The 57,671-nt window shown below is 55.6% G+C and carries 46 protein-coding genes, 1 tRNA gene and 1 riboswitch (2 of these 48 only partly in view); of the genes, 23 read left to right on the plus strand and 24 right to left on the minus strand.

Annotated elements, in window-relative coordinates; all coding sequences use genetic code 11:
• Positions 1-60, plus strand: a tRNA-Ala gene (locus tag DX908_RS06205) (it extends 16 nt beyond the left edge of the window).
• Positions 61-149: 89 nt separating this feature from the next.
• On the opposite strand, the gene DX908_RS06210 is transcribed toward DX908_RS06205, so the two are convergent.
• The 4 genes from DX908_RS06210 to DX908_RS06225 all read right to left on the minus strand — a co-directional run bounded on the left by DX908_RS06210 (position 150) and on the right by DX908_RS06225 (position 4,771).
• On the minus strand, positions 150-599 hold the full coding sequence (locus tag DX908_RS06210; RefSeq protein WP_116391543.1) for an acyl-CoA thioesterase: 450 nt from the start codon (positions 597-599) through the stop codon (positions 150-152).
• A complete protein-coding gene (locus DX908_RS06215; RefSeq protein ID WP_199564610.1) occupies positions 583-1,737 on the minus strand; it encodes an iron-containing alcohol dehydrogenase in 1,155 nt (384 codons plus the stop codon). Before DX908_RS06215 ends, DX908_RS06210 begins: the two co-directional genes overlap by 17 nt.
• A gap of 122 nt (positions 1,738-1,859) precedes the next feature.
• A complete protein-coding gene (locus DX908_RS06220; RefSeq protein ID WP_158548540.1) occupies positions 1,860-4,046 on the minus strand; it encodes a TonB-dependent receptor in 2,187 nt (728 codons plus the stop codon).
• Between the two features lie 68 nt (positions 4,047-4,114).
• Positions 4,115-4,771 carry a TetR/AcrR family transcriptional regulator gene (locus tag DX908_RS06225; RefSeq protein WP_158548542.1) on the minus strand — a complete coding sequence of 219 codons (657 nt, stop codon included), beginning with the start codon at positions 4,769-4,771 and terminating at the stop codon, positions 4,115-4,117.
• Between the two features lie 501 nt (positions 4,772-5,272).
• Here DX908_RS06225 and DX908_RS06230 point away from each other — a divergent pair.
• Positions 5,273-6,724, plus strand: a complete 1,452-nt coding sequence (locus DX908_RS06230) for an AMP-binding protein (protein ID WP_116391547.1) — start codon at positions 5,273-5,275, stop codon at positions 6,722-6,724.
• Positions 6,725-6,765: 41 nt separating this feature from the next.
• Here the strand turns inward: DX908_RS06230 and DX908_RS06235 are convergent, their stop codons facing one another.
• A complete protein-coding gene (locus tag DX908_RS06235; RefSeq protein ID WP_116391548.1) occupies positions 6,766-7,464 on the minus strand; it encodes a TetR/AcrR family transcriptional regulator in 699 nt (232 codons plus the stop codon).
• Positions 7,465-7,674: 210 nt separating this feature from the next.
• Here DX908_RS06235 and DX908_RS06240 point away from each other — a divergent pair, with 210 nt between their 5' ends.
• The 4 genes from DX908_RS06240 (at position 7,675) to DX908_RS06255 (ending at position 14,917) form a co-directional block, all read left to right on the plus strand.
• Positions 7,675-10,314: a TonB-dependent receptor plug domain-containing protein gene (locus DX908_RS06240; RefSeq protein ID WP_116391549.1), complete on the plus strand. Its 2,640-nt coding sequence runs from the start codon at positions 7,675-7,677 to the stop codon at positions 10,312-10,314.
• A 13-nt stretch (positions 10,315-10,327) separates the two neighbouring features.
• Positions 10,328-11,617: a serine hydrolase domain-containing protein gene (locus DX908_RS06245; protein WP_116391550.1), complete on the plus strand. Its 1,290-nt coding sequence runs from the start codon at positions 10,328-10,330 to the stop codon at positions 11,615-11,617.
• Positions 11,618-11,676: 59 nt separating this feature from the next.
• Complete coding sequence (locus DX908_RS06250; protein WP_116391551.1) at positions 11,677-13,155, plus strand: MFS transporter; 1,479 nt, start codon at positions 11,677-11,679, stop codon at positions 13,153-13,155.
• A gap of 121 nt (positions 13,156-13,276) precedes the next feature.
• Positions 13,277-14,917, plus strand: coding sequence for a carboxylesterase/lipase family protein (locus tag DX908_RS06255; RefSeq protein ID WP_116391552.1), 1,641 nt, complete (start codon positions 13,277-13,279; stop codon positions 14,915-14,917).
• Between the two features lie 131 nt (positions 14,918-15,048).
• Here the strand turns inward: DX908_RS06255 and DX908_RS06260 are convergent, their stop codons facing one another.
• Positions 15,049-16,518 (minus strand): calcium-binding protein, encoded by a 1,470-nt coding sequence (locus DX908_RS06260; protein ID WP_116391553.1) that lies wholly within the window; start codon positions 16,516-16,518, stop codon positions 15,049-15,051.
• A 320-nt stretch (positions 16,519-16,838) separates the two neighbouring features.
• Here DX908_RS06260 and DX908_RS06265 point away from each other — a divergent pair, with 320 nt between their 5' ends.
• The 3 genes from DX908_RS06265 to DX908_RS06275 all read left to right on the plus strand — a co-directional run bounded on the left by DX908_RS06265 (position 16,839) and on the right by DX908_RS06275 (position 23,173).
• Positions 16,839-17,498, plus strand: a complete 660-nt coding sequence (locus DX908_RS06265; protein WP_116391554.1) for an acylneuraminate cytidylyltransferase family protein — start codon at positions 16,839-16,841, stop codon at positions 17,496-17,498.
• A complete protein-coding gene (locus tag DX908_RS06270) occupies positions 17,495-19,753 on the plus strand; it encodes an N-acetylneuraminate synthase family protein (RefSeq protein WP_116391555.1) in 2,259 nt (752 codons plus the stop codon). The genes DX908_RS06265 and DX908_RS06270 overlap by 4 nt, the downstream gene beginning before the upstream one ends.
• A 195-nt stretch (positions 19,754-19,948) precedes the next feature.
• A complete protein-coding gene (locus DX908_RS06275) occupies positions 19,949-23,173 on the plus strand; it encodes a glycosyltransferase (RefSeq protein WP_158548544.1) in 3,225 nt (1,074 codons plus the stop codon).
• A 101-nt stretch (positions 23,174-23,274) separates the two neighbouring features.
• On the opposite strand, the gene DX908_RS06280 is transcribed toward DX908_RS06275, so the two are convergent.
• Positions 23,275-24,993: a sulfotransferase domain-containing protein gene (locus DX908_RS06280; protein ID WP_116391557.1), complete on the minus strand. Its 1,719-nt coding sequence runs from the start codon at positions 24,991-24,993 to the stop codon at positions 23,275-23,277.
• Between the two features lie 550 nt (positions 24,994-25,543).
• Here DX908_RS06280 and DX908_RS06285 point away from each other — a divergent pair.
• Positions 25,544-26,824, plus strand: a complete 1,281-nt coding sequence (locus DX908_RS06285; RefSeq protein WP_233508715.1) for a calcium-binding protein — start codon at positions 25,544-25,546, stop codon at positions 26,822-26,824.
• A gap of 56 nt (positions 26,825-26,880) precedes the next feature.
• Here DX908_RS06285 and DX908_RS06290 read toward each other — a convergent pair whose 3' ends face one another.
• The 7 genes from DX908_RS06290 to bglX all read right to left on the minus strand — a co-directional run bounded on the left by DX908_RS06290 (position 26,881) and on the right by bglX (position 38,318).
• A complete protein-coding gene (locus DX908_RS06290) occupies positions 26,881-28,374 on the minus strand; it encodes a tryptophan halogenase family protein (protein ID WP_116391559.1) in 1,494 nt (497 codons plus the stop codon).
• A gap of 10 nt (positions 28,375-28,384) precedes the next feature.
• Positions 28,385-29,398: a cupin-like domain-containing protein gene (locus tag DX908_RS06295; protein ID WP_116391560.1), complete on the minus strand. Its 1,014-nt coding sequence runs from the start codon at positions 29,396-29,398 to the stop codon at positions 28,385-28,387.
• A gap of 27 nt (positions 29,399-29,425) precedes the next feature.
• Complete coding sequence (locus DX908_RS06300) at positions 29,426-30,148, minus strand: SapC family protein (protein ID WP_116391561.1); 723 nt, start codon at positions 30,146-30,148, stop codon at positions 29,426-29,428.
• 18 nt (positions 30,149-30,166) lie between these two features.
• Positions 30,167-31,723 (minus strand): tryptophan halogenase family protein, encoded by a 1,557-nt coding sequence (locus tag DX908_RS06305; RefSeq protein ID WP_116391562.1) that lies wholly within the window; start codon positions 31,721-31,723, stop codon positions 30,167-30,169.
• A gap of 135 nt (positions 31,724-31,858) precedes the next feature.
• The gene (locus tag DX908_RS06310; RefSeq protein WP_438943331.1) at positions 31,859-34,789 is read right to left on the minus strand and encodes a TonB-dependent receptor; all 2,931 of its coding nucleotides are present in this window, start codon (positions 34,787-34,789) and stop codon (positions 31,859-31,861) included.
• A gap of 123 nt (positions 34,790-34,912) precedes the next feature.
• Positions 34,913-35,905: a glycoside hydrolase family 16 protein gene (locus DX908_RS06315; protein WP_199564611.1), complete on the minus strand. Its 993-nt coding sequence runs from the start codon at positions 35,903-35,905 to the stop codon at positions 34,913-34,915.
• Between the two features lie 229 nt (positions 35,906-36,134).
• The gene (gene bglX, locus DX908_RS06320) at positions 36,135-38,318 is read right to left on the minus strand and encodes a beta-glucosidase BglX (RefSeq protein ID WP_233508643.1); all 2,184 of its coding nucleotides are present in this window, start codon (positions 38,316-38,318) and stop codon (positions 36,135-36,137) included.
• Here bglX and DX908_RS16650 point away from each other — a divergent pair.
• On the plus strand, positions 38,317-38,448 hold the full coding sequence (locus tag DX908_RS16650; protein ID WP_267895853.1) for a hypothetical protein: 132 nt from the start codon (positions 38,317-38,319) through the stop codon (positions 38,446-38,448). The two genes, bglX and DX908_RS16650, sit on opposite strands and share 2 nt — an antisense overlap.
• Before the next feature lie 91 nt (positions 38,449-38,539).
• Here the strand turns inward: DX908_RS16650 and DX908_RS06325 are convergent, their stop codons facing one another.
• The gene (locus DX908_RS06325) at positions 38,540-39,292 is read right to left on the minus strand and encodes a LytR/AlgR family response regulator transcription factor (RefSeq protein ID WP_158548547.1); all 753 of its coding nucleotides are present in this window, start codon (positions 39,290-39,292) and stop codon (positions 38,540-38,542) included.
• A 110-nt stretch (positions 39,293-39,402) separates the two neighbouring features.
• Between DX908_RS06325 and DX908_RS06330 the strand changes: the two genes are divergently transcribed.
• Entirely contained in the window at positions 39,403-40,587 is a 1,185-nt protein-coding gene (locus DX908_RS06330; protein WP_116391567.1) for a sensor histidine kinase, read from the plus strand.
• 478 nt (positions 40,588-41,065) lie between these two features.
• On the opposite strand, the gene DX908_RS06335 is transcribed toward DX908_RS06330, so the two are convergent.
• Positions 41,066-41,848, minus strand: a complete 783-nt coding sequence (locus tag DX908_RS06335; protein ID WP_116391568.1) for a hypothetical protein — start codon at positions 41,846-41,848, stop codon at positions 41,066-41,068.
• 155 nt (positions 41,849-42,003) lie between these two features.
• Between DX908_RS06335 and DX908_RS06340 the strand changes: the two genes are divergently transcribed.
• Positions 42,004-42,984 carry a glycoside hydrolase family 43 protein gene (locus tag DX908_RS06340; RefSeq protein WP_116391569.1) on the plus strand — a complete coding sequence of 327 codons (981 nt, stop codon included), beginning with the start codon at positions 42,004-42,006 and terminating at the stop codon, positions 42,982-42,984.
• 87 nt (positions 42,985-43,071) lie between these two features.
• Positions 43,072-44,517, plus strand: a complete 1,446-nt coding sequence (locus DX908_RS06345; protein WP_116391570.1) for a Na+/H+ antiporter NhaC family protein — start codon at positions 43,072-43,074, stop codon at positions 44,515-44,517.
• Here the strand turns inward: DX908_RS06345 and DX908_RS06350 are convergent.
• Positions 44,514-44,816 (minus strand): DUF167 domain-containing protein, encoded by a 303-nt coding sequence (locus DX908_RS06350; protein ID WP_116391571.1) that lies wholly within the window; start codon positions 44,814-44,816, stop codon positions 44,514-44,516. The two genes, DX908_RS06345 and DX908_RS06350, sit on opposite strands and share 4 nt — an antisense overlap.
• A gap of 46 nt (positions 44,817-44,862) precedes the next feature.
• On the opposite strand from DX908_RS06350, the gene DX908_RS06355 reads away from it, so the two are divergent.
• A complete protein-coding gene (locus DX908_RS06355; RefSeq protein ID WP_116391572.1) occupies positions 44,863-45,369 on the plus strand; it encodes a 2'-5' RNA ligase family protein in 507 nt (168 codons plus the stop codon).
• 3 nt (positions 45,370-45,372) lie between these two features.
• Here the strand turns inward: DX908_RS06355 and DX908_RS16295 are convergent, their stop codons facing one another.
• Entirely contained in the window at positions 45,373-45,540 is a 168-nt protein-coding gene (locus DX908_RS16295) for a hypothetical protein (protein WP_158548549.1), read from the minus strand.
• Positions 45,541-45,902: 362 nt separating this feature from the next.
• On the opposite strand from DX908_RS16295, the gene DX908_RS06360 reads away from it, so the two are divergent.
• Complete coding sequence (locus tag DX908_RS06360) at positions 45,903-46,112, plus strand: cold-shock protein (protein WP_116391573.1); 210 nt, start codon at positions 45,903-45,905, stop codon at positions 46,110-46,112.
• Between the two features lie 137 nt (positions 46,113-46,249).
• Here DX908_RS06360 and DX908_RS06365 read toward each other — a convergent pair whose 3' ends face one another.
• Positions 46,250-46,885 (minus strand): hypothetical protein, encoded by a 636-nt coding sequence (locus tag DX908_RS06365; protein WP_116391574.1) that lies wholly within the window; start codon positions 46,883-46,885, stop codon positions 46,250-46,252.
• Between the two features lie 635 nt (positions 46,886-47,520).
• Between DX908_RS06365 and DX908_RS06370 the strand changes: the two genes are divergently transcribed.
• Positions 47,521-47,721, plus strand: a complete 201-nt coding sequence (locus DX908_RS06370) for a hypothetical protein (RefSeq protein WP_147303738.1) — start codon at positions 47,521-47,523, stop codon at positions 47,719-47,721.
• Between the two features lie 17 nt (positions 47,722-47,738).
• A complete protein-coding gene (locus DX908_RS06375; RefSeq protein WP_267895868.1) occupies positions 47,739-49,037 on the plus strand; it encodes a deoxyguanosinetriphosphate triphosphohydrolase family protein in 1,299 nt (432 codons plus the stop codon).
• Positions 49,038-49,051: 14 nt separating this feature from the next.
• Here DX908_RS06375 and thiC read toward each other — a convergent pair whose 3' ends face one another.
• The 3 genes from thiC to DX908_RS06390 all read right to left on the minus strand — a co-directional run bounded on the left by thiC (position 49,052) and on the right by DX908_RS06390 (position 52,072).
• A complete protein-coding gene (gene thiC, locus DX908_RS06380; protein ID WP_116391577.1) occupies positions 49,052-50,932 on the minus strand; it encodes a phosphomethylpyrimidine synthase ThiC in 1,881 nt (626 codons plus the stop codon).
• The gene (locus DX908_RS06385) at positions 50,929-51,354 is read right to left on the minus strand and encodes a DUF1801 domain-containing protein (protein WP_116393009.1); all 426 of its coding nucleotides are present in this window, start codon (positions 51,352-51,354) and stop codon (positions 50,929-50,931) included. Before DX908_RS06385 ends, thiC begins: the two co-directional genes overlap by 4 nt.
• Positions 51,344-51,435, minus strand: a riboswitch (TPP riboswitch). (Overlaps the previous gene by 11 nt.)
• Before the next feature lie 40 nt (positions 51,436-51,475).
• Positions 51,476-52,072 (minus strand): TetR/AcrR family transcriptional regulator, encoded by a 597-nt coding sequence (locus DX908_RS06390; protein ID WP_116391578.1) that lies wholly within the window; start codon positions 52,070-52,072, stop codon positions 51,476-51,478.
• A 66-nt stretch (positions 52,073-52,138) separates the two neighbouring features.
• Here DX908_RS06390 and DX908_RS06395 point away from each other — a divergent pair, with 66 nt between their 5' ends.
• Together DX908_RS06395 and DX908_RS06400 are read left to right on the plus strand one after the other, a co-directional pair.
• Positions 52,139-52,768: an NAD(P)H-dependent oxidoreductase gene (locus tag DX908_RS06395; protein ID WP_116391579.1), complete on the plus strand. Its 630-nt coding sequence runs from the start codon at positions 52,139-52,141 to the stop codon at positions 52,766-52,768.
• The gene (locus DX908_RS06400) at positions 52,765-53,253 is read left to right on the plus strand and encodes an anthrone oxygenase family protein (protein WP_116391580.1); all 489 of its coding nucleotides are present in this window, start codon (positions 52,765-52,767) and stop codon (positions 53,251-53,253) included. Before DX908_RS06395 ends, DX908_RS06400 begins: the two co-directional genes overlap by 4 nt.
• 45 nt (positions 53,254-53,298) lie before the next feature.
• On the opposite strand, the gene DX908_RS06405 is transcribed toward DX908_RS06400, so the two are convergent.
• On the minus strand, positions 53,299-54,165 hold the full coding sequence (locus DX908_RS06405) for an MBL fold metallo-hydrolase (RefSeq protein WP_158548551.1): 867 nt from the start codon (positions 54,163-54,165) through the stop codon (positions 53,299-53,301).
• Between the two features lie 217 nt (positions 54,166-54,382).
• Here DX908_RS06405 and DX908_RS06410 point away from each other — a divergent pair, with 217 nt between their 5' ends.
• Positions 54,383-54,814 (plus strand): hypothetical protein, encoded by a 432-nt coding sequence (locus DX908_RS06410; protein WP_116391582.1) that lies wholly within the window; start codon positions 54,383-54,385, stop codon positions 54,812-54,814.
• Between the two features lie 62 nt (positions 54,815-54,876).
• On the plus strand, positions 54,877-55,563 hold the full coding sequence (locus tag DX908_RS06415; protein ID WP_116391583.1) for a hypothetical protein: 687 nt from the start codon (positions 54,877-54,879) through the stop codon (positions 55,561-55,563).
• A gap of 4 nt (positions 55,564-55,567) precedes the next feature.
• Here DX908_RS06415 and DX908_RS06420 read toward each other — a convergent pair whose 3' ends face one another.
• Complete coding sequence (locus DX908_RS06420; protein WP_199564613.1) at positions 55,568-56,734, minus strand: serine hydrolase domain-containing protein; 1,167 nt, start codon at positions 56,732-56,734, stop codon at positions 55,568-55,570.
• A gap of 88 nt (positions 56,735-56,822) precedes the next feature.
• On the opposite strand from DX908_RS06420, the gene DX908_RS06425 reads away from it, so the two are divergent.
• Positions 56,823-57,671, plus strand: the 5' portion of a protein-coding gene (locus tag DX908_RS06425) for a glutaminase (protein ID WP_116391585.1). It continues 96 nt past the right edge of the window; 849 of the gene's 945 nt are visible here — the first part of the coding sequence; it begins with the start codon at positions 56,823-56,825; its stop codon lies beyond the right edge, outside the window.

Below are 57,671 nucleotides of genomic sequence, written 5' to 3' on the forward strand. Positions count from 1 at the left end.
TGGTAGAGCGCGTCGTTCGCAATGACGAGGCCAGCGGTTCGATTCCGCTCGGGTCCACCATCATTTTCCCATTGCTACTGACACATTTAGCCGTTCGAAGTGATCCGTTCTTCCTTCCTCGGATCAATTATGCGCCGGGGAGAGGCTGATCACGCCCCGACCTTCAGGATGGCCTTCAGCCCAGCTCGCATGACATCGGGGAGCGGACAGGGGCGCCGGCTCTCACGATCCACATAGACATGTACAAACCGGCCAGACGCAGATGCCTGGCTCTCGCCTTCCCGGAAAATCGCCGTTTCATAAATGACACTCGAATTTCCAAGGTGATCGACACGGACGCCGACGGAGAGCCTTTCTGGATAAGACAGCGCAGAATAGTATCTGCACCCCGTTTCGACGACCAGCCCGATCACCCGGCCCGCATGAATATCAAGACCACACTCCGCAATGAGATAGGCGTTCACCGCCGTGTCGAAATAGGAATAATAGACGACATTATTGACATGTCCGTAGACATCATTGTCAGACCACCGCGTCTCTATCGGATGGATATATCTGAACTCCTCGCGCGAAGGACGTTGTTCACCAGGCTTGCTCATAGATACTCAATGCGTCCTCATAAGATATTTCTCTGGGGTTGTTGATGAGTAGCCGGGTCTGCTTCATCGCATCCGACGCGAGATCAGAAAGCCGGTCCTGAGGAACGCCAAGATCTCTGAGCTGCTGCCTCAAGCCGACCCGCTCGCATAATTCAGACATGTAATGCGCGAATTTTCCTGCGCGGCTTTCATCACCACCCTGCCCGTCCCCGGTCAGATGTGTGTATAGTTCTGCATACTGCTCTTTTGCAGATAGCGCATTAAATTCCAGAACATATGGCAGGACAAGCGCATTCGATAAGCCATGCGGGAGATGAAATATCCCGCCCAATGGATAGGCCAGTGCATGAACACCAGCCACAGGCGCATTGGCAAATGCCTGCCCCGCCAGCATGGAGCCAAGAAGAGCATCAGACCGAGCGGTGAGATCCGTGCCGTCATCATAGGCGGCAGGAACCGCCGCTGACAGCAGGCTGAGCGCTTTTAACGCTAGTGCATCAGAAATCGGGTTCTTCTTGTGACGTGACGTATACGCTTCAATCGCATGAACCATGGCATCAAGCCCCGTCGCAGCCGTCACATGCCCCGGCAGTCTGATGGTCAATTCAGGATCGAGAATGGCGGCATCGGCATAGAGTACCGGCGACACAATACCGGATTTCGTCGTCTCTCCTGTCGTGACGATCGCAATCGGCGTCACCTCGGAGCCCGTCCCGGCTGTCGTCGGCACAAGGAAGAGCGGCTTTCGTCGGCCCCTGATCTGATCAATCCCGTACATCGACGCCAGATCCTGCTCCCCCTCCGCCAGAACGGCCAACAATTTTGCCGCGTCCAGAGAGCTCCCACCGCCTAGCCCAAGATAGCCGTCACACCCGGCACTCCGTGCCTTTTCCGTCATATCGAGCATGAGTTGTTCTGGTGGATCCGCAACGACATCATCGCAGATCGTGACCTTGACCCCGGCAGCAGAAAGAGAGGCACACGCATTGTCGAGCAGTCCCGCTTCTCGTACCCCTCGATCAGTTACCAGAAATATGGACGAGACGGATGATTCAGCCGCGAGATAATCACCGAGCGTCCGGGCCGCCCCTGCCTTCATGTAAATCTTTGGGACCGTGAGAAACTGAAAATCTGTCACCCTTGGCTCCCCTTCCCGGCTAAAGACCGGACGCAAAAATCGTTGCGCATACATTTTATAAAAATGAAACCGACCCCCGGCATGCGCACCGGGGATCGGCGTCAGATTGGTACGTTCAGATATCAGTAAGTGAACTGAATTTCCGCACCAATGATCTTACCCTTGTTGATGGGCGAAAATGTCGCGCCAGTCCCAGGCAACGCCGATGCAGGGCCGCCGGGGAAGTTTGGAGGTAACTGGGTGTCATTCCCGTATGTAATCTCGTCAAGAAGGTTCTTGCCGTAGACGGATACTTTCCATGCACCGCCCGCCGGCTGATAGCTGATGCTGGCATCAACAATATCAACTTCCGGCAACACACCCAGATTGTTGTCAGTATATTTGACATTGGAGCGGTGATTGTAATTAGCCCGAAGAACAAGCGACGAGCCGTTGGAAAGCGGCTGTTCATAAATCGCCCCGAGACCATAAGTCTGGGAGGCAAGCCTTGGCAGATCGAGCCGCAGGTCCTTTTCATCGACAACACCGTCACCGCTGATGTCAAACAGGACCTTGTCATAGTCACCCGAGATCAACCCCATCATCCCGGTAAGGACAAGATTGTCTGTCAGGGTCGCAACAAATTCCGTCTCGAAACCTTCAACGGTCGCATCGGCGGTATTCCGGATCTCCTGCACCACGCCTGCGGTCGGATCAGCACGGTTCACTTCCCGTTGAAGATCCGACAACTCGGTTGAGAACAACGCCGAGTTAACACGAAGCCTGTTCTCGAAAAGCTGCGCTTTGACGCCCAATTCCATGCTCTTGGCCGTTTCTTCCGAGAACGGTGTGAACGGGGCAACAGGTGATGTATTCCGGAAATTGAAACCCCCTGCCCGGACACCTTCGGTGTAGCTGGCATAGACCTGCAAATCTTCATTGGGCTGATATCTCACGCCCACGCGTGGGGTGAACTTACTCAAACCTGCTTCGAGATTGACGTCATAATTTGAGCAAGATGTGCGCGTGCAGTCATTGCTCGAAAAAATACGCTCAATGCTGCCTTCCTTGTCTTCGTCACTGTAACGACCACCAAGAATGAAGGTCACCTTATCCGTCACCATGATGTCGGCTTGCGCAAAAATCCCGTAGGTCGTGACATCCTGCTCACCGCCACCGATGAACGGGATGGGGGCAGACGGAATTTCCCGGTCTTCAATATAAAGAAGATCCTGCTCCATGTAGAAGATGCCCGCCGTCAGATCGACGCGGTCGTTCAAGCGACCCGAGTAACGCAATTCGTTCGAGAACTGCTCATGCTCGACAAGGGCATAGGAGTGGAAGACCGTGACCGGCGAAGAGTCGATATCGCCCAGCGATGTCGATTCATAATCACGGTACCCCGTAATGTTGGTGATTGTCCCATCACCGAAAGAGACATCCCAGTTGATCGTATTGGTGACTTGCGTCCATTTGGAATCAAACGAACCAAAATCATTGATCGAAACCTCAAAGTTCTCGCCATTGAGGCCCCGGTTCTGACCTGGGTTCGGACTCCCCTCGATATCGCCATGCTCGTATTTCAGTGTCCATTCGAGGTTTTCGCTCGGCGTCCAGCGCAAGGCGGGCCGAATGACGACCGTCGTCCGGTCGCCTAGATTGTCCCGGCGCAGCGCATCCGCCCCGATCAGACCGAGAATGGGCGCATCATTTTCGAAATAGCCTTCATCATCCTCATAAAGAATTCCAAGCTTCGCTGAGAGTTTACCTTCAACAACAGGCCCTGAAACAACCGCGTTCCCGCGATAGAGGAGTCCCGTTTCAATCGAGGCCTTGCCTTTGAAGACGAATTCATCACTCGGCGAGGATGTCTGCATGACAACAGCACCAGCTGTCGCATTCCGTCCAAAGAGAGTTCCTTGCGGACCACGAAGTACTTCGACGCTCTCCAGATCGAAGGTATCGAAAATCACCCCAGTGTTGATCGCAAGTGGCACACCATCATAGACAAGAGCGACTGCCGGATCGATAGAGGGAATTGAACTGTTGACCGCGACACCACGGATAGAGAAGTTTGCCGTGCCCGGAATTGTTCCGATATCTTCGAGTTGAACATTCGGCATGGAGAAGCTCAGGCTCTGAATGTCCCTGACGAACAAGGCGTCAATTTGTTCTTCGCCAAAAGCCGAGACCGCTACAGGCGTATCCTGAAGGTCTTCACCGCCCGCCTTTTTAGTCCCCTTGACGACGACTACGTCTCGGAATGCATCAGTCGTAGATTGGCCTTCCTGAGCTTGCGACGCAGCCATGATGGCCACGACCGAAGCCATCCCCATCAAGAGTATTTTTCCTGAATTCTTTATCATTGTATTCTCCCTATGTTTTTCTGGATCTGTTTTTATTTTTCGGCGTCACTTTCCAGAAACAGTGCTCGCCACCAAAGCTTGGCCAGAGAGTTGGCCATCAGCTCAATCTCCTGTTGATCAGGCATTCTTTCCAATTGAACAATCCGTATATAGACGTAATGTTCATTCATATTGCCGAGCGCTTCACCGATGAATTCAACATCAGTCGACTCCGGCAATATCCCATTCTTGATCAGGCTCCGCAGCCACCCTTTAGTCCGGGCGAAAAACCTGTCGCGCAATTCAATCCAGGTCGGAAAAAAGTGATCTGACTGCGGGCTCGCCGCCGCTTCATATGCGGCGATAAACAGTCGCTGATGTTCAGTATAGTACGTAATGTATCGAACATTCCGCTCTGCCAACTGCGCCTGCGTCAGAACTGACTCGTCTCCGTCCTGTCGGCCGGTCACTTCCAGCAAGCCGCGGAAAAAGGGCTTCAGGATTTCGAGGAAGATGACATTCTTATTCTCGAAATGCCGATAGAAATTACCGATGGCGACACCAGCATTGCCCGCAATGTCGGCGACACGTGCGCCATGATAGCCCTTCTCACGAAAGGCTTTCTCTGCACCCTCGAGAAGCTTTTGCCTTGTGGCCTCGCCCCTTGCGGACAACCGCGGACGCTCCTGAATATCCAGCGCGTTGTCCACCTTAGGCGATTGTTTCCTCAAAGCTTTTTGCATTGTGTACTCAGCTGCCCCCGAGCATCGCGATGTTTATGAGCTCAATGTGAATGCGACGTCATGTTCACAATACATGACAATTCGACGCTTGAAAAGTTCTAGACCTCAGCGCCGGGAAAGAACTTTATTAGCTGCCCTCGCGCCCAAGGACGAACGCGCAGCGCTATTGGAGCCCCCCCCCCCCCCCCGCTAACGCTCATGAACCCCGTGACAGAGCAATATCTGATGGATCCAAAAGATTCGCATACTGATCCATGAAACAACTCACGGACACACGGCATCAGTCATAATGAGCTCGCCAAGCCGGTCGGCGGCCCCGTCCGGCCCCTCCCCGCGACCTCCAACTGCGCCCAATTTACAAGATCGCACTTTTCATTCATTTAGCGCTAAGTTAATGAACTGAATTGCAAGCGACCTCCCCGGCCAGCCAATGATGCCGGGCAGAGGAGATAAAGGGAGGCACATATCATGACGGCCGACGGCGTCGCATTCAGCTCTATCCTTGCCTATCACGCGCAGCGCACCCCTTCGCGCGCGGCCCTCATCACAGCGGATGAGAGCCTCACCTTCGAAGAGCTCGACGCGAAAGCAAACCGGCGCGCACGGCTTCTTGCATCGCGCGGCGTTAAAGAAGGCGACTTTGTCACCATCGCCCTTCCCAATGGCGTGGATTTCTATGAGAGCACCTTTGCGATCTGGAAGCTCGGCGCGATCCCCAATATCGTCTCGGCAAAACTTGCCCGGCCGGAGATGGAGGCGATTCTCGATATTGTCCGGCCAAAGATGTTCATTGGCTCGCCACCCTCACCTGACATTCCAAGTTTTGACGGTGACAAGTCAGCGCTTGAGGCTTTCTCCACCGATCACTTGCCGGAAATCGTCTCCCCGCACTGGAAAGCGATGACCAGCGGTGGTTCAACCGGGCGCCCCAAGGTGATCGTTGATGCCATGCCGTCAAGATGGAACCCGGATGAGGGATTTCTTTGTCAGCAGCCGAATGATGTGATCCTCAACCCCGGACCACTTTATCACAACGCACCATTTCACTGCATCCATATGGGGTTTTTTGTCGGCGCCACCATTATCGAGATGGGAAAATTCGACGCGCTTCGCTCACTTGAACTGATTGAACAGCACAAGGTCAATTGGGTCACCATGGTGCCGACCATGATGCACCGTATCTGGCATTTAGGACCGGAGGTCCTGTCGCGTTTCACCCTGCCGAGCTTGCGCCTGATGATGCATATGGCGGCCCCTTGCGCGCCATGGCTGAAAGAAGCCTGGATCGACTGGCTCGGCAGTGAACGGGTCTGGGAGTATTACGGCACAACCGAGGGAACGGGTTCGACCATCATCTCAGGCACAGACTGGCTCGAGCATCCAGCGTCTGTCGGCCGGGTCCGGGACGGTTATGAGATGAAAATTCTCGATGCGGAAGGTCAGCCCTGCCCGCCAGGCACAGTCGGTGAAATCTTTTTCCGTCCTGAAGGAGGGCCGGGATCGACCTATCATTATATGGGGAGTGAGCCCCGGCGGATCGGCGAATGGGAAGCGCCGGGTGATCTGGGCTCGATCGATGAAGAGGGCTATTTATATCTCTCGGATCGACGGAATGACCTCATCATCTCAGGTGGCGCGAATATCTACCCCGCCGAGGTCGAAGCCGCGATTGATGCGCATCCTGACGTCAGGAGCAGCGCCGTGATCGGCCTGCCGGATGAGTATTGGGGAGCGTGCGTTCACGCGATCGTTCAGAAGGCAGATCACGCATCGCTTAGTGAAGAAGACCTCACGGATTTTATCGCGAGCCGGCTGACGCGATACAAGATGCCCAAATCGATCGAATTCACGAGCGAACCCTTGCGCGATGAGGCCGGCAAAGTCCGCCGCGCGGCATTGCGTGAGGCAAGGATCAGCTAGTTTTTCAACGCCGAGACTTTAAAAATGCCAAGGCCAGCCCTTTACTTGCGGGCTGGCTTTTTCTTTCGCTTGCGATTGTAGACAGCATCAAGGCCGCCCACCATAAAGGTCACAAAGCGCTCTCTCACGGCTTCGAAATCATCCGACGCACACAGACCACCTGACAACCGATCGATCCGGCCCGTCCGTGACAGGATCAACGTATAGGCGCCTGAGGTGAACTGGAAACACCAGAACAAATCCTCAGGATCTGCATCGGGCAATGCTTTTTTGAGAAGGTCGATCAGCCGCAAGACGAGCGGATCGAAATAGACGTCCATCTTCTCGGCGCCATAGCCCGGCGCGTTGTTCACCTGCGCAAAGATCCGGCCAAAATTTCGCCAGCCATCTTCCTCATTGATGTAAACGTCAAACGCGCCGTCATAATAAGCGCGTAAAGCTCCCTCGACGGTGGGATTGTCCCCCACTTCCTCTTCATACGCATCGAGGCCCGCCGTCCGTACCGAGACCGCAAATTCAACCCGTCGGTCAAAGACAGCGTCGAACAGCGCCTTTTTCCCATCGAAGTAATAATGGATCAGCGCCGCATGGATGCCCATCTTGTCGGCGACATCCTTGATGGTCACCCCGAAATATCCGAGCTGCGCAAAAAGATCCTCACTCGTATCAAGGATCTGTTTTACGGTCGCAGCGCGTTGTTCAGCGCGAGTCCGCCGCTTCACTTTCGGCGTTGATGCCATGACGTCCGGCCTTCCCCGTTCGGATGCATCCGTCAAAAAACGCTATCCAACCAATCATTTGGCCCGACGATGAGGCGCTGCCCCCTTTCAGTCAACGGTCGTGAATCGGCTAAATTTTATTTAGCACTAAATAAATGAACTTGACCGCTTCCACTTTCGTGCGGTACCGATTCACAAACAGGCAAATAAATGCCGAGGGAGGGAAGCAAGATGAACACGTTGAAATCACTGAAGAAATTTGCCCTGTCGGGCAGCTCAATCCTGGCCTGCGTGCAATTCGCCGGCATCGCCATGGCGCAGTCCACTGATGTAGATACCGCCGTTTCCGCCGCTGAAGACCAACCGGCCGAAGAGCGCGGCGACACCATCGTCGTCACCGGCTCCAGCATTCGCGGCGTTCCGCCCACGGGCTCGAACCTCATCAGTGTCGACCGCAACAGCATCGAGACGATCTCAGCGGCAACCACCGCGGATCTGCTGACGACCGTGCCGCAGCTCAACAGTTTCAATTCCGTCGCAACAGCTAGCCTTGACGGTTTTGGCTCCTTTGCCCCCGGCATGCGCGGCCTGCCGGCTAGTGCGACCCTGCCGCTGATGAATGGCCACCGTCTGGTAGCCGCGGCTGCGAATGAGACGAACCCGGATTATCCCTTCATCCCCAGCATTGCGATTGAGCGGGTGGAGATCGTCGCTGATGGCGCTTCCTCGATTTATGGTTCTGACGCTGTTGCTGGCGTTGTGAACTTCATCACGCGAAAGAATTTTTCCGGCGCAGAAGTCTCCGTGAATTACGGCGTTGCGGATGAATATCAGGCCTTCACGTTCAACGGCATTATCGGACGCGAATGGGATGGCGGCTCAGTTCTTGCTGCCTATCAGTACGCAGAGAACTCGAATATCACCGGCGGTGACAGAGATTACCGCATCCTGGATTTCACGCCTTTTGGCGGCATCGACACGCGGGGCACTTCTTGTCCCTCCCCGAATGTCCTTGTGGATTCCACTTTCTATGCCGTGAACTACGCAGCACCTGACTTAGTACCCGGCACGACCAATTACTGTGATAATGGGGCTGTGGCCGATCTGGTCCCCGACTCCCGCATTCACAGCCTTTTTGCCTCCGGCCATCAGGATCTGAGCGAGAACGTAACCGTCTGGGGAGAAATCTTGTTTTCGAACATGCGCGATGAAATTCGCGCCGCTCCGCCCGTTCAGGCGCAGTTCATCACAAGCGCCAATCCCTTCTTCCAGGCGCCTCCGGGCTCCGGCGCGACCGTTGAATATGTTCAGTTCCGCCCCGATAATCTGATCGGTGACGACCATTTCCTGAACACGGATGAAAGACGGGTCGGCAATTCCTCATTCGGCGTTGACTTCAGCCTGCCGCATGACCTGAATTTGAGCGTCTACGGTACATATAACTGGGCTGAGAATGACGCCTTCATTCCGTCCATCAATACCGCAGCGCTGAGCGCCGCAGCCGCCGGCACGACGACCGACACGGCGCTCGATCCATTCGGCACGATGACCGCCCCTGCGGTCGTAGCGGCCATTCTTGACTCGTCCACCACGGTCAATATTGATCAGGTGACCAAGCTTGCGGCCGTTAAGCTCGATGGGCCGCTCGGCGAACTCCCCGGCGGAGAAATGAAATTCGCCATTGGCGCTGAAGCGCGCCGCGAGACCTTTGAGCAGTCGGGATTTGTCGGCGCGACGCCCGTCCCCGAGGATCTCGAGCGGGATATCACATCCCTTTACGGCGAACTCTTCATTCCGATCACAGATGACGGGGAGTCTGTCTTCAGAAATCTCTCAGTGTCCCTGTCGGGCCGGTATGACGATTACAGCGATTTCGGCTCGACCACTAACCCGAAGATTGGCGTCAACTGGACGCCAACGGACAGCCTCAATCTGCGCGGCTCTTACGGTACGTCCTTCCGGGCCCCGGGGATGCGACAGGTCGGCGCAACGGTCGGCGCCTATTATCTTGATGCGGCCAATTCGGCTGTTTTCGCCAATGACCCGACCCGCGGTCTTGCTCAGGTCAACACGGTCTACCTGCTTGGTGGCAATAGCGACCTTCAGCCTGAGGAAGCCACAACCTATTCATTCGGCGCGGATTTCACTCCGTCCTTCCTGCCGGATCTGAATGCCAGCGTCACATACTATAACATTGAGTATACGGAGGTTATTGGCACGCCATCAGCAGCCATCGTATTCACGGATCCGACTTTCGCCTCGATCGTCTATCGTGATCCGACGCCGACCGAACTTTCAGACCTCTTGTCGATTGCCGTTCCGGTCAATCTGCCAAGTCCATTGCCGGCCATCGGCAACCTGCTTGACCTGCGGCTCAACAATTTCGGCATTCGGGAGACGGACGGCCTCGACTTCAATGTGAACTATCGCTGGACGACAGACTTTGGCTCCGTCTTTGCCGACGTAACGGGGAATTACATTCTCAATTACGACTCCCAGCAATCCCCGGCGGCACCGGTGGCGGATAGCCTGAAACTGGGCATCCCGCGTAGTACGGCACGCGCTACGCTTGGCGCAGTATCAGGGCCCGTCTCGGTTTTTGGCTTCGTCAACTATCGCGAAGGTATCACCAACAATTTCTCGACCCCGACGGGTGTCAGCTCCTACGACGCCAATTCGTATACGACGGCCGATCTTCGCGTCTCATGGCGCCTGCCGGATAGCGGTGCAACGCAAGGGGCGTCCCTCTTGCTTCAGGTCGATAATATCTTTGATCAGGACCCGCCTTTCTTCCCGGCAACCGATGGAATCGGCGGGCAATACAATCCGATTGGACGTTACATCGCTCTGAACATCAGAAAATCCTTCTGAGCACGGCGGGATCATGAGCCGAACTGCACCAATCGAGGCGGATGAAGATATCAGCCGTGCTCACGGATTTGATCCCGCAAAGCTCGCCCAAATCGGCCCGGCTCTTCAGGCCTATGTCGATGATGGCGAGCTGGCAGGGATCGTCACCCTCACATCGCGCGCCGGTGAGATCGTTCAGTCAGACGCATTGGGGTGGAGCGATATTGAAAGCCGGACCCCCATGCGGCCCGACACGCTTTTCCGTATCGCCTCCATGACCAAGCCTGTGACGTCAGTTGCGGCGCTGATGCTGATCGAGGACGGCCTGATCGCGCTGGATGATCCTGTTTCACGCTGGCTTCCCGAACTCGCAAACCCCCGTGTCCTGAGGAATGCAGCTGGGCCGCTGGAAGATACCGTGTCAGCGGAACGCGAGATCACGGTCGAAGACCTTTTCACACACCGGTCTGGCATCGCCTACGGATTTTTCTCTGAAGGCCCGATCAAGAGCGCCTATGACCGCGTGTTGGGTGATCCCGGCATGAACCGCCAGACAGTTGATGAGTGGTTGGCAGCGCTTGGCAGCCTCCCTCTTTCCTATCAACCGGGCGAACGGTTCCACTACGGACATTCAACGGATGTCCTCGGCTTTCTGGTCGGACGCATTCTGGGCAAGCCGTTTCGTCAGGTTCTCAAGGAACGTATCTTTGAGCCTCTTGGCATGACGGATACCGATTTCTGGATACCTGCAGAAAAACGCGAGCGGCTTGCCAGCCTTTATAGATATGATGAGCAGGCCGGGCGTCTCGCCCGAGTTGAACTCGATATGTATGAGGCACCGCCGGACTATACGCCGGGCGGTGGCGGCCTTATCTCCTCTGCTTCTGATTATCACCGCTTTGCCCGGATGCTGCTCGGTCATGGCGCCGTCGATAATGTACGCCTGCTGAAACTAAAGACGGTCGATCTCATGATGACCAACCGGCTGACGCCATCGCAGCGTCATATTCCCTTTGCCGGCATGCCGCTCTGGGAGAAATCGGGTTTCGGTCTCGGTGTGTCGATTACTGAAGATCCGATCGACAACCCCTATTCATCCGGTCCCCCCGGCACGATCACATGGCCGGGCATTTTTGGCACCTGGTGGCAGGCAGACCCGGTCAACGACCTCGTGATGATCTACATGATCCAGCATCAGGTGCCGGTCTCAGCAAATTCAGGCTCGACAATAGCGACAGGCCGCGGTGCCGTCGGACGCCGCGCGCTCCCGGTCTATCAGCACGGCATCTATGCCGCTCTCGATCCTCATCCCGATACGGACTGACATCGCAAATCCAGACAGGCCGTAATGGAAGAAACTGTTTGCGGAGTGGACAGCAGATCATGAATTCGACAGTGACACACCCGGCAGCTTCCAGCTCTGCCCGCAGCACACCCCTGACCCGCCGCTTCAAGGCCGCATACGGATTCGGCTCGATGGCGGATGGGATCGTCGCGGCAGGTTTCGGGTTTTTCCTCCTTTTCTACCTGACTGCCGTATGCGGTATGTCGGGCACATTGGCCGGTACAGCCAAGCTGATCGCACTATTGGTAGATGCCGTCGCCGACCCGGCTATTGGGCTTGCCAGTGATCGAGCACGCTCTCGCCTGGGCCGTCGCCTCCCTTTCATGATCGGAAGCCTTTTGCCATTTGCCCTGGCATTCGGCCTGCTTTTTACGATTCCCTCACTTCTCTCCGGGGGGCAACAATTCCTGTTCGTCACCATCTGCCTCGTGACGCTCCGCCTCTCACTATCATTCTTTGTACTGCCCTTCACCGCGGTCGGTGCAGAGGCTACCGATGATTACGCTGAGCGCGCGAGCATCGTTTCCTACCGCCTGACCTTTCAGAATGCCGGCATCTTATTCGGGGTGGTGATGGGCTTGGGTGTTTTCATGTCAGGCCCAAGCAGTCTTTTGGCAGCAGAGAAATATATCCCCTATGCGTGGACATGCGCTGCCGTCATGCTGGTTGCTGGCGTCATTGCGATTAGGGCGGTTTTTAGTGCCCTACCAAGGCTGCATGGGGCCAAACCGGACGAGACCCCTTTTCTTTCCGGCTTCATCAGAGAGTTGGCGGAACTTTCCCGCAACCGCTCTTTCCTTGTTCTTTTTGGCACGGTGCTGACTTATTTCCTCGCCTACTCTGCACACGTTTCACTCGCCCTTCATGCGAGCCGGTATTTCTGGAACCTTGATTCACGTGCGATCCAGCTCGTTCTTCTCAGCACGACACTAGGCCCTCTTCTGGGCGGCCCGATCAGTGCCTTTGCCTTGAGGTATATCGAAAAGCGGACGCTTTCGATCGCCGCCTTCCTTGCCATCGCGATCTTCCTGATGTGGCCGCCTTTGCTTCAGCTTTATGGTCCCTTCTCGCTCGATCCGGCTGCGGCAACCGTCATCCTGTTCGTCAACGGACTTCTTGTCGGCACCGCCATCATGATTGGCGGAGTGGGCTTCCAGTCCATGCTGGCCGACACGGCCGATGAACATGAATGGCTCTTCGGCGTCCGGCGTGAAGGGCTCTTCTTCTCCGGCCTCACACTGGCCTATAAGGCCGCGTCCGGCCTTGGCGGATTAATTGCCGGGATCGCCCTCGATCTCATTCATTTCCCGACGGATCTTTCGGCCCGTGAGCCGGGGCAGGGTATTCCGCAAGACATTCTTGACAGGCTCGCCCTGATTTCCGGCCCGCTCCCTGCGCTATTTGCCCTGACAGCGCCCCTGTTCCTGTTCGGCTACCACCTGACCCGCAAAAAACACGCGCAGATCATTACCGACCTTGAGGAGCGCAAGGCGAAGGAAGCCGGGACCGGTAGCTGACCCGCTGGCGTACTCCCTCTGCCACTTCTCACAAAGCGGGCCGGAATTGCTGGCTGAGGTCAGCGAAGCTAATGTGTGTGGTGAGAATTGGTGCAGTGCGGCGCCATAGTGGAGATGACTTATGATCCGTATTGCTCTTTTCAGTGCTGCTCTATGTTTGCTCGGTAGCTGCGAGGCGACGGCACCTAGCAACGATGAGATGATCGTCGAGGCGCCTGCAGGTGACATTCGCGGGACGACAGCTGGCGGTACCGCACGCTTTCTCGGCATCCCATATGCGCAAGCCCCGATCGGAGATCTGCGCTGGCGCCCGACCGTCCCCCTTCCCCGCTGGGAAGGCGTCTACGAAGCAAGCGCTTCTGGCGCGGCCTGTGTGCAACCTTCCGCGCCTGAACACAGTATCTACTACACGCCCTATCCAAACCAGAGCGAAGACTGCTTGTTCCTTGATATCACCGCACCGTCTGATGCGCGCAGTGCGCCCGTGATGGTCTGGATACATGGCGGCTCTCTTCTCGGCGGCACCGGGAGTGATCCCATGTATGATGGTGCAGAATATGCAGACCGAGGGATCATCCTTGTATCGATCAATTACCGTCTCGGGGCCCTCGGCTATATGGCGCACCCTGAGCTGAGCGCTGAATCACCGGAGAACATCTCAGGTAATTACGGCCTGATGGACCAGATCCAGGCATTGGAATGGGTGCAAGATAACATCAGCGCTTTTGGCGGTAACCCGAACAATGTGACGATTGCCGGTGAATCGGCAGGTGCGCTGAGCGTTCTATATCTCATGGCGTCACCGGAAGCCAAAGAACTGTTCCATCGCGCCATATCACAGAGCGCCTATATGGTGACGATGCCTGAGCTCCGGAACAGTTCGTTTCCGGATATTCCTGCCTCGGAGCCGACTGGCGTCTGGCTCGCAGGCCAGTTGGGCGCCGGAAATGTCGCAGAACTCAGAGCCATGAGCGCCGAGGACATCACTCTTCGCGCGACGAAAGCAGGCTATTACCCACAGATAAGTATCGACGGGAAATATGTGACCGGACAGTTGGTCGACATCTTTGACAAAGGTCAGCAAGCACAGATCCCTGTCCTAGCCGGCTATAATGAGGGCGAAATCCGCTCCCTGCCGATCCTTCTCCCTCCCGCGCCGGATAATGCCGCGAGCTATGAGGAAGAAATCCGTCAGCGGTATATCGAGTTTGCAGACCGTTTCCTCGACCTCTATCCGGCAAGCGACATTCCCGAAAGCATGAAAGCCACCACGCGCGACGCGATTTACGGATGGACAGCGGAGAGACTTGTCGCCTCTCAGGCGAATAGCGGCATTCCATCCTTCCTCTATTTCTTCGATCACGGATATCCAGCTGCCGATGAAGCAGGTCTTCATGCATTTCACGGTGCAGAAATGCCGTTTGCCTTTGGCACGATGTCATCGGTGCCGCCGAACTGGCCCGAAATTCCTGCCACCGCAGAGGAACAGGCACTATCGGATGCTATGCTCGATTATTGGGCGAGCTTTGTCCGTGACGGCGCCCCTCAAGCGGATGAGGCACCAGACTGGCAGCAATATGATCAGCACCGTGCCTATATGGCATTTGAAGACAGCCCCGTTGGCCGCGTCAATTTGCAGAACGGCTATGCTTTGCACGAGGCCGTCACTTGCCGAAGACGCGCCATACCTGGTCTTGCCTGGAGCTGGAATGTCGGCGTCATTGCCTATCCCTTGCCCGAGCGAGCACCGGACTGCGAATGAGGTTGCAAGCCGCCAAAGAAAAAGGCTTCCCCATCGCCAGATGAGGAAGCCTGAATGTCACGTGTAGTCCGGGAGCGTATTAAAAATCGTCCCAGCTAGCTGGCGCTGCATTATTTCGCGTGTCGATCTAGTTACGCCGGCACATCGTAAATAAAGTTCGCGTCCGACAGATCATTTATCGACGTATTGATCAGTGTGAGGACATCTCCAGCACCAAAATCAAAAGTCAGATCTTGCCCATTGCTCGAGCTTATGGCGACAAGATCGTCGAAATCAGAGATAGAAGAGAAAGCTGAGACATCGACCCTGTCTTCCGCTTCATCAAAGTCAAAGATCACGTCACTTTCAAATCCAGCAGAGACGACAAAAAGGTCTGCCCCAGCTTCACCGAAGATCGTGTCGTCACCGGCACCACCAATGATAGTGTCATTTCCCTCTCGGCCGCTGAAGAAATCATCTCCATCTCCGCCGTCCAGGACATTGGCAACCGCATCCCCGATCAGCTTATCGTTGAAATCACCTGTCGTGACATTTTCGATGCCGAAGAGACGATCTCCGGCAGCTTCGTTCAGTGAACCACGAGTATTAAAGAGCCGTACCTCTACTGATCCAGTTGCGTCTGAATAATCGATCAGATCGGTTCCAGCATCCCCGAATACCGTGTCCGCACCAGCACCGCCAAGAACCGTATCATTTCCTTCACGGCCGCTGAAGAAATCATCTCCATCTCCGCCGTCCAGAACATTGGCAACCGAGTCGCCGATCAGCTTGTCGTTGAAATCACCCGTGGTGATGTTCTCAATTCCGAAGAACCGATCGCCTGCAGCCTCATTTAGAGAACCTAGCGTATTATAAAGGCGTACCTCGACAGAGCCGGTGGCCGTTGAATAGTCAATCAGGTCCGTTCCGGCATCCCCGAACATCGTATCCGCGCCAAGCCCACCGAGAATTGTGTCATTCCCTTCGCGACCGCTGAAAAAGTCACTTCCAGCGCCCCCGTCGAGAACATTGCCAACACCATCACCAATGAGTTTGTCGTTGAAATCACCCGTAGTGATGTTCTCAATTCCGAAGAACCGATCGCCTGCAGCTTCATTCAAAGAACCCAGCGTATTATAAAGGCGAACCTCGACAGAGCCGGTGGCCGTTGAATAGTCAATCAGGTCCGTTCCGGCATCCCCGAACATCGTATCCGCGCCAAGCCCACCGAGAATTGTATCATTCCCTTCGCGACCGCTGAAGAAATCGTTCCCTTCACCGCCGTCGAGCATGTTGGCTGCAGTGTCACCGATCAGCTTGTCATTTCCCGAGCCGGAAACAACATTCTCAATATTGAAATAAGTGTCCCCAGCGGCATCATTCAACGCACCGCTATTGGTGTAGAGGCGCACCTCAACTGCAGTGGTCGCCTCAGAGAAATCCAGCAGGTCTATTCCGTCCCCGCCGTCAATCGTATCGGCACCAGCCCCCCCATTGAGGATGTCATTACCGATGCCGCCATCAATAGAGTCGTTACCGCCTTCACCGCGCAGAGAATCGTCACCCTGCCCCCCAATGATGGTGTCACTACCCTCGCCACCGATGAGTGTATCATCAAACATATTGATCGCTCCGCATCACAATTCTGACAAATCCCAGTGCAACATTCACGCCAGCGTATAGCTTTGGATAGCCGTAGGCACAATTCATATCGCCCGCATAGTAAGTGATTGTGGCCCTTATATGATTCATCATCTAGAACCTTGCTGCATTGCGAAATACATGGAAACCCATAGCCTGCCGCATGCAATTTGAAGCTTATAACCGTGACGAAAATACACAAGCCTACGGCCACGATTACAAACGTCATGATCTTTGACGTTTAATGCCAAGCCTATGAAATATCCGCCACTGCAACACCGATTATCAGAGAGAAGATAGAATGGTAACAGCGATCGTACCATTGCGAGGCGGCTCTAAAAGTATTCCGCACAAGAATATAAAAGATTTCGCGGGCAAGCCGTTGTGCGCCTGGGCGCTCGAGGCCGCCTGCGCCGCAGAAAAAGTGGATAAGGTCTATGTCTCAACCGAGTCTGCCCTGATCAAAGAAGTGGTTGAAGGGTTGGGCCTCGACGTCATGGTCATCGACCGCCCCGAGCAACTGGCAGGAGACGAAACGAGCACAGAAGAAGTACTCATGCACTTCATTGAGAACGTCACTTCAGATGTGATTTGCACAGTTCAGGCGACGTCCCCCCTTGTCACGGCCGCAGACTTTGATCGCGCGATCGAAATGTTCTCCCAAGGCGGATACGACTCGCTCCTGACAGCCGTCAGACAAAAGCGGTTCTTCTGGACTGATGATTTCCGCCCCATCAATTATGATCCGCAAGCCCGCCCCCGGCGACAGGACTTCAACGGAACCCTGATGGAGAATGGCGCCTTTTATCTCACGAAGCGTGAAACGCTGCTTCAAACTGGTAGCCGTCTGGGGGGCAGAATTGCCGTGTATGAAATGCCATCAGAGACAGCAGTAGAGATCGACGAGCCGCACGACTGGCTGGAAGCTGAAGCCCTTCTTCGGGGACGAGGACGAACATGATTGTACAAAAGAGTTACTCCCAATACATCGTATTCCATGAAGATACCCTCGCTTCTGCCTTGCAGAAGATCAGCCTCAACCAACATCGGATGGTTTTCGTGGTCACGGAGAGTGGCCACCTCAGCGGGGCACTGACAGACGGTGACGTGCGGCGTTGGCTATTGAATGCCAGCCAGATCAATCTTGATACCCCCGTGTCGCAGGTCATGAATGCCACCTGCATCTCCGCGTTCGTTGATGATCCCAGAGAAAAAATCGCTGCGCTTTTGAGCAGCAAAGTACTTGCCGTCCCGCTTTTGGACATTAACCACCGTGTCGTGGCTGTCGCGATTGCAGGTGAACAGACAATTCAGCTCGGTGATCGGCGCATCAGCGCAGATGACCCCGCCTTCGTGATCGCGGAGATCGGCAATAACCATAATGGCAGCCTCGAGCATGCGATAAGGCTCATCGATCTGGCAGCAGAAGCCGGTGTCGATTGCGCAAAATTCCAGATGCGAGACATGAAAGCCATGTATCGCAAGCTCGAAGGGCAAGCTGACGCCAAAGAAGATCTGGGCGCTCAATATACGCTCGATCTGCTGGCAAAATTCCAACTCAGTGACGAAGATCTCTATCGGGCATTCGACCACTGTCAGGCACGCAATCTGGTGCCATTATGTACACCCTGGGACGAGGAATGCCTGCACAAGCTGGATCGTTATGGCATGCCCGGCTTCAAGATCGCATCAGCAGATTTTACAAATTACGACCTGCTTTCTGCAACAGCCGCTCTCAACAAACCGATGTTCTGCTCAACCGGCATGACATCTGAAAATGAGATCATGAAAGGCATTGAACTTCTACAAAACTCCGGATGCCCTCATGTTCTTCTCCATTGCAATTCAACTTATCCGACCCCGGACAAAGACGTGAATCTCCGCTATATGACGCGCCTTGCGGAGCTCAGTCATGGGGTTGTTGGATATTCGGGTCACGAACGCGGCATCCAGGTGCCGATTGCCGCTGTCGCTCTGGGCGCTCGGGTCATTGAAAAACATTTCACCACCGATCGCGGCATGGAAGGAAATGACCACAAGGTCAGCCTGTTGCCTGACGAACTGGCCGAAATGGTCCGTGGGATAAGGCAGATCGAGGAAGCCATGGGCTCGGAGAACGAGCGCGAGCTTTCCCAGGGTGAAATGATGAACAGGGAGGTGCTCGCCAAGAGCCTGATCGCGACTGTCGACATTCCCGCCGGCACGACGGTTACGGCTGATATGGTCGACACAAAAAGCCCCGGACAAGGCATGCAGCCTAATCGAAAGGGTGAACTGATCGGCGCGGTACTGACAGTCGACAAACAGGCTGGGGATTTCTTTTTCCCAAGCGATCTGGAGAGCGAAAGCATTCAGGCTAGGGACTATAGCTTCGATAATCCCTGGGGCATTCCAGTCCGGTATCATGACCTGATGTCCCTGTCGGCGATGTCCAATATGGACCTTCTGGAAATTCATCTCAGCTACAAGGATATGGAGCTGGATTTCCGAAAATTCTTCAGTGATCCACTGGATATGGGCTTGGTGGTTCACGCACCGGAGCTATTCTCCGGTGACCACACGCTGGACCTTTGCAGTCCTGACCCGGACTACCGCAAGCGTTCCATTAGCGAGATGCAACGGGTCATCGATTTGACACGTGAGCTGAACACATATTTTGCTCGCACCCAGACGCCGCCAATTGTGACCAATGTTGGTGGTTTCACAACAAATGGCGCCCTCCCCCCTGATCAACGAGCGGCTCTTTATGACAGGGTTGCAGAAAGTCTTTCGCAGCTGGACTGCGGTGGGGTTGAGATCATTCCTCAGACCATGCCGCCATTTCCGTGGCATTTCGGGGGGCAAAGCTATCACAATCTCTTCGTTGATGGGGACGAGATAGATGCGTTCTGTAAGCGCCACGGGATGCGCGTCTGCCTTGATGTTTCACACTCCAAGCTTGCCTGCACGCATTCAAAGAAATCTTTCGGACAGTTTCTCGAGAAGGTTGCGCCTCATACGGCGCATTATCATCTCGCGGACGCAAAAGGTGTCGATGGAGAAGGTCTTCAGATCCTCTCTGGCGAAACGGATTGGAAGGAAGTCATTGAACTCATGCAAAAGCTCTCTCCGAGAGCAAGCTTTATCCCTGAAATCTGGCAGGGTCATAAGAACAATGGCGAAGGCGCGTGGATCGCTCTTGAACGGCTGGAGCGTATCGCTCACGAAGGCAGGTAGGGAGCAGAGAACTGACGGGGACCGATGAGGCTCCTCGATCTTTTTCACTGGATGTCAAAGCTGATCGGACATTCTCTGCCACCCATTGCGTAAACATATTACTCTTGATGCAGGCTGATAATGACAAGTTCCCGCACCCTTGAAATAGGCAAAAGGATTTCGGGGACTGTTCCTGTACGAAGCGATGCTCCGCTCGTGACAGTGATCACTGTTGTCTACAATAATGCAGCCACTCTCCAGCGATGCATCGATTCCGTGATCGGTCAGGATTGGCCGGAGATTGAGTATATCATCATCGATGGAGGCTCGACGGACGGGACAGTCGACATTATTCGCGCGAACGAAGCGCACGTAGATTACGCCATTTCCGAACCGGACGGCGGGATTTATGATGCCATGAATAAAGGCATTCGACTGGCGCAGGGCGACTTCATCGCCCTTATCAACTCCGATGACTGGCTTGAGCCTGACGGCATTCGGGTCAGCATCGAAAACATCCTGCGTCATTCGGCAGACGTCTCAATCGGCTTTGCGAATGTGTGGGATAAGGACGATAAATTCAGTCATATCTGGAAGATCGGCAATTTTGACGCCCGCATCCTCACTTCGGGTATGAGTTTCTGCCATCAAGCGCTCATTGCCTCCCGTCGGGCATATGAAATCGTCGGTGAATTCGATGACAAAATTCGAATTTCTTCCGACTACAAATGGATTAAACAGCTTTACCTGGCGGATCTGAAAACTGTTTTTACCGAAGTGCCGGTCGTCAATTTCTCTTTCGATGGGGTTGCAGCAAATAACCGCGATATCTGGAAAGAGGAGTGCAAGGATCTGCTCACAGAGCAGTTTTCCTTCCTGCCCCATGATGACGTTTCAGCATTCCTCGAATATGTTTATCGGGATGCAGCACTGGATCAGAATGCTGTCACCAATCTGGTGATGCGGTCAGGTGAATCTCCGCTTCTCCTGCAATCCCTGTCGCTCGTCTTGCTCGATAAATTATACAATCTCGAGCTTGCTAAACAGAATGTCGTTTCGGCAGCCAATCGCAAGGAACTCAAAACACCAGTTCGCGGCGCCCTTTCGGCAGGTGCCCATACAGAGCATGGTCCGAAAATATCCGTCATCATTCCCGTTTATAACGTCGAAGATTATCTCGAAGAATGCGTACAGAGCGTCCTCAGTCAGTCCCTTCAAGACATTGAAGTCATCTGCGTGAATGATGGCTCACCGGACAATAGTCAGACCATTTTGGAGAGATTTGCTGACCAGGATGAACGCATACGTATCATCGAGAAGGAAAATGGTGGACTATCCTCAGCGCGAAACGCCGGCATACGCGCCGCTCGCGGGGAATACATCCATTTTCTGGATAGTGACGATTACATCAAGCCCGGCATGTATGAGAAGCTCTACGCCCATGCCAAGAGAAATCGGCTGGATCTGGTAAAATCCAATCTGGGGTTCATCAATGAGGTCTACCCCACGAAGCGCCCTCTTCTGCCGGACTCTGAGGTTTTCAGATTTGAAGACCAACCCGCTGTCGCGCAATTTATTTCGCCGTGTACGGCTCTTTATAGCAGCGCCCTCATGCGTCGCGTAACACCCTTTACAGAAGGCATGACCTACGAGGACCGACCCTTCAATTGGGAAACACTGATAAAAGCAGAACGCATCGGTCATATCGATGAGGTATATTACATGTACCGCGTCGACCGGATTGGTTCAATTATGTCCAATCGCAGCGGAAACATGCGGCATTTCGATGCTTTTCGTGCAGTTGATCAGATCCGTGACTACCTCATTCAGTCTGACCAGATGGAAAAATACCGGCTGGAATATGTCAAGGAGCTGTTGCGCGTCTACTCCATGCTGGTGGACATAAATGCTATTCCGAGACAAGCATACGGACGTTTTTTTTGGGAGATCCACGAACGGCTAAACGAATTTCCAGTCACAATTGAGGAAATTAACCGCACGAATCTGCCGCCGAGAGTAAAATACTTATACGAATTTTTCTTGGTCACCGCACCCGTTCGCGAACAGAAAACGATGGGCGAGCGCTATTTCTTCCACGGCACTTCATACGAGGCCACCTCAATTCAATATGCAGGCTCCTCCTGCGAGTATTTCATGATCGCCGAGGAGAAGATCAGACGAAGCTTTTCCGAGAACACTTCTGACGAAAAAGAAGTTTTCATTGAAGCTTTCCTCATAAGCTCGATGTTCGAACTCATTCATTATACTGATGTTAAATCCACTTCAGCCGTATTGAGCAGACTATCATCACTGGAACATTTCATCCGTGAGTATGACAATTTCCAGATTCTTCTGGATGTCCTTCACGCTGTCACGCCTGAAGACGTGCCGGATGTGGTACATCATCTCGGGTTCCAGTATTCGCAGTCACCCAACTACCAGGCCTGCCGTGACGTCGTCGAAACCTACATGGAAGAAAAAGAGCTTCAAATTAGGTTTCTCACCTTTGATGACATATTCACTGATAAGTATCCGGATGAATTATCGGCGCCATTAGCGAAATGTATTGAGGAGCTGAAATCCCGCAAAATTCAGACTTATGCGCTCTCCCAGATGGTATCGGTACGGTATCACATAAGCTCCCATCTGGATTTAAGCGAGCTGAAGACTTTCACGACACTTTTCATGCACTCCGCACCAGAATCTTACCTGATCGAGCTCCTTAAACATCGTTGCAAAGTTATTTTTGTGCCGCACGGGCTACCTCAAGTCTCTCTTCTGACGAAGCGGCCTGACATTGTTCTGGCCCCGACCAATGGGGACGAATGGCAGCACGCTTATCCAAACGCCAGGATAGCCCATGTTGGATGGCCCGAAGTCTTGCCCCTCCCCCCGGCTCGACGAGCCCTTGCCGCTGAACGCCCGGAAGTCATGTTCCTGTCGCAAGTCGAGGGAAGCCGGGTGCACATGCTTGATGATTTTATCGCGCTGTTTAATGCCTTTCTGGCGGGCATTCAGCACATCGATCCGGATAACTGCGACATCAACATTCGCCTACGGAATGAAGCTGAACTGGATCTGCTCGACATCAATTTGGTTGCAGCAGCCCTCTCCAGGAAGAATGTCCACCTGACGACATCCGGCAGCGGCCCTATTGCCGAGACGAATCCGGATCTGATTGTATCCGCGACCAGCACCGGCCTGCTCTATGGTCAACATCTCGAAGTTCCCTGCCTTCAGCTCATCAGTACTCGGCTAAAACAACACTGGCCCTACGAGATAGTAGAACCCGCACAGCAGCTCGATTTCAGTTGCGATCCATCTGAGATCAGTGATGTCGTGATGAGGCTGATCGGCAAGGGTAAGATCACCCCAAATTATTGCCAGCTGAGCAAATCTGATCGCCATGCCATTTTAGATGAAATCTACAACGCTCACTGAAAATATCAGGGGGCTGAGTTAATTACTCGTACACACGCGACATCCGCTCCCGATTGAACCGCGGGAGATATCGATATCTAATGCACCGGATTACTTGAGTACTATTTTTCTTCCGGATCATCGCCGGCAGCTTCCCGTACAGGAAATGCCGTCCTGCCCTCTTCCTTTCCCCTGTTTATGTAGTGGAGAAGAGGATTCAGATTAGAGACCCGGACATCTGGATATTTCAGCAAATAGCTTTGCGAGCAAAAATCCAGGCTAGCTGCACGGCCTTCTCGTCCACCATATTTGAAATAGTGGGCCGCTGGATCAACAGATGAAGCTTTTAGGTCAGGATATTTTTGTAGGTACCATTCCCCGTTAAAATACTCAGAATTACGTATTCTACGAATATGTCTCCGTATAGTGAATGAATGTAATAAGCGTCTGAATTTATGGATAAGACCTTTCGAGCCTGCCCCATCCAAATGGTCATATCTTTGTGCATTTCGCTGAGCTGATTTCTCGAATAATTCTCTGAGAGCTTCCGTTTCCGCTCTCGAAGATGCGTTTTCCTCTTTGAGACGGCTGTTTTCAGTATGTAATTTGCTGATCAGCGACTCTTTTTGTTCGACCGAGGACAATAACTTGCTGATCACATTGGATTTGATCTCGGTGCTTTCTTTCAGAGCAAGAATTCTTCTTGCCGCAGAAGTTACATTCAGCTCCAACTCCTGAGCTTTTTTGGTCACCTCATGGAAATCTGTTTCTAACTGCGTATAATTTTGGTCTAATTCAGTCAGTGTCGCGTTCAGTTCTACCTTGTCGCGTTCCAAGGCATGTATTTTCAGTTCTTCAGTCTGCAATTGTTTAGTTAGTGCCTCACGCGCATTTATCAGATTAATATTCTCTTCACAGACCGCTTCATTCTCAGAACGAGCATTTTCAAGATCCGCACGAACTTCTGTATTCTCCGAGTACGCACTTTCCAGTTTTGCTCGCATCGCATCAACTTCGGTGGACAATTGCTTTAACTGCTCCTCCGATTTCGCTCTGGAACCTGCCGCTTGTGACAGTTCTTTTCTATGCGCTGCTTGCAGCGATGATATGTTTTTAGACGCAGCTTCAGATTCCAGCATCAAGACCCGGGAAGCCTGTTCCGGCTCCAAAGTATCTATCCAGCGGCCAGGGGTCCCATCGGATGTGATATGATCGTGATGTAAATTCCGTTCAGGGTTCAGCAGAAGGAATTTTGTCCCCTCCTCATCCTGATTTGATGTCCACAGGCTATCGCCCGGCACTTCCACCTTGACGTAATCCATTTTCTGGAGCCGATCTTTTTGGGCAGCCAGCGTGAGATCGTCCGCCAACTCTACAATCTTTTGCGGCGAAATCTCAAGCTTCAGGACACGCGCAATCTTCGCCAATTCCAGCTGGCCTGATATGAAGATGTCTTCATAGCGGCTTACATTCAGATTAGACTCCGCAAGGAAATGATACTTTGTTTCTATGGCACTTTTAATGCCCGGTAGGTGTTCCTCAAAACTGCTCGATGTCTTTCGTATCAACGACGCGGCCATATCGAGACTGTTTCGATATACATAAAACGCATGTATGTCAGGGTCTGAGAGTAATGCACTCATACGAGAATCAAAAAAATGGAACTTTAGGATTTGTACTCGAGTACTATCCTGTTTTTTTTCGTACACGGCTTTAATATCTTCAAACGTCTCTACATAAGAAGCATCGAATGATATATTCGCCGTCGTCAGGATATCCTGCACCATATTGAGGTGAAGCGTCGATCCAGATCGGATCATGCCGGAAATGAAGATGATCATAAGCTGGCGCTGAACCCAATCAATTTGGCCATGAGTGCGAAAACGTAGCGAGCTTGAAATCGCATAAATAGGTTAGTTTGACGACCCCTACAGCTGACTTTCGAAAAATTCGCTAAGCGATACTAGCGTAGTGATAATCACTTCGTTCTGGCTCTCGGTACACCCGCCTTGTCGCGAGGAATCAAAACGACGAGAAGATCCGCAAGAGATCCCTTGCTCCACCGATGCGCCCATATCTGAGTAGGTGCAGCAAATCGTCGACACACAATTTACGCCTTGTACTAAACCATCCAGAAAACCCCACCCAACCACCCATCATCAAGTCTATGCGCACGGGCCACATACTCTCTGATTGTGCGCCCGGATGCTTCCCCTCTCCATAGGTGTACGGACACATCAATTAAGTGAAGCTTTCGTCTGGACGCGCCAGAAAACAGGTGAAGCATTTAGGTTAACTTGACAAAATTGTCAGACGCACACCGATCATGTGTATAACTGATTGATTTTAGTATTATTTTATAAGATGCTCCCCGCAAGGGTGGTATTGGTGATGAATACGAGTGACGACACACTTATTGGTGATGACGGCGACAACACGCTTGAGGGCTTCGGCGGTAACGACCTCCTCATTGGCGAAGGCGGCGACGATTCACTTGACGGTGGCGAAGGTGACGATTCTCTGGAGAGCGGAGAAGGTGCCGACACCCTGAATGGCGGCGATGGCCAAGACACTGCAATTTATTTTTATGCGGACGATCCAATTACCATCGACCTGAGAGATTTCTCAACCGGTGGTGACGCGGCTGAAGACACGCTGATCTCCATCGAAAACCTCATTGGCGGGAATGACAACGACACGCTGATCGGTAATGCCGAGGCCAATAATTTTGACGGCTGGTTCGGGAATGACCTGCTGAATGGCGATGACGGCAGCGACACCCTTGATGGTAATAATGGGGATGACAGCCTTCTTGGCGGCCTTGGCAATGACCTGCTGCTCGGCAGCAAAGGTCTCGACACGCTGTTCGGTGAAGATGGCGATGACACCTTACGTGGCGGACTTGATGCCGATTACATCGATGGTGGGGACGGTATCGATACAGCAAGCTATATTGGTACAACCGAAGGCGTATATGTATCTCTCGTCGAAGGCGGACTGTTAGGCCCCACGGCATTAGGCGATCAATTTGTATCCGTCGAAAATCTCGAAGGCGGTGTCGGCAAGGATACGCTTATCGGTGATGCCGGGCAGAACTATCTTTACGGGCTGGACGAGAGTGATGAGCTCTACGGCGGCGCTGGAGATGACACGCTAGAAGGTAACGGGGCTGCTGACCTTCTTTTCGGTGAAGACGGCGCTGACATGCTTCTGGGTAATGTCGGTGATGATGTTTTGGATGGGGGGCTTGGGAACGATACGCTTGATGGCGGGAGTGGCTCTGACATCGCAGACTATCTTTTTGCAGATGCCGCAATTCTCGTCTCATTGCTTGACGGCACGACGAGTGGCGAAGCGGCGAATGATGTCCTGATCAGCATTGAAGGCATCGGCGGGACACTCTTCGAAGATACCCTGATCGGCAATGCTGCGAATAATACCTTTATTGGCAATGCAGGCGCGGACATCCTTGAGGGCCGGGGCGGCGACGATTCCTTACTTGGTGGTGATGGCTCAGATAGTCTGGAGGGGGATAATGGCAACGACTTCCTCGATGGCGAAGCCGATGACGACTTCCTCCTGGGGGGCGCTGGTGATGACACCATTATGGGTGGCGACGGCAGCGACTACATCGAAGGCGGGGACGGCAACGACCTCTTGATTGGCGGATAGCCTCATCTGGTCATAACTCCGGTGCGCCTAATCGCCTTTCATTCACAGGCATTCCCTTAATCGGGAATGCTCTGCGATGAAGGGCAATAAGATTTGAGATAATCCTCATGGGACGGAAGTGTCTCGACGGTACGGCGCACATTCTCGTCGATATGGCTGAGGAAATTCCGGACCTCTCCCTCTGACATGACATCCGCAACCGGATGGTGAGATTTAGGCATTATACCCTGCCCCAGCATGACTTGCGTCCAGGAGTTCTCGGCGAAAAGCTCGTCATTCGCCCGGAAGGTCCGGCCCGTCTCACGGAAGAGCTGCATGCGATGACGGAGCGTGTCGGGAATATCCATCCCCCGGCAATAGCGCCAGAATGGCGTGTCCTCCCTCTTGGTCAGATGATAGTGGAGGATGATGAAATCGCGAATATGTTCGAGTTCAAAGAAAGTCTGCTTATTGAATTCGTCAATATCGGCATTGGCCACAGATCCTTGCGGGAACATCTGCAGCATACGCATGACCGACCTCTGGATGAGGTGAATGCTCGTTGATTCAAGCGGTTCAATGAACCCACTAGAAAGTCCGATGGCTACGCAATTGCGTTCCCAATGGGCCGACCGCGTGCCGGTGCGGAAGGGAATGACCCGCGGCTCCGCCAGCACTTCCCCTTCAATCTGGGAAAGCAGGAACGCCCTTCCCTCCTCCTCATCCATGTACTGACTGCTGAAGACGATGCCGTTCCCGGTTCGGTGTTGCAGCGGGATCTGCCAGCGCCACCCGGCGGAATGCGCAATCGAGCGCGTATAAGGAAGAGGCGGGCCGACCGATTTCGTCTGCACGGCAATCGCCCGATCGCAGGGCAGCCAGTGGGTCCAATCCTCATACCCGACACCAAGCGCTTCCCCAATGAGCAAGGCCCTGAACCCCGTGCAGTCGACAAAGAAGTCCCCCTCAATGACCGTACCGTCATCAAGGATGAGAGAACTTATATCTCCCGCCTCATTCTTCCGGACCTCGCCGATCTTCCCTTCCCGGCGGACAACACCATTGTCCTCCGCCATCTTACGCAGGAATTGAGCGTAAGCGGATGAATCCAAGTGATAGGCGTAGTTGAGGCCGAGCTTCGGCAAATGCGCAAAACGGCGTTTTTCCGCGGCCACCAGCTCCAGGCAATAATCGCCGAATTCCTTTGCGACCCCAAGCTCCCGCCCTTTGCGCCAGAATTGCTGAAAGCCTGCCGTCCAGTGATCTTTCCCGGTGATCCCGAAAGAGTGGATGTAGCGGTGATCCACATCGGTCCAGTTCTCAAAAGCGATGCCGAGCTTGAACGTGCCGCCCACGGCGCTCATGAACTTGGCTTCGTCGATGCCGAGCAGGCGATTATAGGTCAGGAGCGTCGGGATGGTGGCCTCGCCCACCCCGACCGTGCCGATCTGATCAGATTCGATCAGCGTGATATCCAGATTGGCGCCGAGAACCTTTCCGATCGCTGCCGCCGTCATCCAGCCAGCTGTCCCGCCGCCAGCGATGACGATTTTCCTTATCGCTCCACTCATCTCGTTGCCCCTACCTGTTCAGCCGATTCAGAAGAAATGCCCGGACCTGTCGGGCGGATTCTTCCGTTACCGGAGAAAGAATGCCGCGAATATTTTCCGGCACATGATCGCGCGGCGCACTGCTCTCGCCGAAGACATAATAATCAAACAGCTGCCGCCAGATTTCTTTTTCATCCTGCGGCATGTCGCGCAATGTCATCATGGCGTGATTGAGGACATCCTGCGGCGTCCCCAGAAAGGCTGGCACGGTCCGCCACCAGTAATTCATCAGGATATTGAACGTCCCGAGCGCTTCCACATGGTGCCACCACATGGACGGGATGAATATTGCATCCCCCGGTTCGAGATCCGCAATTCGTGCATGCGCCATCGCCTCGGTAAATCGCGGATATTGATCAAGATCCGGATTAGCAAAATCAACAAGACTGATCGGTCGGCCGGCCGGTGTCGTCTCAAATGGACCGACATAAAGGTTCTCGATCTGATCCGGCGGGAAAAGCGTAAAGCGGCGCTGCCCCGCCGCGACACATGCAATGTTGAGCGGCAGATCATTATGCGCTGCAATCCGGGTTCGGGTCCCGATCCATATACTGATGACCGGGCGGTACTGGCCGAAATCAAGATCATTCTGCTCACGGAAACCGGGCAGGCATTCATCCACATCTGCGGATGCAAGATAGATCAATGGGGGATGCTCCGCCCCGCCATGATTCTTCACTCTCTGGAGGAGTTCGGTCATGCTGGATGTACCGCGCTCGACATTGAAGCCAGTAAAATCCTCAGTATAGAAAACGCGCCCCTTATTGGCTGGGGACCCAACCGAGACCGGGACTTTTGCGCCGCGATCGAAGACCGAAAGATAGTCGTGCATCGCGGTATCAGATGTCTTTGCAGCCTTGACCACAGGCCAGTCGCTGACGGCGCCCCGGAGGATTACGGGTTCGAGCGAAGCCGACACGGCCTCAAGGTCAAAGCCCTGATCCGCCTCCACTTCTCGAACCGGTGTGGCCTTTGGCAATTCCATCAGCTGGTGATCCTCATGCGGCTCTACCTACTCGCTCGCCAATTGATCATTCCGGCGCCGAACCAATGCTTCAAAATGGGTCAGAGAAGCGACAACCATGAAGACTGGCAAGAGTGCGCCTGCTTCCTGCAGTCGTCCCAACTCATCCTTATTCAGATTATAGAGCCGCTCTTCGTGGATTGTATAATATCCGGCCAGACGCCCTTGCGTGCCGTCATTCAGCGTGACGTCGAGCGCAAAGGGTTCGATCAATTGCAGCTCATCCAGCAGACGACAAAATCCAGCAACACTCTGCTCACCGTGATGGACTTCCTCAAGAACGGCCGTGACATCCTGAAGGAAAGGCGCATGGCCACCATGGTCGAGGAACAAGGGTTCGCCCTCTGCGTCAGTCACGCGCGGATGATCCTTATCGAGATGGACCTCCAAACGCTTTCCCCCTTCGCCATCTGGGATCAGCCCGATGACGAAGGGCTGCATCCGCACCGCAAGCGGCAGATAGGCCGCATCCCAGCCCTCTTCCGACAAAAAGAGGTTCTGGCCTTCCTCAAGCCCGAATAAGGAGACTGGCCGAAACCCGCCAATCGACGCATCCTTCATGAAGACAATGGGGTAATGCGCCTGCACATGGCGAAACTCATGCGGAAAGACAGGCACGAACATTCTGTCATCGCCCAGAGCGCTGCTGCGTTCCGTCCGTATCTTGACTTTCGCATGATCAACATTGTTGAGCTGTACGTGTTGGGTCATTCTTGGCCTCTATATATTCTAGATACGTGGGAATCCGTGTGATTTCAGATGATCAAGCAATTCGCGGTTGGAAGGCAAACCCTCGGCAAATTTCCGTGTCTTCGTCACGATTTCCGCGAAGAACCGCTCGGCCCGTTCCTTATCATCCTTGCGTCGCCGCAAGGGCCGGTCCGCCGGATATTTCCCCATCCCATAAAGGATGTAGATGAAACTCGTGGCGGGAAAGATTTCCTGCGCTTGCGGAAAATCTTCGCGTGACGGCACTTCGAAGCGCCAGCGGTCCAGTAAATCGTTCAGCCGGCCCGTGCTGTTCGCCGGGTCACGATGTGCTGCCCAGTAGGGTTCAGGACGCTCACTGAGCACATAATGCAGCTTAAGAAACTCAACGATCCGCTCCCAACGATAGCTGAAGCGGTCATTGAACCTCCTGGCGGAGCCTTCCAGTAGCTCACGGCGCGGCGGCAAAGTGTCGCTTAACATCGTCGCCGACAGCTCGATCATCACGATCGCGGAGGCTTCCAGCGGCTCCACGAACCCCTGCGACATGCCAATGGCGACGACATTCCCTACCCAGGGTGTTTTGCGGTAGGCTGATCGGAACTTGATCAGCCTAGCATCACCACCATTCAGGTCAGACCACGGAGCGGTTCTGGCAATATAATCTGATAGCTGATTTCGTGCCGTTTCCTCATCCTGATGAGAGGATGAGAAGACATGTCCGATGCCGCGGCGCGACTGCAGGGCGATATCCCAGACCCACCCCGAGGGCATGGCCGTTGCCGTCGTTTGCGATGCAATCTGACTATTGCTCTCCCCATTGGGTATTTGGATGGCAAGCGCGCGATCATTGAAGAGAAGATCTGAAACATCCGTCAGTTCTGCTCTCATCGCCTCACCGATCAGGAGCGCACGGCCACCCGTGCAGTCGACAAACAGGTCACCCGTAATATTGCCATGCTCTCTGGCCTGAAGACTGCTGATGTTCCCCGTCTCATCACGCTCAATACCATCGACTGTATCAATGATCAGTGTAACGCCGAGCCGGGTTTGGCAATGCTCACGCAGCATTGCCGCAAAGGCAGGCGCATCAAGGTGATAGGCATAATTCGCAACAGCTGCGTATTCGGGCGTCATCGCCTGTTTCGGCGCCCGTCCCATTTGGCAGAGTATTGCTTGCGTGCTCACCGCCTCCGCGAAAGGCGTCCCAGCTGGCGCCGCAGACGCTAATGCCAATGGGTCAATATCATCCGTAGGCGGCGGGGCATCGAAAGGATGGTAGTAAATATCATCGGTCTTGCCATTGACCCAGCCGTCAAATCTGGAGCCCTGTTTAAAGCTCGCGTCACAATGACGAAGGAAGTCAGTTTCGCTGATCCCGATCCGGCGCAGCGTGTCTCTCAGGCTCGGCCAGGTGCCCTCACCCACGCCAAGCGTCGGAATATCCGGCGATTCGATCAGTGTAACGCGCAGTCCATCTGATGATGCTGCGCGGTGATCAGCCGCGAGTATCCCGGCCGTTAACCAGCCAGCCGTCCCGCCACCTACAATGACAATTTCCCGAATTGCGCCCGTCACTTTGGCGCCTCCTGGCTATTTTTGTTCTTCAGAATGACAATACCACGCCCACGAAAAATCGCGAGCGTGGTATTTCTTTTCACTCGAATTTTGACGGACGGTACCGGGGGAGGATTCGCCCGCCCGTCTCAATCCTTAGTGAGTGAACCGGACCCCGAAGTTATAGCGGGCACCTGTCTGTGTTGCGAAGTTGAGGTAAGCCGGCGTCCGGCCCACGACGCGGGACGTTTCATCGGTGACATTGATGCCCTCGACAAAGACAGACCAGCCGTCGCGCACTTCGTAGCTGACGTTGAAGTCAAGCTGTCCGTAGTCCTCAACATATTGCGGGTTATTCGCAGTACCGCTGACACCCGTCGTGGAGATCAGGTGCTTGTCACGCCAGTTATAGGCAAGACGAGCCTGAAGACCATTTTTGTCGTAGAAACCGATGAGGTTGTAGGAGTCGCTGAGACCCGTGACCGCGAACTGCGGATCACCGCTCGACGGCACCTGCTCATCCTCAAAGCCGACATCGCCATTGACGATTGTGTAGTTCGCAATCGCGCCGAAGCCAGTATCACCAAAGATGTGCTGGACAGCGAATTCCCAACCATCAAGTGTCGCTGACTCTTGGTTCACAGGTGTCGCAATATCGAAGGTCAGAAGCGGATCTTCGCCTGGCACGCCGAAGATGTTGCCGGTGAAATTGCCGCTCGTGTCTGTGCCTGTGATTTCAAACGTAGACGGATCAGCATTCTCAAAGATCCACTGACGGACCTGAACGGCATCATCAGTCCCAAGGGCCGCAACGGCGTCGTTATAACGCTGGCCCTGATAAGGTGTGTAAACATCAAACGGTGTTTGAGTCATGACACCTGAGCCGATGAAGTTCTCAACTTCCTTCCGGAAGAAACCGGCCGAAACATAAGAACCCTCTTTGTAGTACCATTCTGCAGAGAGATCGATGTTATCAGACAGGAATGGCTTGAGGGCCGTGTTGCCATTTGTGCCGGTCCCGCCATTCACACGGAAGATCTGCTCGACTGACAAACCGCCAGCAATGTCACCATACCCCGGACGGGTCATGGTGCGGCTGTAGGATGCCCGCAGCTTCACATTCTCCATAGGCTCGACCTGGAAGTCGATCGCCGGGAGCCAGTAATCATACTCACCCGAGAATGTCTGTGTCTGAACATTATTGGGGTTGTCGAGACCGATCAGGCCAAATTCATTAGGCGCAACCCACTGAGTTGCTGTCGGCACCGTTACCTGTGCTGGTGAACTCACATCGGTTTGCTCATACCGCACACCTGCAACCACAGCCGCCGGCATTTCCCCCAGATAGAACTCGGTTTCGATATCGATGAAAGCGGAGAGGCTTTCTTCTTCGATCCGGCGATCAATCAGGAAGTTATCCGAGCGGCAAATACCATCACCTCCACAGACATTGCCGAAGGGATCGGTATCAAGGAGCTGGATCAGACGGTCGAAATCATAGACCAGGAAGTCCTGCTGCGTCATGGAGTGACCGCTGAACTGGTCGAAGTTTCCGGCCAGATCGACCCGGCGGAAGATATCATCAGGCAGCGCATCAACTGTTGCAACACCGCCCCAAGTATCCCGCTGGGCATTTGCAAAAGCCGACCGAACTTCGTTCGTGGTCGAGGCAACACCGAAATCAACGCTCTTCACCACGGACGAGTCAAAATCATAGCTCGCCGTAAGTTGGTACTGGTCAATTTCTGTCCGGATGAAGCTGTTCGAGAAGACGTTCCCCGTCACGATCATGCGAGCCGGATCGATATCCGTGAATGGATCCTGGAATCCGACTGTCAGAACAGGGATGTCATTCTCGAAATTGACGCCTTGGGTACGAAGCTGGAAGTCCGCCGTACCGACGCTCGCGCTCGTCCCATATGGGCTGTCTTGCCCGGATTCTGCGCTCGAACTGTGTGCATCGAACTCAAGCGAAAGACGATCCGTCAGCTCCCAGATGGCATTGAAGCCAAGTGAACGGTTCTCGCTGATTGAACCATCACGTCCCCCGCCCATGGAAAGGTCAGAGCCGCCATCGCCGAAATCTTCGTTGTAGAAGATGATGTCGGAGATCGGGCCGTCGCCCCATGCGCTGGTCGTATCGCCATGGTTGTACCAGACCGACAGGTCAGCTTTTTCCGCCTGGATTTTGTTTTGCGAGTAGAAATAGTCGAGTGTCGCCGTGAACGTATCAACGGGACGGAATTGCAGAGCCAACTGACCATTGATCCGCTCACGATTGTAGTTTGCAAGCTGGTAGTTGACGTTTTGCGGCACCGAATAAACATCATTCGGTCCCGGACGGTTCGTGATCTGGGTGTCGGCCGGCGGTTGAGGCAGCGTCCCCCAGTTGTTCTCAGAACCAAGATAGGCCCCACGCCAACCCGAGGTCGTCCCGACCTGAGCCACGCCGGATTCACGCTCCTGGAAGCTACCTGCAAGGGCAACACCGACACGTTCATCAGCAAAAGTGTTCGAGAAGATGGCCGAATATTCCGGCGTCACTTTCTTGTCGCCGATCGAGGTAACAGAATCGTCAAAGACCGCTTTTGCGCCGATCGAATAGCGCATACCCGGCGCATCGAGCGGACGGGCCGTCTTGATGTTCAGTGTAGAACCGATACCGCCAGTTGGCACAGAGGCACGACCGGTCTTGTAAACCGTGACGCCTGCGATGCCTTCGGATGCCAGATTGCCGAAGTCAAAGCTCCGTGAGGACGGCGCGCCGCCTTCGAGATAAGCGGACGGCATCTGACGGCCATTAAGCAGGACCAGGTTGAAGTCAGGACCAAAGCCGCGAACGGTGACCCGGCTGCCTTCACCAAGTGAACGGCTGATCGAGACGCCCGAAATCCGCTGCAGCGATTCTGCAAGGTTCGTGTCCGGGAATTTACCGATGTCTTCTGCCGTAATCGCATCGACGACACCGCGCGAATTCCGTTTGATGTCCGAAGATGCCTCAAGGCTTTGACGAATGCCGCGCGCGACGACGACATCTTCGTCGTCAGTCACTTCCGCTGACACATCGTCCTGCGCATAAGCCGGCATGGCAATCGCCAGCGCCGACACGCTTCCGAGCAACACGATGGATGCCTTCAGCCCTCTGAATGTATTATCTTGCCTCATTTAGTGCCTCCCTTATTTGTTTTTCGAAGCTTTTAGTCCGCACGCCTATCTGGCCATTGTCTCCCATGGGCCTTGTGGTGTGCCGTTCCATTCTTGCTGCGTCAGACACGCGCGACCTGTCTCAAGGTCGCCTGCGCACTGCTCCACCTGTACCCAATCGACCAGCAGCTCAGCCGGAAAGGATTTCTTGTCGAACCCGGCGCCATTGGATTTCTCCGGCAGATTGCCACCAACAGCGAGGTTCAGCATGACATAGAAGGGCTGGTCGAAAGGCGCATACGGACGGCCTTCTGCTTCCGCAGCTGCCGTGTGCCAATCGTCACTTTCCAGACGCATAAAGAGATCGTCATTGACGAACCACTGGATGACGCCTTCGGCCCATTCGATACTGTAGGTATTCCATTCCTGTGACGGCGGCGTTTGCACCTTCTCGTCAGCCTTCGAGAACAGATAGGTGTTGTTCGGCGGCACATCTCCGAAATGGAGGGCGCCAGATGTGCGTGTTTCGATCTCGCCTTCACATTCCTCGCAAGGCGTTTCGAGATTGACCGCTTCCATGATGTCGATTTCGCCTGACAATGGCCAACGGCCGTAAACGCTGGTCGATGGCATCATCCAGAATGCCGGCCAGGTCCCTTGCCCTGCGGGCAGTTTCATCCGCGCTGAAACCCGGCCATAAGTCCAGTCAGCAATTCCTTGAGTCCGGATTTTACCCGACGTGTACCACTGGAATTTGCGCTCACCTTTGGTGTTGCGTTCTTCCGGATAAAGCGGGCCAGTGAAACGTTCCGGCCGAGCGATCAGGCGCAGGACACCATCCTTGACCTGAATATTCTCAGGGCGATCCGTGTAGCACTGACGTTCATTATTGCCGCCGCCCCAGCAGGATTCTTCCGGCGACCATTTGGTCCGATCGAGCGAGGTACCGTCGAATTGATCCGACCAGACCACATCCCATTTCGGCGTATTCGCAGCCGCGAAAGGATTTGCACAGAACAGCCCCATCACACTTGCGCAACAGGCAAATGTGCTGATCACACTCGTTCTCTTCAGACTGGACTTCATTGATCGCCCGGATTTCTGGTTATGTTTCCTCAGCCATACCCTTCTCCTGGGAACGCTAACGGACAATCGCTTTGCGATAAGCCGCCCGAATTATGCGGTGGATGGGAAAGTCACGATAATGTTAGCGCACAACATTTCGGCGCCAGATTCGCAAATGGACAGCCTCTCAAGGGCTGCCCACCCAGAATTTTCATGCAGGATATCAGTACTCGAAAGACGTGCTCAGCGTCGCATCAGAAGAGCCGCCGACGAAGATTTCAAAGTCGCCAGGCTCGACCACGTAAGAGCCGTTTGCGTTGTAAAAACCTAGATCTTCCGCACCAAGCTCGAATGTCAACGTCATGCGCTTACCCGGCGCAAGTTCAATCTTCGAGAAATCCTTGAGCTCCCGCACAGGCCGGCTCACGCTGGCTGCGATGTCTCTAATGTAAAGCTGAACGACCTCTTCGCCCGCCCGTGATCCTGTGTTCTTCACACGAACAGAAACCTCCACCACGTCTCCGCGTTTGCGTGCCCGCAGGTTGGAATATTCAAACGTTGTGTAGCTGAGGCCATAGCCAAAGGGCCAAAGCGGCGCGTTGCTCTCGTCGATATAATGCGACCAGAAAACATCCGTAAGCGGCCCCGGGCGACCTGTGTTGAGATGGCTGTAATAGATCGGAATCTGACCAACTGACCGCGGGAAGGTCATCGGCAGCTTACCGCTCGGATTATAGGCGCCGGTCAGGACGTTGGTCAGGGCATGACCGCTTTCCTGCCCCAGATGCCACGCCTGCACGATGGCGGGGACATGCGCCTCCGCCCAGGTCAGAACCAGCGGCCGGCCACTCATCACGACAAGCACCGTCTCCGGATTGGCCTCATAGACCGCTTCCAAAAGCTCCTGCTGCACACCTGGGAAGCCTAGCTCTGATCGGCTGCGGCCCTCACCTGATTGCAGCCCATCCTCACCCAGTACAATGATCACCTTGTCGGCATTGCGCGCAGCCTCAACGGCTTCAGGGAACCCGCTGCGGTCCGTCAGATTGACGACAACCTCATTCGGGAAGGCCGCATCGCCGATCTCCAGCACGGCTCCTTCGGCATAGACAAAATCGAGCCCGGCAGCCTCGAACGCTTCCACAACGGATACGGCGGAATGATCGTCCGCCATGGCGCGCCAGTTCCCGAGCGGCGAATCCTTATCGGCGGCCAGCGTACCGATCAGGGCGATTTTCTCGCCCTTGCGGATCGGTAGAGTGTCATCGTCATTCTTCAGAAGAACGATCGACCGCTCCGCCATTTTAAGGGAGGCCTCCCTGTGCGCAGGCGAGAGCAGAAGTTCAGCCTCACGATCCGCATCAAGATATTTATACGGATCATCAAACAGCCCAAGCTCGAACTTAACGCGCAAGATTCGGCGCACCGCATCATCAAGCAGCGCAACATCTAGCGTACCGGCCTCCACGAGATCTTCTAGGTGATCGAGATAGACATAGCTTTCCATGTCCATATCCGAGCCGGCTTCCATTGCCTTGAGCGCCGCGTCTTCGGGGTCCTTGGCGTAGCCGTGATCAATCATCTCGCGCGCCGACGCCCAGTCGGAGACGACAAAGCCGTCAAAGCCCCACTCCCCCTTCAAAAGTTCCCGCTGCAAATAGCCATCGCCCGTGACCGGCAGCCCATTGAGCGTATTGAAGCCGTTCATGACCGTCCTTGCATCGGCCTCCTCAACCCCGGCCTTGAAGGGGGGCAGGATGACATTGTGAAGTGTCACGGTGCCAACATCGACGGTGTTATAATCCTTGCCTGACTCCGCAAATCCATAGCCCGCAAAGTGCTTGAGCGTCGCAACGATTGTATCGGGGGCAGACAGATCATCGCCCTGGAACCCACGGATCCGGGCAACGGCGATCCGTGAACCCAGATAGGGATCCTCGCCTGCGCCTTCCATCACCCGGCCCCAGCGGGGGTCACGCGAGATGTCGACCATCGGGGCAAAGGTCCAGGTCTGGCCTTGCGCTGCTGCCTCAATCGCACTCACACGCGCACTCTGCTCGATCATGTCGAGATCCCAGCTCGCCGCTTCGGCAAGCGGGATCGGGAACATGGTTTTATGTCCGTGCACGACATCAAGGCCGAAGATGACCGGGATACCGAGGCGTGAGTTCAGCGCATATTCCTGAATCGGGCGAACTTCTTCCACACCGACAACATTCAGCATGGAGCCGATGATCCCCGATTTGAGCAATTCGGCTTTGCGGGCCTGCGTTTCATCCGTCGGAGCCGGCCCTGTCACATCCCAGAAACCGGTGAACTGGCTGACCTGCCCGACCTTCTCCTTCAGCGTCATCTGGGAGAGCAGATCCTCGACCCGTTCCTCATCTGACGGGGCCGTCTGGGCCATGACCGATGTGACCGGCAACACCAGCGCGGAGATGAAAATGGCAATAGAAAACCGCAAGACAGCCATGCTGACCAAGCCTCCCAATATACTCTGCTCAGAGAATTATTTGATAATTTTGGCCGGCACCTGACCGAAACATTCGCGCCACAACAATAGAGTTTGCGGCAGGCTGTCCGGATCATGCGGTGAAATGGATTGTGCAGAGCAGCGAAATCGGCCGGTTAAACGCCGTTTGTCAGCCGCTCGATCGCCTCTCGGAAACTGCGGCTCCCCTTGACGACAGCCCCGCTGGTCAGGGTGATCTGCGCCTCCCCCTTTGGGAGCTTCTGGATCTCCTGAATGTGAGATTTAGAGACAATCGTGGACCGGTGAATCCGAAGGAACTGGTCCGTCGGTAGTTTCGATTCGAGCGCCTTGATCGGCACACGTATGGCTGCTTCCCGGTCATGGGTATGGACGAGTGAATAGTCGCCCGCCGCCTCAATCCAGATGACATCCCCATAGGCGATGAAGTGTACCCGGCCGGCATCCCGGATTTTCAAGACTCCTGCGATTTCATCGGCCAGCGGTTCAGCGACCTCGACCTCTGAAGCATCATCAGATGCATCGATCAGTTTGCTGAGCCGCAACGCCTTCTCAACCGCCTTGCGAACCCGCTCCGCATCGAAAGGTTTCAGGATGTAATCAATGGCATCAATCCCGAAGGCTTCGACCGCATATTCCGGATGCGCAGTTGCAAAAACGAGCAGCGGTTTTTTGTCCGTGGTGATGCGGTCATAGGCATCAACCCCGCTAAGGCCCGGCATCTCTATATCAAAGACGATGAGGTCAATCCCGCCAGCATTGATGATATCAAGCGCTTCCTCGACCGATTGGCATTGCGCCATGATCTCCACATCGCCTGTCTCGGCAAGCATCTGGCCCATCAATTCCAGAGCCGGCAATTCATCATCACAAGTAACTGTCTTTAGCATTTCGCCCTGCCTGGCGGTTTCATCCCGGAGTGGCCGCTGAAGTCCGGCACCCCTTTTTTTCTTGACCCACCCTATCTTCTGGCGGTCGATAGGATGAGAGAGACCCTCATATGCTAAATAAAACAGAACAAACAGGCCTGTCATCGTCCCGCATATCGACCCAGCAATTCTGGGTCTTCCATATCGGCGGTTGGTCGGCGATGGCGCTCGTCAGCTATCTGAGCCTGACGATCTGGTACAATCCCGGTCAGTTGATCCCGGCGCTGCATACCGTCCTTCAATCCGTGCTGGGCCTATTTGTCAGCTATCCTTTGAGATGGGCAGGCTCTGCGCTCTGGAATGCGCCGATCATCCGAAGGGTGATCCTGAACGGCGCCGCGATCATCCTTGCCTCCATCATCTGGACTGCCCTGAGGGTGACGACGTTCACAGCGCTGACGGGCGAAGTCATCAATCCGGCGGACTGGGGAGGATGGCTTTATGCTTCCCTGACGATCTTCGGCGCATGGTCGTTCTGCTATCATGCGCTTAAATATTACCGGCAATGGCTAGAGCAGCGCCAGCTCGCCACAGAAGCGCAGAAAGCCGCACTGGAAGCGCAAACCCTTGCGCAACTTGAATCCCTCAAGCGGCTAGAAGCCGAGTCCCAGTACAAGGACGCCAAGCTTCGTATGCTGAAATACCAGCTCAATCCGCATTTTCTCTTCAATGCTCTGAACTCCGTCACTCACCTGGTCCGCAAGGGTGACCAGACAAGCGCAACCGAAATGCTGGTGAAGATCGCCGAGTTCCTGCGCACCTCACTCGAGCATGATGACGAACTCCTCCATTCGCTGCGGGATGAGCTCGAAGTGATCGAGCTTTATCTGGCGATTGAAAAATCCCGATTTGGCGACCGTCTGCAGACAGAGTTCAATGTGAGTGACGAGGCGCTCAATGTGAATGTCCCAAGCTTCCTGCTCCAGCCGGTCTATGAAAATGCGATGAAATACGCAGTCGGCCAAAGCCTGTCGCCAACAGTCATCTCCTTCAGCGCCGAATGCGACGGCGATGACCTGACCTTGAGCATCAGCGACACAGGGCCCGGCTTTCATGAGATGGAGGAAAGCTCCGCGCGCAGCTCGATAGGCATTGGCCTGCGCAATGTCGAGGAACGCCTGCAATCGCAATATGGCGCGAATTATAATCTTCGTATCGAGAATAATGACAAGGGCGGCGCCAGTGTCAGGATCACTATCCCGGCAAAACTAGAAAGCGTCAAACCGGTTCCAGTTGATGAGGACGTGCTGGGCTGACGCGCCTGCCAAACACACTCTCACTCACACTTACATGCTGGATGCGAGCACACGGCTGATCAGCTCGCCCTGATGACTGATGCCCATCTTTCGGTAGGCCGACTTCATGTATGATCGGGCTTGAAACCGCCTCGTGAATAGCACGAACCGTTGCTTCTTTTTCCTCAAGGCGCCCTTGCCGTTCCTTCAACGACGTCGCCATTTCCTCGAACACTTTCGCTACGACATCAATTTTGTCACAAAGCTCAGGCAGATCAGAAGCTCCCCGGCATAGCATGTATACTATGTGTTCACTGATGTTTTGTGCTTATTGAACCCATTGCATGACTATGCCGTCGGAAATGTGCCGAAGTACACACGCCGATGTCCGACCGACTGTGACTCGTTCACCCACCTCCGGCCCCACAACAGTTTGAGGTCGCGGAGTGGTCTCGAAATGGTACTATCCGTCCCTTTTCGGGACCGCATTTCCCAATTGTTACTTGGGCTTTACGAGTTTCTCAGGGCGCATCCTTTTAGCGTCGGCGAACAGCGAATATGTCTTGTTCACATAGTTCGATACATCAAGGATCGAGGTGAGATACTCATCAAGTTCCGGCGTCATTTCCTGTTCAACCAACCTGACGCGCGCGGACGGGTTCTCCGTTTCGAAATGGACGTAGAACCAGGGCTCTCCCCGCTTAAAGGTCAGCGGCGCATTCACGTCATGCCATTCAAATCCCCAGCTCAGGGGGCGCGGCCAGACATGAACCGGATAGCGCCCGCCTATCTGCACACCCGGACGCGGGGTTGGAAAATATTGAAGATAAGGCGGAGACTGAACAACATAGCAGGGATCATCCGCAACGAAGACGTAAGGCGCGATCATCTGCAGGAGCGGTTTGTTCGGATCGCGCCATTCATTCGGGGGGTGCAGCACCATGAGCTCGCGCAACACGGTCTGGCGCAGGGCCGAGCCCTCTCCGTCCGCATCAACTAGCGTCAGCTCGCCAGTCGGTCGACGGGCAAATTGCAGGGTCAGGTCAAAGGGGCACGGAATAACGAAGTGCCGGTGGTCGAAATCGATCGCAGCCGGACAAACCTGCACGGATTTCGCCGAACTCGGCTTGCTCTCCTGCCGCCTGAACGGCTGAGGCGGGCTCCAGATGACGCTGCTTTTTGGCGTCCGCACCGTCCAGCCGACGGTGATCGTCCGCTTCTTGCCGCGCTCTTCGGCAGCGGCGGCTTCGCGTTCATCCGCGAAATAGTCATCCCAGCTCATCTGTTGCCCTTTGTCTCTGCTCGTCGCTGATCTCTTCTCTAACAGCTTAGCGGAATCCGCCCGCAGGGCGCAATCTGCGCTCCACCACTATGCATCGACTTCTTTTCCTTCCCGCCCTCAAATGATAAATCCGTGAGAAGAGAATGGGAGGAAACATGTTCACTAAACTCGCCCTTGGCCTCGGCCTTGTCATTTCCTCCGTAAGCGGTGCGCTTGCCTATGACGAGCCCCCGGAAAGTGACACGGTCTATCTCTTCTCTTCCTTCCGCAATGATGGTGAAACGGGGCTGCATCTTGCCTGGTCCGAAGATGGGCTCGACTGGCACGATATCAATGAGGGCGCATCGGTCCTGCCTCCGCTGGTGGGCGGCAGGCTGATGCGCGACCCCTGCATCATTCTGGGCGGGGATGGCCGCTATCACATGGTCTGGACCACCGGCTGGTGGGAAGACAATATCGCCATTGCCCATTCCGATGACCTGATCACCTGGTCCGAACAGACCGAGCTACCGGTCATGCGGGGGACGGACGGGGTGATGAACAGCTGGGCGCCTGAAATCTTCTATGACGAAAAAGACGGCGAATATCTCATTTTCTGGTCGTCTGCCGTACCCGGACGTTTCCCTGAGACCGATGACCGCGGCGATATCCGTTCGACCACCGGTAAATCGATCAATCACCGCGTCTATTATACAAAGACAAAGAATTTCGAGACCTATTCCCCCACCGCCCTCTTCTATGATGGCGGGTTCGTCTCGATCGATGCGAATATCCTGCGCGACGGGGAACGCTATATCATGTTCCTGAAAGACGAGACCAAGCGGCCCGAGCCTGAAAAGAATGTCCGTATCGCCATCGCCGCCGACCCCGAGGGGCCATGGGGGCCGGCCTCACCGCCCATCTCCCCTGACGGAATCTGGATTGAGGGTCCGACCTCGGTGAAGATCGGCGAGCAGTTCTACGTTTATTATGATGCGTATATGGAGCATCGCATGATGGCCCTCCGCTCACCCGACCTCATTCACTGGGAGGATATATCAGACAGGCTCAATTTCCCTGAGGGCAGCCGCCACGGCACCGTCCTGCCGATTGACCGAGAGACGCTTGAACGCCTGCTTAACGCCCATGATGGCTAGGCCCGAGGCCCCATCACAGCCGGTCTGGTCATGGCCGCGAAATTCCGCCACGTTCCCGCCTCTTGAGCCTGTTGCCGGGGATTATAGATGGACGCCCTCACTCTCGTGCCGCCCATGGCGGCCATCCTCATCGCCGTATTCGCCCGGAATGTTTATGCCGCGCTGATTGCAGCGCTGTTCCTGTCCGAAAGCCTGATCGACGGGTTCAACCCCATCCTCGGTGCGCTGGGCGCCATCGACCGGACAGTCGCGGTGTTCGAGAGCGGCTATAATACGCAGATCCTCCTTTTCTGCCTGCTGATCGGCGCGCTCATTGCCTTCATGCGCGATTCAGGTGGGGTCGCGGCGATGGCCAAGGCCCTGATCTCAAGCGGGCTTGCCGGGACAAGGCGACGGGCGGAGCTGGCCGTGGCGGGTACCGGCTCGGCGATTTTCATCGAAACAAATGTGAGCCTGCTCAGCGCCGGGGTGCTCGGCCGCCCGCTTTACGACGCTCACGGCCTTTCGCGGGAGCGCCTCGCCTATATCATCGACTCAACGAGCGCCCCGATCAGTGTGATCCTTATCCTGAATGCCTGGGGCGCTTATGCGCTGGGTCTAGTCGAGGTCTATGATTTCGACAGCCCCAACAATATCGTCTTTGGCTCCGTGCCGTGGAATTTCTACGCCCTCATCACCATTGCCATCGTCTATTTCACCGTCTTCACCGGTAAGGTGTTCGGCCCCATGGCGAAAGCCGATGCCCGGGTCGAAGGCGGGATCGAGGAAGCCGGGCCTTCCCCGACAAAGGCGCGGTATATGTGGCTGCCGCTGCTCATCATGGTCAGCAGCGCCCTCCTTTTCATGTTCATCACCGGCGCTGGAAGTATGGCTGCCGAAGCTGGCGTTGCGAGCACCACCGAATGGCTGAGGACGCAGTTCAGTGCAGGTCATTTCGGTGAGCTGGGCCGCTGCATGACCAAGGGCGATGGTGCCAAATCGATCCTCTGGGCGATCACCCTCGCGATCAGCGTTTCGGGCCTGATGCTGCTGGCTGAGCGCGCCATGAAAGGCAGCGAGCTGCAGGACAGAGCCTTCAAGGGCATTGGCGAGATGGTGCCACTGGTGACCGTCCTGCTCCTTTCCATCGCGCTCGGTGCCTCTTTGCGCGCGCTGGGGACAGGTGATTACGTCTCCTCGATTGCCGCAGGCTCCCTCCCCGGTTTCACCGTACCCGCCATATTGTTCGCCGCTGCTGGCGCAACTAGCTTCATGACCGGGACAAGCTGGGGCACGTACGGCATCCTCGTGCCGATCGCGATGCCGCTGGCTCAAGCACTCGGAATTCCGCCTTCTCTCGCGCTGGCCGCAGTGCTGGGCGGCGGAGTTTTCGGCGATCACTGCTCACCGATTTCCGACACGACCCTGATCGCCAGTGTAGCTTCAGGAACCGAGCACCTTTCTCATGTGAGAACGCAGCTGCCCTATGCGCTGTTCGCCGCATTGATCGCAGGCGGATTATACATCATCGCCGGGCTGCTGACAGTAAGTTAGCGCGCAGCGGCCTCGGCCATTAGTCTAGCGATGGCATCACCGGCGCCCTCGGCATCAATGCGCAAGACCTTGTTCCGGTCTGTCTCGCCCGAAACGACCGAGACGGAGGATTTAGCCACGCCCAGCTCCTTGGCGATCAGCGTGACGACCGCTTTGTTCGCCTTGCCTTTCTCGGGCGCCGCGGTCACCCGAACTATCAGACGGCGCTCCCCTTCCGGGCTCTCCCAGATGCCAGCCAGCCCCGCGCTCGCGGCGCCGGGCGTGACACGAAGCAGGAGGGTTGGCGCATTCTCTGACATGCGCCAGACCTAGCGGGCGGGCGGGTTTCATGCCAAGCCCCTCCCCATGGCAGAGCTTCGCCCGATCATCGCGACGCTGATCGTCGACAAGGAAGCCCAGGCGAAATTCCAGCGCCTGCGCGACCGGTACTACCCCGCCGCACGCACGCCGGCGCATGTGACCCTGTTCCGTCATCTCCCCGAACGCGAGCCTGAGGAAGTGGCAAAAAGGATCCGCGAGATCACCAAAGGGATCGCGCCCTTCCCGATTGAGGTGACCGCCCCGATGTCGATGGCTAACGGCGTGGCACTGGAACTTCACGCGCCTGATCTCATAGCCCTCAGGGCACGGATTGCTGATGAATATAGCGCCCATTTGCGCCGCGAGGATAAAAAACCCTTCGCACCGCATATGACTGTGCAGAACCGCGTGACCCGCCGGCGGGCGCAGCGCACGCTGGGCTCGGTAAAGGGCAGCTTCACCCCGTTCACCGCAACGGGCGAAGGGATCGCTCTATGGCTCTATATGGGCGGGCCTTGGGCACCGCTTGATGAGATTTTATTCGAAGGCTGAAGATCAGTCTTTCTTGGCCTTACGGGCTTCGCGGGCCAGCCGCGCCTTGCGCAAAGCCGCCGAGCGCGCCTGACGCTCCTCGGAAACGGCTTTGACCTCTTCCATGACCAGCCGTTCCGCTTCGTCACGGGCGAGGCGCCGGGCGTTGGGCGAATTCGATGTACTGGTCATGGGAAGTTCCTTCCGCCCCGCTTGCCCGCGGGGAAAGCCACAAATGCGCCTCGGCGCACTAAACAAAGTATGGGTCGAATATGGGCGTTAACTGCAAAAAAACAAGGTTTCTCGCCAGTTTTCCAAGAGAACACGCCCGAAAATGGCTTACAACCTGCGTACTCCTTCATGAAATTATTTTCGTTTGACTTTGCCCCGTTGTCCGCACATGTCGTCGGAATCGGTGTTTGCCGGACGATTTCTACTACGCGACTCTCAGCAAGCGCCGACTTTTAGACCTCTTCCCAGAATATCGACTGCCCAGGCGGCCAAGGCCAAGAAGTGCCGGGTCGCTTTCTCAAGAGGTCACGAAAGGAAATCCCATGACCACTGGTACCGTAAAGTTCTTCAACACCCAAAAAGGCTACGGCTTTATTCAGCCTGAAGACGGTTCGACCGACGTTTTCGTTCACGCTTCTGCCCTTGAGCGTTCGGGCCTTGCCCCGCTCAACGAAGGCCAGAAAGTCAAGTTCGAAACCGAGCGCGACCAGCGCAGCGGCAAAATGGCCGTCTCGACGATCGAGCTTGCCTAAGTCTTTCTCGCGCTCAAGCAGCGTAGCGGTAGCGCGATAATCGCGCGCTCAGGCCGCGACGCAGTAGCGCAGTAAGAAAATCACGAACCCCCGCCCTCACCGGCGGGGGTTTTTTGTTGAGCCGCGTCGCCCCAGCCTTAGCGCTGGAACTGACGCACCCGGACGGCAAAGGAGCCATCCTTGATCTCAAATGTCTCTGGCTGGTCTGTCGACGCCGTACTGTCGGCTGGCAACTCGACAACCCCGGAAAAACCGCCGCCAATATCGATATAATCACCATCGATGATAAAGCGGTTGAGCATCACCTTCGCGCCGCCGCTATTCTCTGACGTCCACGTCTTGCTGAGGCCATCAGCGAAAAAGGTCAGCTCGGCACTGACGACGCGTACATTGTTGGTCTCGCCTTGCACGACGAGGCTCATCATCACCTCGCCCTTGCCGGAGGGCTTTGCGGCTTTGCTCGTCAGTCCAAAGAGTGTCACCTGATAGGTGTCCTTGAGCGACATGGCGCGCCAGAAACTGCCGCTCTGCCAGTCGCCGTCGCTTTCGAGATGGGTGACATACCAGCTGCGCCGGTCATCATTCACTGCCGCGAACAATTGTCCGTCAACTTCCGCCTCGGCTTTTTTCGCGCTGGCCTTTTCGGCGGGTTTTTCGGTTCTGGTCTCGACAGTCGTTTCTTCATCCGCGCTGTCATTGCCGCCGCAGGCAGCCAGACCGCCCACAAGGATGAGTGCCGCCAGTGTCCGCCCCGTATTCTTCAACAAATGCATATTTGCTCCCCTCACGTCCCACTTCACAAGAAAACCCCGCACGTCAGATCCTCGGCGCGGGTGACCGGTGTGTTCCGGCGGACCCTACATGGATTTGACCACCGGATGCGCGCGTTTTGCAGTTGGCCACGAATTCGTTTTGGGAGCGCACCGGTGCCGGTCGGCGTTCCCGCGTATTTTCAAGGGCTTATTGCCCGGCTGGCCGTGGGGATGGGTTGCCCGAATTCATGAGCGCCGTCATCCCGCGGCTCCGACCGCAGGTCTCAGGGGGCGGAACGCGCGGATTATTGGCATGGGAAGGTCATCCGACTGACGGGCTCTGGGGGGCGGGTTTCCAATTTCTCCGCTCATGCCCGCGAAGGCGGGCATCTGATCTTCTGTGGGGTGTTTGGCGCCTGTCTCTTCACTCTTGGGTGGAAGGACCGTGTAGGGCGGTTATCGCGAAGCGATAGCTAACCTCTAATGAACGGTAATGTTCTCTGCAGTTGCTGCAGCCATTACCCTTCTATGTGCTATTTTATCACACACCTTGTCAAATCAGGACAACTATGCCCTATTCTAGAAACTCGCGTTACGTCGTTTAAAGTATCCACTATATGGGCGGAGCGTCTCGTGCCGGGCAAGGGAGCATGCAAGTGCTGACTGAGAATGAAATTCTAGAATTTCTCGCAACACATGAGCAAGGCGTTAAACAGGCTGATTTTTTCAACCACTTCAAATGCAAAGCCACTCGCCGTGACATCGAAAGATCCATTGAACGCTGTGTCGATCAACAAGTGATCATTATTGATGGCCCAAAGGTGTTGACCAATCCCAATCATAAAGCGGCCGCGTAATCACAAGCATCTGGGGGATACATAAGCGAAAAGACCGGAGACATTCTGCTTCGGGCCCGGACCAGCGTAGCGAATTTGCACGAGATAGAGACAGAATACTATATTCGTCTGCATTTCGTAGGCTTGCGGGAATAACACAAATTGTCAAAGTCGGTGACGAGGATATATTTCATACTCGGCTCCACCACTCATTAAAAGTCGCACAAATAGCTCGACGCATAGCCGAATATAATCGAAGCAAACCGGCTGCACGATTCCTCAAAATAAATCCCGAAGTAGCCGAAGCAGCCGCATTAGCCCATGATATCGGACATCCTCCGTTCGGTCACATCGGCGAGCAAGTATTAAACGAACTGGTATCGCAAACCGATACCGATGGGTACGAAGGCAATGCACAATCCTTCCGTATACTTACCAAATTATCAGTACGATTCCTCGACGTAAGCGGTCTTGATCTTACAAGAGCGACCTTAGCAGCAATACTCAAATACCCTTGGCATCGAGACAAAGAAAACTCTGATCGCGAAAGAAAATGGGGCGCATACAAAACAGAAGAAGCTGACTTTCGATTTGCGCGGGCTGCATTCAACCACACATATTCGCAAACAGCTGAAGCCGCCTTGATGGATTATGCTGACGATATAGCATATTCTGTTCACGATCTAGAAGACTTTCACCGATGCAATGCAATTCCTTGGTCCCTGATATTCGCTGATAATGACGGAGCCGGAGTAGTCGATCGGGCATATCGCTCTTGGCATAGAGCCCCAAGCGACGCAAAAGAACGCCTACGAATTGCTTTGCAAACTGTGAAAGAAACTTTTGAATGGACTTTTAAGACTGAATTGCAGCGCCCTTATGATGGCAGTACCGAAGCACGACGTAAATTAAGGAGCCTAACTTCACGGCTCATTGGTACCTACATTAAAGCCGCCGAACCACTACCTGAAAAGAAAATCTGCGCCGATAAACCGGTTATCAAAATAGAACAAAGAAGATATGACGAAATAAGAGTTCTAAAAGCAATTACTCGAGACTATATAATTGACAACCCATCTTTGATGGCTCAACAGCTTGGGCAAAAAAAGATTATTGCGGATCTTTTCGAAATAATCTCATCGGAAGCCAAGGTCTCGCGCCCCAAATTTCTCCCATTTAGACTGTCCGATCTCTATTCAATAGATGGCAATAACCCCAACCCTGCCCGCTTCGCTGCTGATTGCATTTCTAGTCTCACAGAACAAGAAACAATTAAGTTACACGCCAGGCTGACAGGTCTATCAAGTGGTTCAGTCCTAGATCCAATAGTAAGATAGTACGATATCCGTCCTTACCCCTTCTCCACATAGAGCTTATTGCCTACCTCGGCATATTTCTCTGACATCTCGGCCATACCCTTCTGGCGTTCTTCCTCGCTCATTCGCTCGAGGTCGGCCTTTTCATTGTCCGAAAGGCCGTCGGCATAGTCGCGCACATCCTGGGTGATCTTCATCGAGCAGAATTTCGGTCCGCACATGGAGCAGAAATGCGCCGTCTTGTGCGCCTCTTTCGGCAGGGTCTCATCATGGAAGTCCCGCGCGGTTTCAGGGTCGAGGCCGAGATTGAACTGGTCCTCCCACCGGAATTCGAACCGCGCGCGGGAGAGCGCGTCATCGCGCAGGCGCGCGGCGGGGTGCCCCTTGGCCAGGTCCGCCGCATGGGCCGCGAGCTTATAGGTGATGACCCCGACCTTGACATCGTCACGGTTGGGCAGGCCCAGATGCTCCTTGGGCGTCACATAACACAGCATCGCCGTGCCGAACCAGCCGATCATCGCCGCCCCGATGCCGGAAGTGATATGATCATAGCCCGGTGCGATATCGGTCGTCAGCGGCCCGAGCGTATAGAAGGGCGCCTCGCCGCACACTTTAAGCTGCTTGTCCATATTGGCCTTGATCTTGTGCATGGCGACATGGCCCGGCCCCTCGATCATCACCTGCACGCCGTGCTTCCACGCGATTTTCGTCAGCTCCCCGAGGGTTTCAAGCTCGGCAAATTGCGCGCGGTCATTCGCATCCGCCGTGGAACCCGGACGCAGGCCATCGCCGAGGCTGAACGTCACGTCATAGGCACGCATGATCTCGCAGATTTCCTCGAACTTCGTATAGAGGAAGCTCTCCTTGTGATGAGCAAGGCACCACTTCGCCATGATCGAGCCGCCGCGTGAGACAATGCCTGTCACACGATCCGCTGTCAGATGAATAAAGGGCAGGCGCACGCCGGCATGGACGGTGAAGTAATCGACCCCTTGCTCGCATTGCTCGATCAGCGTGTCGCGATAGACTTCCCAGGTGAGGTCTTCGGCAACGCCACCGACCTTTTCGAGCGCCTGATAGATCGGCACGGTGCCGATGGGCACGGGGCTATTGCGGATGATCCATTCGCGGGTGTTGTGGATGTTCCGGCCGGTCGAGAGGTCCATCACCGTGTCCGCGCCCCAGCGGGTCGCCCAGACCATCTTGTCGACTTCTTCCTCGACAGAGGAGGTCACCGCCGAATTGCCGATATTGGCATTGATCTTGACCAGGAAGTTCCGGCCGATGATCATCGGTTCGGCCTCGGGGTGGTTGATATTGGCGGGGATGACGGCGCGGCCACGCGCGATCTCGTCCCGCACGAACTCAGCCGTCACGAATTCGGGCAGTTCCGCGCCGAAGCTTTCGCCCTCATCGATATTCTTTCGCGCCTCTTCGAGAGCGGCCTTGCGGCCCATATTCTCGCGGATGGCGATATATTCCATTTCCTTCGTGATGATCCCGGCACGGGCGAATTCAAGCTGGGTGATGGGTTCGGAGCCCGTCCCGCGCAGCGGTTTGTGATGGGTCGGGAATTGCCGCGCGAGATATTTCCCCGTCGCGCCGCCATTGTCTTCGGGTTTCACTTCGCGGCCGTCATATTCCTCGACATTGCCGCGCTCTTTCACCCAGGCCGTGCGCTTCCTTTCAAGGCCCTTTTCGACATCGGCGACAAAGCCTTCCTCCGTATAGGGCCCGGTCGGATCATAGACCGGCAGGTCCGGTTCATTCGCCGTTTCGTGCACGGAGATATAGCGCACGGGCGCGGCGACATCCTCGAACCGGTCAGACTTCACATAGACCTTGCGGCTGGCGGGCAAGGGGCCGGTGGTGACTTCGGGCGTGACAAATTCGGACTGGGGCGTGTGCTTGTTCATGAGGCGGACTTTCTTAGGTGATAGGTCAGGGCCATGCCGATGCATTGCCGCAGGATCTCTTCAGGAAAGGGCGAGGCGGGATCGAGCCGAAGCTCGCGGGTGCCGATGAAGGTCAGCTCGTCCCCGTAACGGGTGCGCCATTCATCGACGAGCGTGGTGCGGCAATTGACAAAGAGGCTCGCGCCCTCCCCGTCCTTTGACGGCGCAAGGCGAAGGGTCGTCCCGCTCCGGCTCGATTCGGTCAGATAGGAGGGTTCGCCCCATTTGAGGGTCTCGGTCAGCGGGCCGACGCCTTGGGTTTCAGCGGCGGTCGCGAAGATGAGATCGCGCAGCCGGAGCAGGACCGGCCGCAGAGCGGGCGCGTAAGAGCTGAACTTTTCCCGGACGGGCTCCGGTGGTGACACCCCGATCGTCGTCGTCATTTTCCGTCCCTCCGCCGGTGTGAGCCGGATCAGGTTCAAAGGGTGCTTCTCAACCCCGGCGGGGTGCCCCTCGGCAAAGTCTGGAATTAGCGGCTCTGCGGCGGCGACGCAAATACTCCCCTCAGTCGCTTTCGCAGATCAGGAGCTGGCGCGCCGTCTCTTGCATCATCTTGCGATAGCGCGCCTGCGGCCAACCACAATCGATGGTCAGATGCTCCCAGTTGCGGACCGACATCCAGGTCCAGAGAAGGTCGGTCGCCACCGGCACGGTGAGACCGGCGCGTAGCCTGCCGTCCCTCTTCAGCGATTTCACCGCCGCCTCGCACCCTTCGCGGAAAGCCGCCATGCGGTCGTCCCACGCCGCGCGCGCCGCCTCATCCGAATCGCGCATGACGAGGAGCGCTTTCATCACGCCGTAGATCTGCGGAATGAAGGTCGCCCAGAAATCGATATAGGCGGCGAGCCGCGCCTCCCCCGTTTCCGCCGCGCGGCTGGGGGCCAGCAGCTCATCCACCTTCAGCTGGTCGCCGGTATAGCGGGTGACGGCAATCAGCAGCTCCGCCCGTGTCGGGAAATGCAGATAGACCGCCTGCCGGCTGATCCCTGACGTTTTGGCGATTTCTGACATCGGCACCACCCGTGCCGGGTTCGCCTCCAGCAGCTTCCAGGTGGCTTCGAGAATTTTTTTTCGGGTCGGGTTGAGATCATCACTTGACATGTTGTCAATCTAGCGCCACTTGACGGCCTGTCAACTTGACAATGTGTCAAGCGAAGGAGAGGCGATATGACAAACCACATTTTCATCTGGGTGGCGCATCCGCGTGAGGCGTCCCTGTCGACTGGACTGGCCGAGGCCTATGCTGCGGGCGCGCGCCGGACCGGCGCGGAAGTTCGCATTCAGGGCCTGTGGGACATGGCGTTCGAGCCGCGCATGAAGGGCTTTGGCAAGGACATGCCCGCGCTGGAGCCGGACCTGATCCAATGGCAGCAGAATATTGCGTGGGCGGATCACATAGTCGTCATCCATCCCTATTGGTGGGGGCAGATGCCGGGCCTTGCCCGCGCCGTGCTCGACCGCGGCCTGACGCCGGGGTTTGCGTTCAAATACCATGCGCGCGGCGTCAAATGGGACAAGCTGCTCGAGGGCCGGACGGCGGACATCGTCATTACGTCCGACACCCCGCCCCTGCTCGACCGGGTCTTTTACGGCCAGCCGGGCCTGCGCGTTCTTAAAAAGCAGGTGCTGGAATTCTGCGGCATCAAGGTGAAAAAAGCACTCCAATTCGGCTCAGTCAAACTGGCGGGCACGGAGAAAATCCTGTCCTGGAAGACCCGGATGGAGAAACTCGGCGCGTCCCGCGGGCGCGAGGCCGAAACCGTCGCCACGCAGTACGAAACCGGGAGGGCGGCATGAACTTCGATCATCTCGATATCGTGCTGACGGGGACTGGCCTGACGGCGGCCCTCGTCGCGGGGGTGTTCCTCACCTTCTCCGAGCTGGTGATGGACGCGCTGGGGCGTCTTGATGAGCCTTCCGGCATCAAAGGAATGCAGCGCATCAACCGGCGGGTGTTCAGGACGATCTTTCTTTTCTCCGCCCTCGGACTGGTCCCGGTGATGGGCGGGCTGTCCTTCATCTCATGGAACCAGCTGGAGGGGTCTTCGCGGATGCTGGTGATCGCAGGGTCACTCACCTACCTCATCGGTATGTTCGGTGTGACCATGTTCGGCAATGTGCCGATGAATGAGAAACTGGCCCAGATGGTGCCCGAAGCGCTCGAGGCGTGCGAGTACTGGCATCATTATCTGAAGGTCTGGACACGGTGGAACCATCTGCGCACCGCGTCATCCTTCATCGCAGGCGGGCTTTATATGCTGGCACCCCTTGCCGGTGCCTGAACCATGCGCGCGGAGGACAGGATCATCGGGAACCTCGCTTAAATCCTAATTGGGGTTCCCGTACATGATCGCCCGCGTCTCTCCGGGCTTTGAGAAATAATCCTCGCCTGACTCGATCAGGCCCTGCGGGACGACGACCTGCACATGGATGCCGACCGCTTTATCCGCATTGAGCATCTCGCGCGTCGCCTCACCGCCCAACGCCGCAAAGAACCAGTCTGGCACGAATGCCATATGGGTGCGGATCTTCTGGTAGAAATCCGTCTGCGGTGCATGCGCTTCCCGCTCCGGTGCGGCATCTCCCAGATGCATGACGGTCGCGCCCTCATTCAGGGTTACGCGGTAGACGATGTTTTCGACGTCTTTCATTCTTGCGCCACCAGCATGGGGAATGCGAACGGCAGATGCCGTGATGCTCTCTTCCGTTGTGGACCCTACCCCATCTTCGGTGACCACGACATGGGCAAAGCTGTTCGGCTCGCCTTCATATTCAGGCGCCATGACCGTAATGCGGTCCTCGAAAGATGCTTCCCAGCCCGCGCCCTGCCGGAGCATAGCTACAGCCTGCGTCGGCGCGACGAGCAACACTTGCGGCTGGGCCGCGAGATAGTCGTTGACTTCGGAAGCAGTGAAATGATCCCCATGCGCATGGCTGATGAAGACGACGTCGACCCCGTCATAGGGCGCCTCGCCAGCAAACAGTTTGGCGCGTATGTCATCGGGCAGGTTCTGGTAATTCGCATAATCATGCCGAAACAGCGGATCAAAAAGGATCTTGGTCTCGCCATCGACGATCATCACGCCTTCATTGGCAAGGAAATGGGCGGTCGTCTGTTCCCCATCCGAGGGGTGCGCTGCGGCGATGCCGGACAAAAAGCCTAAAGCTGTGAGGGAACACAGGATTTTTCTCATCTTCCGTCCTTCTGCGTTATATAGTCTGAAGAAGACTCTCCGCACCCACCCCAAAGAACCCGAACAGATGGCCGCCGCTCCGTCAGACTGAGTTAGCTTGTTCCCAAAACTGACGCAATCTGGGTTCCAGAAGGGATAGGACAGAATCAGGGGTCGAGTTTGACATCTCGCGGGAAGCCTGAACAAATCTTCCCGCCCAGCCGAATGACAGGATCCCATGTTTCTTAAATCAGTTCTGACGTCAGTTATTACGGTCTCTTCGATCTACGGCGTCGCCACCGCAGGCGAATATGCCGTGCGCGACCTTGGCCAGATCACCAGCCGCGACGAATGTATGGAGGCCGCCGATTTCATGATGGGTCAGGCGCTTCGCAACTGGCACTGGAACATTGATGACACAGAAAAGAGCAAAGGCGGCAGCACGGTCTTTTTCTATGGGGTCCGAAAAGATATCAATTCGGGCTCATCGCGGGACTATCAGATTGATGTATCCGTCTACTGCCCTTTTTATGACGGGAAATTCTACGGCCAGCTGATCGTGCATCACAGCCGAGATGGTGAGAACCCGTTACGCACCGCCGACAAGCTCGAATATTTTTTCCGTGAGGGCATCAAGACCATCCACTATATGAAGGCCAACGGGCATTAATGCCGTGCAACCAAGCCGCCGCTCCGGCGTTGTCTTAGACTGGATTTTCCGGAGGATATCCCATGCGCCGTGCTCATCTGCCTGTTTTTGCGCTTCTTCTTGGTCTGGCCGCCTGTGGCGGGAAGGATGAAGAGGCGGAGGTTTCTGAACCCGCCGCTGCGCCGATCGAAAAACCGGCCCGCGATAAACAGGCGGCCCCGAGCGGCACACCGGCAAATGAGACAAGTGCTGTTGCACCTGAGAAGTTGCCCGCCAATGGCAAGGTCATCCCCCTGACACCAGAAGGCTGGGGCGTCCTGAAGATCGGCATGACCCGAGACGAGATCACGGCCGCGATGGGGCCAGACAGCGAGCCGGGACTTGCTGGCGGGCCGGATCCAGCGGCTTGTGATCAGTACCACCCGGAGAACGCTCCGACCGACATGCTGGTTATGCTGGAGAATGATGTCGTGACACGGATTTCCGTCATGCAGGACAGCAATGTCGTCAGTGAATGGAATATCGGGATCGGCGCCGAGGCGGCAAAAGTGAAAGCTGCCTATCCGGACGCAGATATCTCACCACATAAATATCAGGACGCGCCGGCTGAATATATCACCGCTTGGAGCGCGAATGGCCCGTCTGGCGATGAATCCTATACGGATGACCCTGCCGCGCGCGGCATCCGCTATGAGATCGGCGATGACGGCAAGGTCATGGCGATCCACGCCGGCGGCCCCTCGATCCAGTATGTCGAAGGATGCCTTTGAGGGGTTATTCTTCTGCCGCTTCCAGCAGCAACTCCACAAACGCTGCGAGTTGTTTGCTGTCGATCCAGCGGACGACGGCAACGAGGTCATGTTCGTAATCGATGTAGACCATATTGGCACCGGCCCCGAGATAGGAGACCGCATCCTCGCGCGCGGCGGGGAAGCGTTTCTGATCTGTGTTGAGGAACCAGTTCATATAGCCATAGCCGGACTCCGGCCCGGTCGGGGTGCGCGCCCGCGCAATCCATTCCGTTGAGAGGATGACCTCCTCCCCCCACTGACCTTCGCGCAGGCCCAGAAGGCCGAGCCGGGCGAGGTCATAGGCATTGATGAACATGCCGCCGCCCCAATGTCCGCCGCCGGATACGACCTTCAGCCGGTTGCCGTAAACATCCGTCCAGGAATTGTCATACCCTTCCCAGTGCCAGCTATCGCTGGCGCCGATAGGGGACATCACGCCCTCTTCCAGCACTTCCGGCAGCGATTGCTCCCATAGATGGGTGAGCGCGAGAGCGAGCGCGTTCACCCGAACGTCATTATACTCATAATATCTGCCGGGCTCGGGCGGACCCTCGATCAAATCCGAGCTTGCTGTTTCGCCCGGCCGGTCGGCCCACCACGGCTTGCCCCACAAGGTGCCGATCCAGCCCGATGTCTGACGCAGCATCATGTCCCATGTGATCGGCGCATTATGGGGGAGCGCGAAATCCTCCGTAGGGGTTACCTTTTCGATGACCGGCTTGTCGGGGTCGAGGAACCCCCGGTCAAAGGCGAGCCCTGCCGTGTGACAGAGGAAGGTTTTGGAGATCGAGAAGGTCATATCGACCTCATCGACCTCGCCCCATTGAGCCACGATATAACCGTCTTTCAGGATGATCCCGTTGGGGGCCGCGCGCGGCTCCAGCGGGCCGATGGGTGAGGAGAAGGCCTCGCGTGCCCAGGTCAAAGGCACGGTGATGCGCAGATCCCGAACATCGGCGACGGCGGCAAGTTCGGGCGGATGCCGGGTCTCATGCGCGACGGCAAAGTCAATCGCCGCCTGGAGTTTCACCGGATCAAGGCCCATTTCAGCGGGATCGCGATGCTCCCAATCAGGATGAGGTCCGGGAACATAATCCTGCGCGGCGGCCGGGCCGACAAGCAGGATGAGGGCGCAAACGAGACGCAGCATGGGCATTCCTCCTGCCGCCAAGCCTAGCGGGGATCGGCCCCTGTCGCCACCACTGGCCAGCCCGCGCAAGGCGCGCTAGCGGCGCCGAATGCGTATCGATCATTATGACGATTTTGACTGGCAGGGCCTGCTCGATTCCATCGGGGCGGATATCGCGCCGCTTTTGACCCATGGCGAGGTCGCAAATTACATCCCCGCGCTCGCCGCGGTGGACCCCGAGAGCTTTGCCATGGCCTTCGTCAATCTGCGCGGCGAGACCTTCACGACCGGCCGGGCGTCAACGCCCTTCTCGATCCAGTCGATCTCGAAAGTCTTTGCCCTGATCCTTGCGCTGGAGCTTGAAGGCGAGGCGCTGTGGGACCGCGTCGGGCGGGAGCCCTCAGGCACGGCGTTCAACTCCATCGTCCAGCTGGAGGAAGACCACGGCGTGCCGCGCAATCCGCTGATCAATGCCGGGGCCATCGTTGTCACCGATTCCATTGTCGGGCATTGCGGGGAGAGCACGGCGATCGCGCGCCTTCTGGCCTTTATCCGGAAAGCCGCCAATTCGCTCGGCCCCCGGATCGATATGAAGGTTGCCGAGTCAGAAGAAGCCTATGGCGACCGCAACCGGGCGCTCGCCTATTTCATGAAGAGCTTTGGCATCCTGAAAGAGGACGTGCCCATCGCGCTCAAGGCCTATTTCCAGCAATGCGCGATTGCGATGAGTACGGTGGATCTGGCCCGCGCAGGGCTGTTCCTTGCCAATGGCGGGACCGACCCCGCAACGGGGCTGGAGCTGACGACCAAGACAAGGACGGACCGGCTGAACGCGATCATGATGATGTGCGGGCATTACGACATGTCGGGCGATTTTGCCTTCAGCGTCGGCCTGCCCGGCAAGTCAGGCGTGGGCGGCGGCATCCTCGCCATTATCCCGCAGGTTGGGTCGGTCGCG

The sequence above is a fragment of the Parvularcula marina genome (assembly GCF_003399445.1).
GTDB lineage: Bacteria > Pseudomonadota > Alphaproteobacteria > Caulobacterales > Parvularculaceae > Parvularcula > Parvularcula marina.

Bases quoted from the DNA above. Each gene is read 5' to 3' on its own strand.
- DX908_RS06210 (WP_116391543.1), bottom strand. From the start codon at position 599: ATGAGCAAGCCTGGTGAACAACGTCCTTCGCGCGAGGAGTTCAGATAT.
- DX908_RS06220 (WP_158548540.1), bottom strand. From the start codon at position 4,046: ATGGCTTCGGTCGTGGCCATCATGGCTGCGTCGCAAGCTCAGGAAGGC.
- DX908_RS06230 (WP_116391547.1), top strand. From the start codon at position 5,273: ATGACGGCCGACGGCGTCGCATTCAGCTCTATCCTTGCCTATCACGCG.
- DX908_RS06235 (WP_116391548.1), bottom strand. From the start codon at position 7,464: ATGGCATCAACGCCGAAAGTGAAGCGGCGGACTCGCGCTGAACAACGC.
- DX908_RS06240 (WP_116391549.1), top strand. From the start codon at position 7,675: ATGAACACGTTGAAATCACTGAAGAAATTTGCCCTGTCGGGCAGCTCA.
- DX908_RS06245 (WP_116391550.1), top strand. From the start codon at position 10,328: ATGAGCCGAACTGCACCAATCGAGGCGGATGAAGATATCAGCCGTGCT.
- DX908_RS06250 (WP_116391551.1), top strand. From the start codon at position 11,677: ATGAATTCGACAGTGACACACCCGGCAGCTTCCAGCTCTGCCCGCAGC.
- DX908_RS06255 (WP_116391552.1), top strand. From the start codon at position 13,277: ATGATCCGTATTGCTCTTTTCAGTGCTGCTCTATGTTTGCTCGGTAGC.
- DX908_RS06260 (WP_116391553.1), bottom strand. From the start codon at position 16,518: ATGTTTGATGATACACTCATCGGTGGCGAGGGTAGTGACACCATCATT.
- DX908_RS06265 (WP_116391554.1), top strand. From the start codon at position 16,839: ATGGTAACAGCGATCGTACCATTGCGAGGCGGCTCTAAAAGTATTCCG.
- DX908_RS06270 (WP_116391555.1), top strand. From the start codon at position 17,495: ATGATTGTACAAAAGAGTTACTCCCAATACATCGTATTCCATGAAGAT.
- DX908_RS06280 (WP_116391557.1), bottom strand. From the start codon at position 24,993: ATGATCATCTTCATTTCCGGCATGATCCGATCTGGATCGACGCTTCAC.
- DX908_RS06285 (WP_233508715.1), top strand. From the start codon at position 25,544: ATGAATACGAGTGACGACACACTTATTGGTGATGACGGCGACAACACG.
- DX908_RS06290 (WP_116391559.1), bottom strand. From the start codon at position 28,374: ATGAGTGGAGCGATAAGGAAAATCGTCATCGCTGGCGGCGGGACAGCT.
- DX908_RS06295 (WP_116391560.1), bottom strand. From the start codon at position 29,398: ATGGAATTGCCAAAGGCCACACCGGTTCGAGAAGTGGAGGCGGATCAG.
- DX908_RS06300 (WP_116391561.1), bottom strand. From the start codon at position 30,148: ATGACCCAACACGTACAGCTCAACAATGTTGATCATGCGAAAGTCAAG.
- DX908_RS06310 (WP_438943331.1), bottom strand. From the start codon at position 34,789: ATGCCGGCTTATGCGCAGGACGATGTGTCAGCGGAAGTGACTGACGAC.
- DX908_RS16650 (WP_267895853.1), top strand. From the start codon at position 38,317: ATGACCGATGTGACCGGCAACACCAGCGCGGAGATGAAAATGGCAATA.
- bglX (WP_233508643.1), bottom strand. From the start codon at position 38,318: ATGGCCCAGACGGCCCCGTCAGATGAGGAACGGGTCGAGGATCTGCTC.
- DX908_RS06325 (WP_158548547.1), bottom strand. From the start codon at position 39,292: ATGCTAAAGACAGTTACTTGTGATGATGAATTGCCGGCTCTGGAATTG.
- DX908_RS06330 (WP_116391567.1), top strand. From the start codon at position 39,403: ATGCTAAATAAAACAGAACAAACAGGCCTGTCATCGTCCCGCATATCG.
- DX908_RS06335 (WP_116391568.1), bottom strand. From the start codon at position 41,848: ATGAGCTGGGATGACTATTTCGCGGATGAACGCGAAGCCGCCGCTGCC.
- DX908_RS06340 (WP_116391569.1), top strand. From the start codon at position 42,004: ATGTTCACTAAACTCGCCCTTGGCCTCGGCCTTGTCATTTCCTCCGTA.
- DX908_RS06345 (WP_116391570.1), top strand. From the start codon at position 43,072: ATGGACGCCCTCACTCTCGTGCCGCCCATGGCGGCCATCCTCATCGCC.
- DX908_RS06350 (WP_116391571.1), bottom strand. From the start codon at position 44,816: ATGTCAGAGAATGCGCCAACCCTCCTGCTTCGTGTCACGCCCGGCGCC.
- DX908_RS06355 (WP_116391572.1), top strand. From the start codon at position 44,863: ATGGCAGAGCTTCGCCCGATCATCGCGACGCTGATCGTCGACAAGGAA.
- DX908_RS16295 (WP_158548549.1), bottom strand. From the start codon at position 45,540: ATGACCAGTACATCGAATTCGCCCAACGCCCGGCGCCTCGCCCGTGAC.
- DX908_RS06360 (WP_116391573.1), top strand. From the start codon at position 45,903: ATGACCACTGGTACCGTAAAGTTCTTCAACACCCAAAAAGGCTACGGC.
- DX908_RS06365 (WP_116391574.1), bottom strand. From the start codon at position 46,885: ATGCATTTGTTGAAGAATACGGGGCGGACACTGGCGGCACTCATCCTT.
- thiC (WP_116391577.1), bottom strand. From the start codon at position 50,932: ATGAACAAGCACACGCCCCAGTCCGAATTTGTCACGCCCGAAGTCACC.
- DX908_RS06385 (WP_116393009.1), bottom strand. From the start codon at position 51,354: ATGACGACGACGATCGGGGTGTCACCACCGGAGCCCGTCCGGGAAAAG.
- DX908_RS06390 (WP_116391578.1), bottom strand. From the start codon at position 52,072: ATGTCAAGTGATGATCTCAACCCGACCCGAAAAAAAATTCTCGAAGCC.
- DX908_RS06395 (WP_116391579.1), top strand. From the start codon at position 52,139: ATGACAAACCACATTTTCATCTGGGTGGCGCATCCGCGTGAGGCGTCC.
- DX908_RS06400 (WP_116391580.1), top strand. From the start codon at position 52,765: ATGAACTTCGATCATCTCGATATCGTGCTGACGGGGACTGGCCTGACG.
- DX908_RS06405 (WP_158548551.1), bottom strand. From the start codon at position 54,165: ATGAGAAAAATCCTGTGTTCCCTCACAGCTTTAGGCTTTTTGTCCGGC.
- DX908_RS06410 (WP_116391582.1), top strand. From the start codon at position 54,383: ATGTTTCTTAAATCAGTTCTGACGTCAGTTATTACGGTCTCTTCGATC.
- DX908_RS06415 (WP_116391583.1), top strand. From the start codon at position 54,877: ATGCGCCGTGCTCATCTGCCTGTTTTTGCGCTTCTTCTTGGTCTGGCC.
- DX908_RS06420 (WP_199564613.1), bottom strand. From the start codon at position 56,734: ATGCTGCGTCTCGTTTGCGCCCTCATCCTGCTTGTCGGCCCGGCCGCC.